Consider the following 56,676-nt stretch of genomic DNA (forward strand, 5'->3'; position numbering starts at 1 on the left):
ACAGCGGGCACCACGGCGAAAGAGGCGGTATGCATGGTAGAGCCAGCGGCGTAACTTGAGGTTTGTATCATTGTGGACAACAACCATCTATTTAGGCATGAACGATACGAATAAACAAGGAGAAGAACCACCGCAGCATGGCCTTACAATGGCTGATTTGGTAAACCTGCTTCGCCCGCTACTGCTACCTGCCAATAAGCTCACGCCCCGCGAAGCCCTTCAGTCGATAGACGGCTCGCAGTTCCGTTCACACTTTGGGGGAAGACCTTATTTTGAGGCGGGCGAAGACTGGCCAACAACGCAAGAAGGTCAGCCGCTTGACTTCATTTTGCAAATCGTGGCCAGCGAAGACGTAACGCTACCAGCCGGAATAGCAGTACTGCAGTTATTCTACAGTTGGGAGTCATTTGCGTGGGACACGGAAGCAGATGGCTGGTTAGTTAAAACATATGCCGCTGTTTCTGCGGAACAGGCACAAGTCATTGAGCGGCCAGCTTCATTGGACGAACCCATTTTTTGCGATATAGGCTTCACTCCCATCCAGTCGCTGCCTGATTGGGGAGGGTTGAACGAACTAGCTGCAGGTGCCGATGCTGTGGCGCTAGCGGAGACACTGAATGCAGTGGATCCCTGGGATGCATACGATGAGGCCGTCACGCAACTCTTGGGGGAAGGAGACTATCAGTCTATCCTGGGAGGGTATCCCCGTTGGCTGCAGGGGGCAGAAAATCCGGTTGATGCAATAGGCCACACCCTACCCCTGCTGTTTCAGCTTGATTCAGAACACGAGGCGGGCATCATGTGGGGCGATTCAGGGCTGGTGTACGTGTTCTACGACCCACAAAGACCGGGGTATTTCACGTTTGAGCTGCAGTGCGTGTGACCTCCGTTCAGAAATAATTACTACCGGCTGATTCGACAATTTCGATAGGCTCTTATCTTGCACGCCAACCACGAACTGGTACTGGTTTGAAAAAGCTGGGTCAAGCACTGCTTACTTCTCAATTCTGAAAAAATTAGCCGTGCAATTACCTGGCTTTTTCGCTGGCGCTGGTGGCTCGGCGGCTTGGTTGTACTGAAGCAGTAGCTCAGGGGTTAGAGCATGAAACAGCACTGGAATTACCTTGCCAGGTCAACTGGTGCTTACTTCTTGGATTTTAGGGTCGTTGGTTCGAATCCAACCTGCTTCACTTGATAGATTAGTTATGCTGGCTTTGCCAGTTTTATAAATAGGTCGTTTGGCAACCTGTTGTCGAACAGCAGTGGAGTCACTGGTTTGCTCCCAGTATATCCTATTTTCTCGCTTCGCATTATTCTTATGAATCAATCATTACTTCAAGTAAGCCTCCGTCAGAAAGCCGTTTATATTCCTGCATCTGCTACAGCAACGCCGATTTTTGATGTCTCTCCTACTCTATCCGAGGCAACGGCTCTACTGGTAGCGAACCTGGCGAAGCTTGGCTTTGGGGTGTCGGAGCCACTGCTGCGGGCGCTGGAAGGCACTACCCCCGACTTTCAGGCCCAACTACTGGAAGTGGTGCGCGAGGTACTGGGCGTGGGCAAGAACTGGACGCCGCTGGTAAAAGGCTGGGATACGCCCACGGGAGAAAGTCGGCTAGACCACGTGTTGACGTTCTTTGCCAACCTCTTCCAAACCAAGGGCACGCGCCTGCCCTGTGGCCATATCATCCCGCCGAACACCTTCCCACTGGCGCGTTATAATGGCTGCCCGTTCTGTGGCACGCCGTTCGAGTTTGCCGAGCTGGAGCACACCGGACAGGGTAGCAAGCTGAAGGTGTTCGACTTGTGGACTGAAAACGAAGCAGCGACCTTTCTGCGTGACTTGCTCGCATCGAAAACGGCTCTGGACGCCACGCAGCTTGACAGCCTGCGCCACTTGCTGGCTGAGCTGCCACTGCCCGCGGAAGTACCCATTGCGATGAAGGAGACGCGCCTGGCGGTGGTGGATGCCTACGTGCAGTTGAACCAAGCCGACCGGGCACAAGCATTGTTTTCGACGCCTACCGATATCCTGCGGTACTTGTGGTACAAGAAAACAGGCTTTACGCAACTGGTAGAGCCAAAAACCATTCGGAAGCGGCGCCAGAAAAATGCGCACTATCTCTGGACGGCAGACCAACTTGCGAAGGTACAGGCGGCGCAAACTCAGCAGGTCCGGGCGGAGCTAAAACTAAAATACAGCCGGCGCGAGGCGGCCATGGTAGCGCGTTGGCTGAACGAGCTGCCACAGAGCCCCCAGCAGCTCTGCGAAATCATGCACCCGAAGCGGGGCATGTGGGTGCGGTTCATCCGGGCGCTGCGGCTGGCCGAGTACAGCAAGCAGCCGGCCCTGGGCAAGCTGCGCGAAACGCTGGACGCGTTCTACAACCAGACCTATGAGGTGTGGCAGGGACGCGTCAACTATTTCCGGTTGCGGGCCGAGGCGGAGCCGACGTTTGCGCTGCTCAAGCAGCGGCCGGGGTTGTTTGCCCGTTCGCTGTTTGCCAACATGCTCTGGTTTGGCCCCGAGACAACGGTAGCGGCATTTGCCGAAGTGCTCGACCAGGTGCCGGCCCGACTGGTATTTACGCTGGCCATGTACGCCGAAGACTACTTCACGCCCGGCACCAAGCGCGTGGTAAAGCCCTTGGGTGGGAGTAGCAAGCAGATCAAAGCCAATCAGCAGCTCAACCACTACTCGCCTGAGCAACTGCAAGCCATGAAGGCGGCTGTGGTTAATTTGTGCTTGCTGGCCATGCAACAGCGGTTTGCGGCCCAACCCACGCCGCACCGCACGATGTACATTGACCCGACATTATTTAAGCTACCCGTGGCCATTGGCGACCGGAGTGACACGGTGCAGGACTTGCCAGCCGCCCTGATGGGTACTCGTTTTGCTTTGGAGAGCGAGCAGGTGCGCCTATTCATGCAATGGGGCGTAGGGCTACCCGCGCAGCACTTGGACATGGATTTAAGCTGCACCATCGCCTCGGCTACCAAGACGGAATACTGTTCGTTTTCCAACCTAGTCGCTACCGGTTGCAAACACAGTGGCGACGTGCAGTATGTCCCGGATCAAATAGGCACAGCCGAATACATTGAGCTGGATGTAGCGGCGCTGACAGAAGCGCAGGTGCAGTACGTTACCTTCACCTGCAATGCCTACAGCGCCGGCGCCCTCACGCCCAACCTAACAGTAGGCTGGATGAACAGTCAGCACCCAATGCGCATTGCCAACAGCGGGGTAGCCTACGACCCGTCGTGCGTGCAGCACCAGGTGCGCGTAACGCGAGGCCTAGACAAGGGCCTGGTGTTTGGGGTGCTGGACGTAGTACAACGCGAGATTATCTGGCTAGAAATGCCCTTTCAAGGGCAACTGGTGCAAAATCTGAATCTAGCGGGCGTGCAGACGCTGCTGCGCAAGTTGGAGAGTAAGCTCAGCATTGGGCAGCTACTCACCGTGAAGGCGCAGGCGCAGCATTTGGAGCTGGTGGAGGAACCCATGGCCGACGAGGTATATACGGTGGCCTGGGCCCAGAACACGGCGGCCGTCACGCAATTGTTGGTAGACTAATACTACTGTATAAAGGCTGCTGCGCGGGATACCGGCAAACGCCAGAAGGTGTCAGGACACACCCCGATTCAAACAGCGTTGATTTACAAAAACGGCCCGGCTTCTCGTGAGAGACCGGGCCGTTTTTGTGGCTAGCTGATACGGAGGTCATACTCCAGCCATACTCTAGCTATGCTTGAGGGTGGGCTGAAGGGCGGCCGTTACTTCGGCCACGGGTAGGCCCGTGAACTGGCAGAACTCGCCGATGCTCACGTCCGTGTCGGCGGGTTTGTTGAAGTGCTGGCGGATGCGCTGTAGCAGGCGCTTGGCGGCATCGTAGCCGGTGCCGCGCACCTGCGCTGCCTCCTTGGGACGAATGCTGACTTGCGGCATAAAACGGGGCTGTTTGGGGGCGTTTGGGAGTAACGAAGATACAAAAAGTGCTACTACCCTGTAGGTTCGGGGCATGAACGCACTCCGAAATAGTCAATTTTCGCGCCGGCTTACGGGATTGTTGCTGGGCTTGGGCCTCAGTGGGGCCGTGGTGCTCGGCGTGCCGGATACTGGTACGGCACAACAACAACGGTCGGCCGTTGGTGCCGGGTCGGAAACGGCGCGGATGGTTCGAGTCATTGATGCCGACACTTACGACCTGCTAGTCGGCGGGCGGGTAGAGCGGGTGCGGCTGGTAGGCGTGGATGCGCCCGAGTTGAGCCAGCCCTACGGCCCGCAGGCGGCCGACTCCGTGCGGCGCCTGCTGCCGGTCGGACAGTTGGTGCAGTTGACGCGGGCTAGTGGCAAGCCAGACCTGTATGGGCGCACGCTCGGGGCACTGCGGCTGGCGGCGGGTATTACCCCGCAGCTGCCGCGCCCGGTAGCCGTGGATTCGCTGCTGGTGGTGCGGGGCTGGGCGTGGGCCTGGGAGCCGGGGCGCACGACACCGCACCTGGCCGCCGAGCAAGTGGTGGCGCAAGCGCACGGGCGCGGGCTGTGGAAATGCGGCGTGCTGGAACCAGTGCCGCCACACGTGTGGCGGGGCTTTACGAGTAGAATCAAGCGGCTGTACTGGGGTGGCTGCCCCTGGTAGGAAGTCGGTAACGAAAGCAGCCAACAACTCTCTTTTTCTCACTTCTTACCTTTTTCCACTATGGCACGTCAGACCGGCGTAATTCAAATCAGTGGCACCGTAGGCGGCGTGGTATTCGCCAAGGACGGCACGGTGCGCCAAAAACAGGGCTCCAACAAGAGCCAATTCAACTCCTCCGCCTCCATGCAGCGGGTGCGCGAAAACGCCTCCGAGTTTGCCACCGCCGCCAAGGCCGGCAAGCTGCTGCGCGACGCGCTGCGCCGGGTGGTGGCTCAGGCTTCGGATAGGTTGATGGTATCGCGCCTGGCACAGAAGATGAAGCAGGTGCTGAACCTGGACGAGGACTCGGACCGCGGCGGGCGCCAGATCCTGGCCGAGAACCTGACCATGCTGCTGGGCTTCGACTTCAACGCGGGCTCGGCCCTGTCGAGCACCTACTACGGGCGCTACGACGCGGCGCTAGACCGCGCCGCAGGTAACCATACCGTGAGCCTGGGCGAGATGAACCCGGCCCGCGACATTGCCGCCCCGCAGGGCGCCACCCACTACCGCGTAACGGGCGCCGTGTCGACGGTCAACTTCGAGACGGGTGCCTTCAACAGCGTAGACGCCTCCACGGCGGAAGTGCCGTTGAGCAACGCCCTGCGCCCGGCCGAGGTGCTGAACCTAGTCCTGCCCGTAGGCTCAGCGGATGACGCGCTGGTGGTGGCCGTGGGCATCGACTTCTACCAGTCGGTGAACGGCAAGCTCTACCCGCTCAACTCCAATGCCTACAACGCGCTGAGCGTGGTGGCAGTGGGTTAACGCTCTGGCTGCAACGGCCGGCCGGATACTTCCGGCCGGCCGTTTTGGCCTAGTACTCTTCTTTCTTTTTCCCTTCTTAGTTTCTGAACGTTATGGCTAGAACAGCCTATCAAAAACAAGCGGACAGCCGCACCCGCACGGCCCTGCGCCTGCGCTCTCGCGCCGATGGCAAGGTGCGCAAGTATGCCGCCGCGCTGGTAGCGGCCCTGGTCAGCGCGGCCGATGCCAAGGCCTGCCTAGACCGCGTCAACCTGCTCTACGGGGTGGACATCTCGCCCGAAACCCTGCTGGTGCATGACGTGCGCACGGCCGGGCTAGGTACGCAGCTGTCGAACCTGCTAGCGGCCAGCAGCCCCGGCGAGGAGGTGCAGCTCTTCAATCCCACGGCCAACGGCAACAGCGGCCTGGTGCTAGACAATGAACTGGTGTTTGGGGAAACGGTGCTGGCGCTGCCTTCCGTGCCGGTCGACCCGGTGGAAAGCGCGCCTACCCCCGGCATCCGCGTGACGACGCTGCAGGCCCTGCGCATCAATGACTCAACCTGGAACATCGTGGTGCAGGCCAGCAGCCCGTCGGGTACGTATCATTTGGCCAATGACGCGTCGCCCTATGCCTACAACTTCGAGAACGAGCACGAAATGGCCTTCTCGCTGGACGGCATGACGGCGGGACAGGCAGTACAGTTTACTTTTACCGACTCGGTGAACAACCAAGTGACGCTGCAGCGGACGCTGACGCTGCTGACGATGTAGGACGCCGCAGCCCCACAAAAAAGCCGACCTCCTTCCGGAAGTCGGCTTTTTTGCGCGTATGGTTTTGCGACTAGAGCTGCCGGGCGCGCTGAATAATCTAGGACATACGGGAAGGCCAGTAAAGAATAGTGAAAGCCGGTAAAATTGCTGACCATTTTCTCGTAGCTTATGCCCTTTAGGTAGTTGGAGAACCGATCTACTCGGTTGCGCTGCTGATAGCGCACTCAATCGGGCGGCAGGTAGTGCGGCTTTTCTTGTGTTCTACTATGACGTCATTACTTCTCGCATTACCTGCTTCAGATCATCATTACGCACAGTAGGGTCTTGCAGCAGTTCGTCAAATAGATCTAAAGCGGTTTGTACAGCCGGGTGTTGGGAGTTTTGATGTGGCAGCCGGGTATAGGCTTCTACAAGCACTTTCAGAATTGTGCGCTTAAAGTCGTAGCGTTTGTAGGTTTTGTTGAGGTGAAGCAGCAGCAGCGCCAGCAGCCTGATGCACGTTTCAGGATACTGCGTGACGCATTGTGCCAGATAATCAAGCAAAAAGTGCTCATACTCGATATAAGGGGCGCAAGTAGAAATATACTGTTCAGTTAAGCTTGTCGCGCTGGGCAACTCATTCACCGACAGGTGTCGGAATACATCATCTAACTCCCGAACTAGCTCCTTGGTCATTTCGGTGGATAGGAAATAGCCCATTGCCTCGAATACCACTGCTTCCTTTTTCCACTTACCATATCCTATTAAGAGCTGGTCCAACGTGACTGGTATCATGGCGGGATTTAGCGCCCACATTTTCTGCAGCAACTCATGAGCTCCTGGAACATCATGCCCCCATTGCACTGCTAAAATGCGGGTAATCGTTTCGTGGGCTGCCGGCTCTGCCATTCCTTCGTGCAGTAAGCGGAAAATGGTTGAAGTATCTCGCCACACCAAGTACTGCAATGACCATTGGCCAGGAGCCAATAAGATGTAGTCGTTACCAACGAGCTGTTCGAAAATTCCTACCACTCTTGCTTCAGGCAACGAGGTGCGCAATAACATAGCAAGGTGCGCCACGGCAGCGGAACGAATAATTAGGCTGCCTTCGGTGGCAACGGTACCCAGTAGTTCTACTACCTCTTGAACCTCGGGCTCGGGGAGACGCTCAGTCAAGAGGTTGTACAATTCACTAGCTCCAGGCGTGTTTAACGCTGCCATTGTCAGATCCTGACGTGCACCTCGCTTACTTGGCTCCTCCTCAAGCTTGAAATTGCATTCCGCGTTAAGGTTCTGCCGGATGGTTTCCAGGTCGTGTTGCACAAATTCCACCGCCAATGGCTGATCTTGGTCGGATGTTTTGGAAGACGTCTTTCTCTTGAGGCGGCGGTAGGCCTCCTGATTCAGCAATTGTCTCTCGTAGGCTGATTCTACCAAAGGGGCAGCCATGATAGGATCCGCCTCGCACAACTCGGGCAGTAGCATGGCAATGCTCTCATCATTATTATCCAGCAGATAGGTTAAAAGCCCTACATGATCCGCAGGACGGTCTTTGATTAATCTATTAATGTGGTGACATAGCCCTGTGTAGGTACCTTCATCAGACCAAAAATCAGGCTTACCTTTCGACCGATACTTGCGCAATGCGCGCAACCAATTGGCTGGTGCCATCTTTTCTGTATTCCACCCACCGGCTGGGCTAGGCTCTCCAGAACGCCAACGCACTTTTGGCCCGGGCTCCTCTTCTACCAATCTTCCCCACCGACGGGCAAACTGCGCGAGCAGGGCTGCCTGCGTTGGGTGGTTCTCTTTCAGTCGCTCTTGACCCAACACCTGTAGATTATACAATGCATCACGACCATGGCGGCTGAAATAGACACGCTTGTTCTGGCGGTCGGTATACACCCCAACGTCGGCTATCAACTCATGAGCAGATAGTGCCTCTGTCAATTGTGTGCGTTGAACGGTGGTTATTTCATCCCACAGATGGGGCAACACCTTGCGTGTAAAATGCCCAACATAGCTACTGCGCGCAGCCCTAGTGAACCAGCCGTCTTTCAGAAAAAGCCGAAACAGCGAAGGAGCAAAGGACGACGCGTTACCAGATGCGGCACAGAGCGCCATATTTACCAGTAAATCCGTGCGACTGAATAGCCACTTGCGCACTGTATGTGCATAGCTAGGCTGCTGCAGGTTAGTTGGATCTGCTAGGTATTTCCATGTATAGTGCAGAACCGCGCCATAAGGAGAGTGTGGCTCCTTGTCTCGTTCATCTATATCTATATGATCGAGGAAGTGAGGTGCTAGAAGAAGCGCATACCCAGGTCGGCTCCACGTATACTCTAGAATTTCCGGCACCCTGTAATGATTGCCGCGACGTATCCACGTACGCAGCAATCTGCTACACAAGCCAAATGCTATCTGCGAGTTGGTTTTCCAAAGAGCCTTAAATACCTCTGCTTGCAAATAGTCTTCGTGTTGAATACGTTGATTATGATCCTCGTCGAAGGGTGCATTAGCCAATTGAGTAAATACCTTTTCTGATACCCAGTTTGGTCTGATAGGTGCTTGGTCCTGCAGAATTTTCCAGTACCGGTACTGTTGCCTTTCGCTGACTTCCCCCGCAAAGGCAACATCGAACAGTTCAGTGAATTCGGCAGCGCTGGTTGCTCCGGCATCATCTAGTACCTTGGCAATCCATGTGTTCAGGTGGGGCCCTGGCGGCAAGAGTGACATTCTCGGGAACAGAAGCTCAGGGCCACGACGAGCTAAAATCCACAGCAGTGTATTGGAAACAGAGGATTGTTGTCCCATTTCTAATTGACCCACCTCAGCCGCTAAGTGTAGAAACAATGTTGGCTCGGCTAAGAATTCGAGCCATGGCCGATGGCTTACTGTTTCAATGAAGGGCTGAATCAATTTAGGATTAGGCACTATGCTAGTGCGGACTAACTCTATTTCGGCAGCCTCAGGTAGTGCCTGAGTAGCTAGGAATTGAGCAATAAGCAGTTTGACATGAAAACGACAAGCTGGGGAGTCGAGAAGTTGCCTGATCTGCTGCAGGTAAGTATCAGGATCCTGCCCGCGTAGGAATACTAAAACCTGCTGAATCAACGAGCGGAAAAATAAGCCCTGACCAGAGTTCAGGACAAAATCTGATAACGCCTGGCCTTTCGCAACAAACTGCTTGGCAAACAGATATTCGTAGAAGGTTTGGTGAAAGAACGTAATCTGTTGGCTACTGGCCCCTACCAAGTTGATAATAGCCTGTGTGTTCAGGTAGTTGAATACGTCGGTGTCCTCTTCCTCCCAAAACAGGCGTGGCAGCGTGAGTTGCTGCTTCTGGAACATGGCATCGGCTAGCTGGTAGAGGTATTTTCTTACTTGGCTGATACCTACATTACCAGGCAGACGTTTAGAGTTGAGCAGGTATTGTTGCAGCAGTTTGTCGTACAGGCCTTGCAAGCTGGTAACTGGCTCCCCGCTGCGGGACTCAGCGTCTAATGCGCAATAGATAGCCAGATGCAGTGGCGTTTGCAGCAGATTTATTACAGCCGGATCCATACCCTCGACGGTGCCCGCATCAGCAGCCTGCAGTGCTTCGTTAACCTGCTCAACCGTCAGGTTAGCTATTTCCACCTGCTCTGCTGCCCGAAACGGGGCTAGCTCGGGGTCATGCCGCAGATCGAAGGTGCGACAGGAAAGAATGAAGCGTACATGCGGCAGCTGCTGCAATTCATTGAGCAGCTCGGTATAGCTGGTGAGCAGGCCTCTTTCGGCTCCTAAACACATGGATAAGGCGTCCAACTGGTCTACCAGCACTACGACTGGCCGCTCAGCGGATGCAACAATTGCTAGTGCTTGTTTCAAGGGAAACTGCAGCCCGTTGGCCTTGATATCGTCTAGCAGCTTCCCCTTGGTTTCGCCTTTGATGCGGTCAGCCTTCAAGGCTAGGACCGGAATGTGGCGCCGCGTCAATTCCTGGTAAATATCCCTCAGTACGACAGTTTTGCCAACGCCCGCACCACCAATAACAATTCGACTGGCAGTGGTTGCTTTGGATTGCTCGGGCTTGGCCCTAGGCAAAGGCTCCTGCACCCAGTCCGCTAAGGTTACCGCTTCCGAACGGGTAATATGGTGCCCAGGCAAATTACCAATGTTGGCCGGCACAGCATTCAGAGCAGCGCCAACGGCTTCAAGCTGACCTAGTATTTCCTCTTGCCTAGGCGGTAAGATGAAGGGCTGATGCTGATTGATCAACTCCTGACGGATGGTTTCTGGCGTCACTAGGAGCTGCAGTTTGCCGGCACGCATTGCGTAGCGATAAAGCGTATTCAGGGCTGCCTGCGCATCCTGGGTGTGCGGCTGCAGTCGGAGCAAGATGGTTTCCGTGAGCATTTCAGCGGGCTGCTCTAGCACCTCGACCTGCCCCAGAAATCCCAACAGATGCTCATCGTCCGTAGCAGCGTCTGAATAGTGCTGACGGATATGTTCAGCAATTTTCTGGTACACTTCCAGCGGCATCTTCCCCAGAGCATTCAGGGTTTCAGGTGTCGTTTGCGGCACTCTTTCCAAGCAGTCACGAAGCGCCTGATCCATGGGAGACTGAGACAGAAGCCGTAGAACTCCGGAAGCATCTTTCTGATACTGTTGAAAGAAGTCATCGATAATTCCCCGGCTCAGGAGCTGCTGCACCGTCCAGAACGGTTGGCCAGCGCGGTGCTTTAAGCTGATATATTCCGTTGGGCCACTATGATGGGAAATAGTGAGGTCATCAACCGATGGGGCCTCAATTATTCTTTCTTCACCCTTATCCGGCACTGCTACGGTCTGCCCTGGCAAATGAGCCTCAGGCCGTAAGGTTGTGATGCTATCCTCGGTTACAGCTTCAGCGAACCGCTTTACTGTGTATAGAAGTTGATAATCTACTCCTGTTAACGTTGATGATCCTCCTCGACGAGCCATTTTGGTATAGATGGTACTGCTTTACACTTAAAAGTAATAAAACTGGGCTTCCATCTAGAAAAGCAAAAAGTCAGGCTCTATGGCTATAGAACCTGACTTTTTACTGCAGTACTTTTGCTTGATTTTACTTGCGCGCTTTTTTCATTAGATGGCCTTTAGACACTCATTATCAGTGATAATGCTACAAAATCCGGAGTCGTAGAAGATGGTTTTTTATATTTAGATTCTGGGTTGTTGCTCATGTTATCACAAGCAAAAGGTAAAGCCGAGCTAGGCCGCTAGATGATTCGCTGGCGAAGTAAAGCGGCTAGTAGAAGCGGCGGCGCAGGCCCGCAACAGTCGCTGATATTTCTTGCGCCCCTGCGCCATAACCAACGCATCGGCTGACAGCTCTACCTTCCAGATACTGAACGGAGCTTTCTTCTGCACGCCAACAATAAGGAAACGGTCAGCCTGCAGTATGTCGGTGTAGAAGGCGGCCTGGCGGTCGTAGTCGTATTGCTCGACAGTGCTGACGAATTGGGCATAGTCGCGGCAGCTGGTAGTTTTGAAGTCGATGAGCGTGAGGCGGCGGCCGGCGCGGCTGCGCACAAGCAAATCGGGGCGAATCTTGACGGTCAGACCGGTTTCGGTATGGGTGGCGGTGTGCGTCAGTTCGGGGGTGCCGCGGTAGAGTAGGTCGCGGCAGTAGCGGTGGCGGCGTACCTGGCGGGCCAGTTGCTCCAGCTGTTCCCACGGGCATCTCTCGGTGGTGCGCTGGTAGGTGGCCGGCTCCAGCATGGCGGCGTGGAAGTGGGCACCGAAGGCTAGGGCCTGGGGGTTAGGGGTGCGTAGCTGGCCGAGCACCTGGGCCTTCAGATTGGAGAGGTCAGTGTTGGAGACGTGCGGTAAGGCGCGGTGCTGCTCCTGCGTGAGGTTGGGGTAGGCTTGCAGATCGTGGAACATGGATGTTAGGAGTCTTAGGGTCTGAGGACTTGGATGAGGGGCTGACCGTTGCGTTCAGCGGATGAGGGCCAGGCGCTGGTGGTCGGCGGTGCGGTGCAGCCAGATGTGGGAGCTGCCGCAGCCGACTTGGTAAGCGGGTTCGGGGAATAGCTCGCGCACGGCCGGGGCCAGGTCGCGCACGTCGGGTGGCGCGTCGGTGGTATAGAGTAAGTGCGCTAGCTGGGCAAGTTGAGCGGCCTCGGTATCGTCCTGGGGCGCTTGCTCGATGCGTAATTGCGGGGACTCGGATGGGTCTGGCATAACACAGGATAAAAGGTAGCCGGGTGGCCCCCTCCCCTACTGGTGGGTCGGGGGCCGGTGGGCTTAGGCGGCTTGTGAAGCGTTGACGTCTTCCGAAGTGGCCTCGGGCTCGGGAGCAGTGTAGGCGTGCTGGATGCGCACGTCGGCCGCACCGGTGTAGGTTTCGGCGCGCCAGATGGGAAAGTCGCGGGCAAAGTCGCCGCGGGCGGCTACCTCCTGCGCGTCGGCCGGCTCGTAGCTGAACTCGGCAATGTAGTAGGTAGCCTTCTTGCCGTCCTTGGTGGTTTCCTTCTTGCTGGCCTGCACCTTTACCACCACGTCGGCCAGGGTGAGGTCGTCGTAGAACAGCGGCTCGATGAGGCGGTAGAGGTTTTCGACCGAGTAGCCGTGAAAGAGCACGGCGCAGATGGCGCCCTTATCGTCGGCGTAGAACAGCTCGGCCCAGAGCTTGCGGCCCATGTTGAGAATGTCGTCCTGGAAGATACGCCAGGCCAGCGGGACGAAGCTCAGCGAATAACCCAACGGCGTAGTGCCGCCGATGTTGAACTGGCCGGCTTTGGCATCGAAACGAATCTGGCGCGGGTGGCCGGGTAAGTACTTGAAGCACGGTACTTGCTGCACTTCTCCGGTGGCCTCGTCTACCTTGTCGAGGAGGTAGGCCGGGCGGGTGATGGCCACGTCGGTGGTGGCGGGTTCAGCAGTTGAGACGGGGTTGACGGTGGTTTGTGCTTGTTTGGACATAATGAGTAAGTGAAAGAAGAAATGGGGGCCGGTTGTCGGCCCGCCCCCCGGTGGCCGTTAATAATCGGTATCGTCGTAGAAGTCTTCCGGCGCCCAGGCGGGCGGCGGCTCGTAGAAGGCCTCGCCGCCTTCCTCGGGGTCGGCTGCGCCGGTGGGATGTTCGTGGCAGTCCTGGGAGTGGTGGATGTCGCGGATGGTCTCGCGCAGGGCGGCGCGTAGGCATTCGGCCCGCTGCCCGAGCAGCAGCAACGCGTGGGGGCAGCCGGGGCGCCGGAACAATAGCAGGTAGGTAGCCGGGCCAAGTGGGCTGCCCGGTACCGGGCGCAACAGCCCGCGGCAGACGGGGGCAAGTGACTTGCACATGGCCTAGCGGAATTGCCTGTCGTGGCAGAGAATGGCTCGGCCCACAATACTGTCGACGCCCCACGCTTCGGGCTGGTACTGGTACCATAAGTAGGTAGCCAGCAGATTCAGGTAGCAGGGGGTGCGGAACTTGCCCTCGTCGTCGATGATGAGAATCAACTCGTCGGTGAGGCGCACCACGTCGACGGTTTGGCAGTCGAGCAGTTCGTAGAGTTCGGCCAGCTTGAAGCTACGGCCGTTGCGGGGACTGACGGGCTGGGGCTCGGCGCTGTGCGGGTCGAGCAAATGTGGCTGATATGCGGTAGCGGTTTCGGACATAGTAGCGGGCAGTAATGGCCCGCGCCTCAGCGGCGCGGGCCGGTGGGTAGACTAGTTAGCAGTGATGATGAGGCGGCCGGCCTGGATTCCGACCGTAGCCGTGGCGCCGGGCAGAAAACCAGCAGCGGCCAGCCAGTCGCCGCGCAGCGTGAGCAGGGAGGTGATGGCCAGGCGCGGATGCAGGCGTTTGTAGTGCGCGGCTACTTTCAGGTAGCGCGGGGTAGTGGTAGACATAGCAGTTAGTTTATTTCAAATCCCAGGGTGACGGGTGGTAGTAGTCTGCGTCGCCTGGGCCGGGCAGCTCTCCGTAGCGGTCGGCGGAGCGTAGGCGGATGGGCTTGGGCGGGCTGTTCAACTCGTCGGCCACGCGCTGGGCCAGGTGCTGGCTGACGTAGCGGCCGGGGGCAGCCTCCTGTTGGTAGTGGCCGGGGCCGCCGAAGCGGGTGCCGGGCTGGGCCACGTCGCGCACCACAGCCCAGCCGGCGTTGCCGGCGTACAGGCAGGCCACATACCAGCGGCCTGCCTGCGGGGCGGTGGTGCTCACGGCTGCGGCAGTTGGGCGGCCAGGCGGGCCGCTTCGGCGTGTGCCCGCCTGCCAGTGGTGTGCTGCTGGAACAGGCCGATGGTATCAATGCCGCGGCTTTGCGGCTGGAAGCAGCGCACGGTATAGAGGCGTGGGCTGCGCTCGTCAAACTGCTCGGAGGTGACGAAGTAGATGCCGCCGGGGCCCTGGTACACCTTCTCGCTGATGCGGGAGCGGAAGAAGCGCAGCGCGCCGGCGCTGAAGAAGTGGCCGCCGTGGTTCTGGTGGGCGGCTTTGATGAGGGCGAGGTCGTAAATAGTAGACACGGTAGCGAAGCATTAAAAAGAGCGGGAACGGAGACGGTGCAGGCGCTGCCCCTCGGGGCTGGCGTGAAAAGCCGCAGCGGCGGCGGCATAGGCGGCACGGGCGGCCCGGTGGTGCAGGATGGCCGCCCGCAGGCGGGCAAAGCAGCCGGGGGCGTCGTCGGTGTAATCGTCGCGCAAGGCCAGCAGCGCGGCGCGGGCATCAAACAGCGCGGACTGCGTGCGGGCCAACTGCTGGCGCACTGCCAGCGCCGCCCCCGGTGCAGGGGCGGCGGGCAAGGTGGGGGCCGTGCTATACATGGCAGCCCGACAACTCCGCCTGGTACGCCTCAATGATGCGGCGGCAGTGGTGGATGGCCGACAGCGCAACGTGCTGGGGCTGGGTAGTGGCGAAGTGCGCCACGGCCAGCGCGGCGGCCTGGAAGGGGCACTCGGCACGGCCGTAATGGCAGACCTCGCCGGCGTGGTAGGAAATGGTGTAGGTGGTGGCCTTGTGGCCACTGGGAGCAGTGTAGTGCTCCACGCAGGCAATGCTAGCGGCGGCGGGGCCCGCCCAGACAGAAGTAGCAAACTGCGAAAATTCTAAAGCGGTGAACATGACTGTATGTGTTAGTCGGTGGGTGCCTTGCAGCGCGGGCCGGGCCCTGCACGCGCCGCAGGTGCAATAGGAAACGGGCCTCTCCCATTTCTTATATAAATATACTACTTATTTCTAACTTATTATAATTTATAAGAAATAACAAGTGAAATTTTGTATAATAAATGATATAAAAAGATAAGAATATTTTATATATTACAACATGATAAAATACAATAATTTGATAGTAGCAGTAGTAGGCAGCCGGAGCGTGAAAAGCTGCACAGCTCTGGTGCGCCGCCTAGCCGAGTTGGAGCCGGTGCAAGTGGTGAGCGGTGGCGCGACGGGGGTGGATACCCTGGCGGCCGAGTGGGCGCGCACCCACGGCGTGCCGCTGCTGGAACTGCGCCCCGACTATGCCACCCACGGCCCCACAGCCGCGCCCCACGTGCGCAACGCCGAGATAGTGCGCCGGGCTGCCCTGGTGCTAGTGGTGTGGGACGGCCGCAGCAAGGGCACGCTGAGCACCCTGCGGGCGGCGCGGCGGCTGGGCCGCCCCTGCGAGTTGCTGCCGCTGGACTGACGACCACGGCCCCGGACGCCGACCGGTGCCGGGCGGTCGACCCTACCGAACGACTGAATGCCTCGGCCGGGGGGTTTGGGGGGTGGCCTTGAGCGCCCCCAATAGACCGGCCCGAAGGGCACCTTATGAGGGTGTAGTGGCCGACCAGCGGGAGGCTGCGGAACCCGAGGAAGATGACCGGGCGTCAGCCGGGGCATGGTAGCGGGGGCCTGGGGTGCTCCCCAGACAAACCTTCTGCGGAGCGGGCCTTATTGTGCGGTGGGAAGAGGCGCGGGTGGCTGGGCGGCGTGGGGTAGTGCGGGAGGTTGGCAGCCGCTGGCGCCGGGGCGGTGGGCTCGTGTGGGGCGCACGGGCGGCGCGGGGCTTTTTTCGGCCCCGTGCGGCACGGGCGCGGTGCGGTGGGCGGGCGTCAGGGTTGTGTCGGAAGGTCACGGGAGCAGCTGTGGTATCGGGGCGGTGGGGAGAGGCCGGGCGGCCGGAACGGGGTGCGGCTGGGGAGCGTGGGCGTGGTGCGGTGGGCGGGTGCTGCCCGTGGAGGCCGCGGGGCCGGGCGGGCCTCGGTAGCGGCGGCTGGCCGACCAACGGAAGGCGGGCCGTTGCGCTGGATGAGGCAACGGGAGCCACAACTGTATCGGCTGGCGGGTGGGTGGAGGCTGGCCCGGTGCCGGAATGACCGAAACGACCGGGAGCGAAGTGGAGCAGAGCGCAGTGGAGGGTGCAGGCGAAGCCGGAGCCCGCAACGAAGCGGCGCGCAACGGCGCGAAGGGAGTGCAGGAAATGCAGGCGACGGGCGGGCCGGGCGGGGTTTCGGTAGGGACAGGCGGCGCCTTTTTGGGGGCGCGGCCTTGCCCGTTGGGGGGGGTGCTTCGGGAGAACGGGAGAATCGATTAGTGACTGGGGGAGTGCGCAAGGGATAGGAAGGGAGCGACCAACGGGAGCTGTGCGCAGCACCGGAGCGAAGCGGAGCCCTGGATAGCCCGACCCCGGCCCGTAGCGGAGCGAAGGGCTGGGGATGCGCCAAAAAAATACAATTACATACAACATCACAAAAGACAAATCATTATTCAGAGTTGATTCGTAATTTTATATAAAATAGCATGTTTAATCTACTTACTTACGAAATCATGTTTGCGCAAACGAAAGCCGGGCACTTGGTGCATATTCTGAGTACCGCGTTGGCGGGGCAAGTGGTGACGCAGGAGTTGACGCCGCCGAATCCGCACGTAGTGGAGTTGTATGGGCATCTGCTGATACAGGTGCTGGTGGCAGTCGTGACGATTTGGGCTACGGTGCGCAAGGCGCTGCAGAAGCCTGAAGCCGTGGTGAAGCTGCCGGTGGCCGCGGTGCCGGTGGTGGTGCCGGAGTCGGCGTTGTCGGACGCGGAGGGCACGCCGGTAGCAGATGCGCAGAAGCCGCTGCCCTAGCCCCTACCCTTTCCAATCAACCTTTAGCCTTTTCTACTGATGACTAACTGCAAGAAAATGAGCATTCTTGACCGGGTGGCGCTGCCTTCGCCGAAGTTTTGGCGCAAGGTGAGTGCCGTGGGTAAGGCCGTGGGCGGGCTGGGCCTGGTGATAGTGACGGCGCCGGTAGCGTTGCCGGCGGCCGTGCTGACGGCGGCTGGGTACCTGGTGCTGGTTGGGTCGTTGACGGCGGGGCTGTCGGCGCTGACGGTGGAGCCGAAAACGGCGGAACCACATGACCAGTCGGCGGGGGACGCTGGCACCCAATAGCATGGAAGAGGCCGCAGTGTATACCGTGCGGGGGCGGGTGGCGCCCCGACTCACGGTGGAGCAGAAGATTCGGCAGGCCAAGCGGCTGCTGAACGTGTGTCCAGAGTTGGTGGACGCCTACCAGGTGGCCCTGCGCCGTTGGTCGGGCGACCCGGCGCTGCGCCTGCTCGGGTTGCCGATTGTGACGGAAGGCCACCGGTCGGCGGAGGAGCAGGATAAGCTGTACGCCCGCGGCCGGAGCGCACCGGGGCCGATTGTGACGTACAAGCGCGGGGGTGAATCGAAGCACAACTCCCTACCGAGCCGGGCGTTGGACGTGGCATTTCTGCTGGCCGATGGGTCAGTGGTGTGGTCGGGGGTGCTGCTGAGCAAGTTTGCCCGGCTGATGAAGGCCGCCGACGTGCGGGTACGGTGGGGCGGTGACTGGCCAGGATTCAAGGATAGGCCGCATTTTGAGGTATAAAGGAAAAGGTAGCCTTCCAGCTACCTTTTCTCTTTTGTTTGAAACGCATTGGGCTGATATAAACTGGGCTGAACAATTCTCTCAGCAGTGTCGAGAGAATTGTGTGAGCGGCAATTCTGCAGACGCTGTCTGCAGAATGCTTGCACCGGAATTTTCCAGACAGTGTCTGGAGAATTTCAGAGGCGACGGGGGCGGCCTACCATGTCGGTAATGACGTGCGTGACGACGCCCCACACCTCGAAGTTTTTGCCCTGGAGGCTGAGGTCGATGGGTTGGTGGTTGGGGTTGTCGGGGATGAGCCAGAACGTGGAGCCGCGCTTTTCGAGGCGCTTGACGGTGAACTCGCCGTCGAGGGCGGCTACGACGAGGTGGCCGGGCTCGGGTTTGAGGGAGCAGTCGATGGTCATAAAGGCGCCGTCGCGGATGTAGGAAGGCGGGCCGTCCATGCTGTCGCCGTTGACGCGGGCCAGGTAGGTAGAGTGCGGGTGGGGTAGCAGTAGCTTGTTGAGGTCGATGCTGGGGCCGCGGTAACTCTCGGGCGGGATGGGGACGCCGGCTGGAACAGGGGTTTCGCAGTACATGAGCCAGGCGGGTTCCTGAATAACATGCAGAATATCAACGGTATACATAGCGGGCATACGGTAAGGTGACAGAACAATGGGGTTGTAAATAACGCAGTAAATACTAATTATGTTGGCAATATTCAATCTAACTAATTTAGTTTTATAAGTGAAATAGGGGTACTGCACCATGCCAGTTTATGAATGCTTATGCTGCATATGGGCTGCTTTCGGGGTTAGAAAGTGCCCGTGCACGCAATCAAGCAGCTTTTCTTATGAAGCGTTATGAAGCAAATCGGAGTTTTAGCGGTAGGCGTCTTGTAGGTGCTGTACTACTCGAATGGGACAGAACCGGTACTCTTGCGAGGGCATGCGGTAGGGAGTAAGCGCTTGGCAAGGGTTGTCGGATGCCTTCAGCGCAACGGTGTATTTTGAGGCATGAAACGACCTGTAGAATTGCCAAAGGAACCCCTAGAAGCATCAAAGATGCTTTACAACCTGACGCTGGTGAAACCGGTACTGCTGAAGATGCAGCAGAATGGGAAGACATATGTGCCTTTAATAAAATTGATTCTGGTAACGGACACGGAGGAAAAGCGTCCGACGGGCAAGGCTATTCAGCAGCAGTTGGGAATTAGTGCGGCGGTATATCGGCGGTGGTTGGATTTGCTTTATGCAGATTTTATGGCGCTGATTGCGACGGATGCGGATGTGCTACGGTTTCCTGATATCGAGCACGTGTTTTATGTAAAAGGCCAGGAGGAAATAGTTGAGGTCAGATGCCGGCTGACAGTAACGCCGCGGGTTGGGGAGGAAGTGGAATTATGGTTTTTGAGTGCCTTTGCTCGTGAGGGAACGTTTTATGTTAGCCGCGTTACGCATGAGTATTTACAGGATAAAACCCTGATTCACATAACACTTCAGCCAGGATATTATGACGCTTATTTTGCTCACCTGCTGGCTCGGGCCCTTTTCGAAGATAGATGGCCACGTGAGGCGTGGGGGATGAGTGATTATCAGCAGAAGGAGCTGCTGCGGAAATTGTACCCGGGTTAGTATGGGTCGGCGAAGTTGCGGGCGGCTTCGTCGGTGATTTGCTGGTTTAAGTAGCCGATCTGACGTAGGGCACATTGTCGGTAGTCTAGCAGTTCGAAGGTTTGCGGCTCCTGGCGGTCAATAGTTTGGATGACTTGCTCCCACACCTCTTTATCCGCTTCGTGAACAGGAATCCAACTGCCGCCACTAGTTCGCATTGAAGGAAACAGGCTGAGATGCTGAAACAGTTGATTGGGGTTATCGGGATAGGTTTGGAAAATCAGTTCGAGCATGTGCATCAACTGTTCGGGCTGACTTTCCCGAACAGCTTTAAATAACTGTCTCGTAAGCTTTGTGTCAGGCTTTGCCCGAATAGTATCTGTGATGAAATGAAGCATATGTTCCTTTTGCTGGGCACTGGCTTCTTTCGGAAACAAGGATTTGATAAAGTTGCTGCGGGGCATCCAATCTGGAAGCTGATCTAGTACAGCTAAAAGTTCTGGAAGCAGTTCACTGTAGCGCTCTTCTTCCCAAAGAAATGTAAGCGGCCGGCGCTCATGATAATTTTCGCTGTTAAATACTTCAAGAAGAAACCCGGGACGACGATTGACCAAGATGGCTAGTTCCTTACAACTCCAATCGTAATGGTTTGTGCGGTTGTTCCACCACTGGTAGTAGCGCTCAAGAAGAGTCTGTTGCTCATTGGAGAAAAAACGTCCGAACGATTTAATAACCCCATAGCATAAATAAGCTGATGGGTTCTGCTCGACGATTTTCAAGCCGATAGTTAGCAGGTCAGGATATAATGTTGGAGCAATATCTTCAAAATGAGTAAGATTGTAAAAGTTGAAATCAACAATGCCGCTCTGAAATACCTGCATTAATTCCTGCAACCAGCGGACAGAAACCTGGTCGGCGGGTAGGTGCTTCAAAAAAAGTAGTTGCCAAGTTGCCTTCGCCCGATATTCTTCCTGGCTAATTAAAGAATAATTGGCTTCTAACTCGTGCTGCTGTGCCAGTGCTTGAATTGTTTTCCAAGGGACGGCACCTGTTGAATTGCCTGTCTGAAGTAAGTAGACAATAGCTTTCTTAGCAAGACTAGGGTCACGTTCAAATAACTCATGGATAAGTTCAGCAAATGAATTATCAAGCTGTTCACCCTCACTAGGGTAGCCGTTAGATGTGATGGGTAATTTCGCGTAAAGCTCCTGATACTGGTCAATTAAGCGAGCGTAGGCTACGAAACTTTTGTACTGCAGCAGCTTGGTGCGGATACGGATATATGCGGCACGCTTTTCATCATCGTAAATTGTATCAATCCTTGATTCAGAAAATTTCTTGTAAGGCTGATCGTAGGCCAGCAAATTGTAGAGCCGGAATAAAGCTGAATTGAATTGGCGACGCAGCGGTTTGAGTTGCGGATGCTGAATGCGGCCTTCAAGCCAATTGCTATATTGGTTAACGAGGTGACAATGGGCAAAACTGGCCGGATCGAGGTTGTCAGCGAAGAACGGAATGAGGCGGTCGGCATCCCACTGCCGCCACTTCAGACTATTTTCCCCGTCGTGACGCTGACTCAGATAGGTGTTAATACCTTCAAGTACTAAGCTAGAGTGCGTGGGGTAAAGGCGAAACAGCAATTGCCAAAGTGAGTCGCGCCACGCTTCGAGGCGTTTGCCTTTCTGAGGTAGTTCATCGTTGGCGAAGCTGACCGTATTTGGCTTATAACTAGGACGAATACTGTTGAAAACGGTAGCTAAACAGGGCGGGACGATGTGTGCAATGAGCCACTGATAAAACGCAGCGTGAGACGCAGAATTAGCGCCAATGGTGAGTACTTTGACTACTGTTTCCTGAACGTAGAGCCCCTGATGCCGATACTTATAACCGTCGAAGTGGGCAATGGAGCGGAGAAATTCGAGTGCTTTTGGAAAGTGGTCTGGATGCTTTGCGGTAAACTCAATAAATAAGCGAAGGGCCGTAGGCAGTTCATCCAGAGCGTGGTCGCAGAGGTCTTTAAGTACGACGTAAAGCGGATTTTCCTGGAAATAGGAATGGTTGTTACGTTCGGGAACGGGATAGGTAGCGACATCGAAGGCGGGCCAGGGCTGCGCAGCCAGCAACGACTTGGCCTCTGTTAGAATCTGACTAATAAGGAAAGGCCAGAAGACATGATACAGGTCCCAACGGTTTTCAAAGGACAAGTCGGGCTGGGCAAGCCACTCCCCTACCGCTTTCTGAATCCGGGGCCGGATGGTATCGATGCCGAAATCGTTGATGCAGCCGTTGAGAGTATCGACTACGCGACGCTGTTGCTGGGGAAAGAAGTGATGCAACAGCTGCGAGTAAGATAGTTGGGGGCGCTCGGAGAAGAAAAGTCGATAGAAGACAAAGCTGCCGAGAATCTGGTCAGCGGTTTTGACGATACGGCCCTCGTGCAAATCCACTAATTCGGCTTCGTGCAGCTCTTGGACGGCTTGCCAGAACTGATCGGGGTTGATACCGAAGGCAGTTTCTATTTGACGGGCTATTTCGTCGTGGTCTTGATGAACCACGCGGAAGAAATAAATAAGAGCCAATACCTGCCCGAGAAACGGATTTTGACGGGCGGTCAAGTCATCGAGTACGGGGCCAAAATACCCTTCGTAGATGTCGTAGATATTGTGCAGCCGATAAATACGCTCGGCTTCGCGGGCAGCCTGGGCCGACATGATAGCCAGACGGGGGCGGCCGGCGCTGAGTTGCTGGATACGTTGAACGTAGTCGCCGTTGCGGATGCAATACGGCTCGGCCGCTACCAGTTCCTGAATAGCCTCATCTGATAAAGGCTTCAACTCAAGGGTAGTGTGCGGATTCTTCTCGGCGGCTTTGGCTACACTGTCGCGGGCATAGTCGCGCACGGTAGCAATGATTTTGAGGGTGCCGGCGGGCCGGGTCAGCTGCTCGGCAAGCAGGGCATTGAAATAAGGACTGACGCGGTTGGCATCGTCGGCGACTACTATCACCTGCTGGCCGGGGCGTAGCGCGAATTGCAGTTCCCGAATGAAGTCGGGGGACTTCTTATCAAAGACAAAATAAAGCTGGCGCTGATCGGGCTGAGCGGCGCACCAGGCCTGCGCTACGGTTAGCACGAGTTGGGTTTTGCCGACGCCGGCAGGGCCAGTTACTAGAACTAAATCGGTGTTGTCGAGTCCAGCTTGTAACTCAGCTTGTTCAGCGTCACGGCCAAATAGGGTTTCGGTGAAGTGGGTAGTACCTACCTGGCGCTGATGAATGCTGATAAAGTCGGGGGCGTGCACTAGCTGGCCGCTGCCGAGGTCGAGGCCGATAAGTTCAGCAGCCAAAGCGGGATACTCTAGAATGTAACGAACTATATCGTCGACGTTTATCAGTTCGAGACGGTAGTGTGCCACACGAGCTTGCTCGTGCAGAGCTGCTACCGTTTCAGCAGCACACCGACGATTGAATACCAAACAAATGCGCTCTACTTGCTGCGGCTGGATGGTAGGTTGCGTGCGCGTGATGCAGTCGGTTAGATCTTTAGCGAGTTTGGCAGGCAGACCCTGATCAGCGGTGGTGTACGCTAGAAAAATAAAGCGGCTGTCGGGAAGCAGACAATGAGAATCAGGGACGCCAGTACGGTCCTTATCGGCCCCTACCATGGCTCCCCACGATTGAATGCGCCAGCCGCGAAAGCGCGATAAGTACGCATCACCAAGCTTCTGGAAGGCGGCAGGACTGAGGGTGAGTAGCTTGGCTTCGATAAAGGAGATGGTAGACATATAATAACTGATTGCTATGACGACTAAGGGTGATTACGCCACGGTTTCAGGCTGAAGGCCTCGCAGCAGCGCTTGCAGCCAGCCTAGGCATTGCGTAACGGAGGGGGCCGTACGGTCTGCGACGCTTAGGGGCTGGGCCATGGTCAATGCCAGCCGACTGGCAGTATGCTGCTGTAGTTCGGTGCGGAGGATGGTTTGGAACCGGTCGTGCAGTGGAGGTGACGTGGCCACCAATGCCTGCAGTTCCTGGCCTAGTACCTGGATGCCCACCAAGAGCATCAAATCGGAGCCGGCGGCAGTATCCATGGACTCCAGCAGGTCGTAATGGCGGGTGAAAATATCGTCGGTGATAAGCTCGTGGAAGTGCTCCAGGATTAGGCGTATGTCGGAGCCGTCTTTGCCACGCTGCTCGGGGCGGTCGTCCCAGGCTAGCAGTTTAAGGCCAACCAAGCCTGGTAGGGTCACGGCCTGCCAGGTAAGCTCATCGGTGACTTTGACGGGTTCGGTTTGGGTCAGTACTTCGGCAAGGCCTACCACAGATATTCGGGTAAGGCCTTGCCCAGCTACCTGTACCCGACCCTCGGCATCGGCAATACCACCGAAGGGCATGAGGTCGACTTGTACGCCGGTGGGCTGGTGGATAAGGCAAAAGGCGCTGCTGGCGGGGGCGTGAAACTGCTCGTGCGTGGTCAGCCAGTCGCGCAGATGCTCGTACTCTGCTTGGTCGGCAACGAACACAGCTAGATCAATATCCTTGGTGCGGCGCCGAGGGCCGGCTTCGAGGGTGGCATCCAGCCACAAGTCGCGGGCGACGGCGCCGACCAGAAAGAAGTTCAGGTCCAGGTGCTGCAGGCCGCGGGTAAGGGCGGGTAGTACCTGCTCCAGACCGCTAGGGAAGCGCCGCTCAGGCGGGATGGTGGATATATCGAGCATAGAGTTTCTCGGCCACTTCGCGGTTGCGAGCGTCGCCGCTGAGTAGTAGGTCGGCGTAGACCAGCAGCGGCGGCACGCAGGGGCTAGTCGGGTTGGTGAAGTTTAGGCGGTCGTCGAAGGGGGCCAGCACCTCTACCGGGCCGGTAGGATCTGGAACGAGCCGTAGTTGGCGCATGAGGGCGGGCCGGGTGGCGGTGCTGTAGAGCGTGAAGAACTCGGGAAGCAAATAGCCATCGAGCAGCAGCGCTGCGGCTGGCTCGCCGCCCCAGTACGTATCGGCGCCCAAAGGCAGTTGCTGCCAGCCACCAGTGGCCGCGTCGGGCGTGGCCCAGCGGTAACGTTGGGTGGAGAGGCGCGGCCGCAGTGTATCACCGTAGCCTTCGACCCAGCGACGGACCAGCTTGTCGAAGCGCAGGAGTTGGCGCGGCTCTTCGTCTAGCAGGTAGCCTTGCTGGATCAGGTCGCGCATGACGAGACCTACCGTGGCCACGGGCGTATCAGTGCGGGTGGCAATGGCGCGGTAGGGCTGACGAAACAGTTCGGGTTCGGTGAGCAGGTGGAAGAGCACGCGCAAACCGCTTTTGCGGAAGGCGCGGCCGTGGGCGGGGTCGGCTTCGGGCTTGGACTTTTTGGGCTTGGGCTGGCCCTGGATTAGCACGAATAGGTCGGCGTCGGGATGGTGAAGCCAGGCGTTGCCGGCGGCGTCGGCATAGCACAGGCCTTGGCGGCGTAGCTCCTCCCCTACTTCTTGGGTTACATAGGGTAACAGGAGTAACCACGGGCGGCCGGGTGGATGCGGATGCAGGGCGAGTAGCGGGGTGACCTTTCGCAGATAGGTATCTTTCGCCTCGACGGTGAAGGTAGCCTGTTTACCGATGGTAAGGGTATGCTGATGCGGCCCGTCCGTGGTGGTTCGGATAGGCAGCTTCTTACCTAGTCTATTTTTTAGTGCTGCCTTAACCTGAGTAAGCAAGGGCGGCGCTGTTTCTTGTCTATCTTTTTCCACTTGTCTATTTTGTGTAGACAAGATAATAAAAGTAGACAAGTGGAATACTCCCAAGACCGTCAACTTTGTTTCTTCCGATACTTGTTGCGTGCTGCATCACGTATCCAGCCAGGAATACTAGGGGCTTCTTTGTCAGCTTGATCTAGCTTAACCCTTATCTGCTCAAGAAACGTCTTATCTATTGCTGCAGTATCCGTAAGCGCTACTTCCAACTCCTTCCCAATAGAGCTGTACCTAGCAGCCATTGCCTTGCATTGCTCAGCTTTTTCAGAATGCTTGAGAAAAGTCTGAAGTGCACTAAGAATGGCCGCAGCGATACCAAGTAAGCCAGTAAAGATCTTTGCAGATTTACTTGCAGTGTTATCAATATTAGCAAAGACCGTAGTTCCTACTATTGTTGTCAACACCAATGCAGGTATGCCAAGCCAATAGTTGAGGCGATTGTAATGTCTAGCCGAGTCGTAATGAGCCGTAAGAGCAACTAGAACCCTGTTGTGCCACTCTCTTGCCAGCTTTTCTGCTTCTGTCATCTAAATAATGCTATGATATATGCAAGTAAATCATTATCTCTTAACACTCAACATTTTTTAGCAAATATCGCCGCAACTAATTGATTAACAAACTATAATCATTATACAGAACACCCAAAAGCTTTAGCCAAGATCTTAGCTTGCTCAACAATCATATTGCTAGCTATTGAGATTTGTTCTTGGGTACTGAATCTTCCCAGCCCTACTCTTACAGTAGCACGGGCATCGTCGCGGGAAAGACCCAGGGCAAGCAGCGTAGCGGAAGGTTCGATGGTGCCAGCGTCGCAGGCGGAGCCGGTGCTGAGAGCTAAGGTAGGGAGCCGGGCTAATAGAGCGTCGGCTTCGATACCGGGAAAGGTGAGACTGGAGTTGTGGGGCAGGCGGTTTTGTAGGTTTCCATTGCGGTGAGCCTCTGGAATAGCAGCTATAATATTGGATTCAAGCCCGTTGCGTAAAGCAGCGAGACGTAGAACTTCGGTGGATAGTAGCTCGGCACAACGGGCACAGGCGGCTCCGAGGCCTACGATGCCCGGCACGTTGAGTGTACCTGGGCGCCAGCCGCGTTCCTGACCACCACCGTAACCAAGAGGTTCGAGTTGGGTGCGACGAGGATGGCGCACAACTAGAGCGCCTATACCTTGAGGGCCATAGAGTTTGTGGCCGCTGATAGACAGCATATCGCCCCCCCAGGCTAGCATGTCGACGGGTATTTTACCAACAGCTTGAGCAGCATCGGTGTGCAGCAATGCGCCAGCAGCATGAGCTAGCTCAGCTAGCTTGGCAATAGGTTGAATTGTACCAATTTCACTGTTGGCGGCGTGGATTGATACTAAGAGTGTGTCAAGAGTAATGGCTTCGGCAGCGGCGTCTAATTCCACGGTACCTTGGGCGTCTACCGGTAGTACAACTATTTCAAATCCTTCGCGGGCGAGCTGCTTGGCGGGGTTGCTAACGGCTTTGTGCTCAATAGCCGAAATGACGATGCGGCGACGGGAGCTAGTAGCGCGAGCAGCACGTGCATAGCCTAATAGAGCTAGATTGTTGGCCTCGGTGGCGCCGCTGGTAAAAATAACCTCACCAGGTTGTGCTCCAACTAAAGCTGCTATCTGCTCACGGGCTTGTTGCACAGCGTCGGCGGTGCGGGTGCCAGCAGCGTGGGCTGAGGATGGATTGCCAAAATGCTCTGCAAAGTAGGGCAACATGGCTTCCACCACGAGTGGGTCGCAGGGAGTGGTAGCATGGTGGTCAAGATAAATCATTCGGCAGAAGCAGGGTGCTCAGTCAATACAGGCACAATAATGCGGTCAAACTTCTTATATTCCCCTCCTTGGTCATAAAGTAGCTTCCATACTCCTTGACGAAGCCGAATAGCCGGATTCAGACAATGTGTATAGAACTCGGCTTGTGTTGGTTCAGTGTGAGGGAAAAGCAACTTCATGTAACCGCTAGCTAGCGTCATGACGGCTTCCTTATTACGATGATAAGCACGACCGCCTAAATCAACGTGACGAGCACAATAAGTATCAGAAATACTATGCTGGTCACGTAATGAGACCAAAATATCTCCGAAATAGTCTGCTTTTAACCCAAACCCGAGGGCGAAACTATTCTGTTCGAGTTTGGGAATTTGCCAACCTGGTATAATACCTTTAATACGCTCCATAAATGCTGTTTCCTGTAAGAAAGCAGGCAATTCTTGCGTAATAGGGTCATTCTTAGGGTTGGACTGAGAGTCAAGTGTAATATTTGCTAACATTACGAAACTGCAATCGGATGCAAACTCATGCAGACCACCGCGAGTGACTCGGCCATTAGCCATGTAACCTTTGAGGCCGCCAACAATTTCCGCAGGGCTCTCAAATTTGAGGGTTTGTACCTCATCAAGTACTACAACAGCGTATCGAGTAAGCAGGCCACCTTGTCCATTAGTGTTATTGACGAATAGTACAGCTGGCGATACATTACCACCACTGATAAGGCGCACTTGTGGTGAAATATTCTCGTATACATAACTCTTACCGGTACCACGAGGAGCCAATTCAATTAAGTGAGCGTGTTTCTGTACCAAGGGTAGCAGACGAGCTAATACCAGCATTTGCTGGTCGGGAGTGTAAAAATCAGGGTTGTAACCCATGGAGCGCAACAGCACAGCACGCCACTCTTCAATCGTAAACTGGGCCCTAGCCATATACCAGTCAGCTAGGTTTGCTTCGGCCTGCATAGGTCGGAAGCTAGTAATAACAACCCCTTGCCCAGCCAGATAAACAAGTTCAACAACCCCCCACATACCGTGCTTGAGAAGCTGCGGATTTTGCGTGATTATATCTTCTCCAATGCGGCCGTCAAAGATACCAATCATCGCTAAGCGGGCATTACGTACCGCTTTAGCTTGGCCTAGTGTTACATCGATCTGCACACGGGTAAGGATTTTTACCCGCTCGCCCGCTAATAATCGATTACGAATAGCATTGCCTTCATCAGCTTTAGGAATAACACGAGAAGCCCAATCCTGTACCTTATTGGCATCAGCAGGGCTCAGCTCCCCTGAACCAGGTACTACCGTTTCGAGTACCCACTCGGCTACATAGCCAGGCACCCCTCTATTTTTGAGGCCCGAAGCCGCTAAGCGGCGTTTATCAATGGCAGCGTTTGTGAATACCCGGTCTATTTTATCTTCTAGGGTTTCCATGTTGTGGCAATTAGCAGAATTAATGGCCGACCATCGCTTTACAATAGGTCGTCAAGCGGATTGGCGCTGACTTGACGCAGATCGGTATTGCGTAAGTTAGCAGTGAGAGTAAAATAATGTTGTTCGCCATCAGGTGTGTACAACATGACAGTTACTTGTGTTTTATCAGCTTGGGCAGTATCAGGCCAGCGCGGAAGATCAATTGCCCATTGCAACTCAGCTGAATCAGGCAGCAGGTCGTCGAACGCTACTACAAGAGGTTCGAGGCGGGGAATGCTGATTTCTACTTGACGAAGACGGGCCGGGCGCGGACTGGTATTAACTAGCTGCAACGTGGCGACACCAGCACGATTAGAACGGTTTTCACCGGTGAGGACTCCCCCGACTAGCAGCTTGGCCAAGTGGCTGTGCAGTTCAACCCAAGGCACAACGACCTCTTCAGGCCAAGCACCACCATGAGGAAACAAATCAGTTCCTCCGCGCATTCCGCCATTGTTATTCACAATTTTGAAAGAAGCATCGGTACGAGCAACAGCTACCCAATCGGGCAAGCGGTACCGTTCAGGGTCAAGCCAACGAACTGTATCAGTATCTAACGCACCCTCGGGGCGTGGAATAGGTAGTCCAGCGGGAGCTTTAGCCCGGAAGGCTGCCCGGCCGTGGCCAGTAAATCCAGCAATGGGCTCGAGGACACGAGGGCTTTCGCTCAACAAACGGCCGTGATCGGTAGTAATAAGTACTCGCACAGAGTTAGTAGCCGGTACCGCATTAACGGCTTCACAAATACTGATTGCTAAGCCATTTAGGGAACCCTCAGCTTTATTGCGGATAGTCTGAGCACTACCAGGATGATGGTAAATAGAATCGGGTTCAGGTGGCTGCCAGACCAGTACTTGACCCGGTTGAGCATTCTGCACTGCCTCGGCCAGATTGTCGATACCACGTACGTCGGCTGGAGGAATAGGCTGTTGAGTAAAGTAATTGGCTTTGGCAGCCTCAGTATGATGTAGAGGCACAGCCCATCGAACAGCTCGCTTAGTATGTGAAGTGATGGTAGGAACCAAGCCAAAACACGGGGTAGCAGCAGCCAAACTCAGCCGCCCACCTGCTCGATTAACAACTAATTGTTGCAGTGTAAGCGCATCCCCCCAACCCAACCCATCAGCAATAATCCACAGCACGATTTCGTCGGCAGCAGGAGTTTTAAGGGCTCGTTTGGCCCAATATTGTTGCTGATGAGGAGCCTTAGTGCCAACCAAATGGTCAGGATAGGCACTCAGAAACCAGTCGCTAAATGTTTGAGCTAACTGCTGAACCTGAGCTGTCGCTGCTGGGTTAGCAGCTTGATTAGCCTGCCAACGCCGGTAGGGCAAGTACTCTTGAATGGCCCATTGCAAGGCGGCAGCAGGCTCAGTAGGCGGCGCGACAGGAACAGGTGGAGGAACGAGCCTACGGAGTGCCGCAACGATAGTATCAGTAGCTGCGGGGCTACGTTCTAGCTCGGAGACTAAGTATTGAGTAGCTGCAATGGAAAAAGCAGGAAGCTGCAGTTGTTGAACTAAAACATTGAGCGCAGCGGATCGAATTTCAGCACGCTGATTTTTGGCGGTTTGGTGATGCCACCATTCTAAAGCTGCTTGATCTTTGGCAGCAGCAGGTGCTGCGCTTAGTACCTTAACAACCTGCTCACGGAAAGCAGCATTGACCGTAACTAACCATGGAGCTACAGCAAGTGGAAATTGCTCGGCCCAATGTAAAGTTGACAAAAGCTCTGCGTGCAGTGTATGCTGGTCGGCATAGCCAATCCATGCAGCCAAGATTGAGCGGGCTTCGGAGGAAGTTGAAGGAAAAAGTGTAGCCGAAGCCGGATGGCTTAGCTGCCAAGAAGCTAATACGCTGTGCAGTACAGGCAGTTGATGCTCTGGAAAAGGAGCTGTATTGCTGGCTAGCCAGGATAGCCAATGCGCGGCATGTTGGCGTAGCGTCGACGCAGTAGGATGCGGAGGAAGCGCTTGCCAGTGCGTTGCAAAACTAGGATGCAACGTAGCCAATAATGCGGGCAAAGCAGGCAAATTGGCTGGCGGAGGGGTATGCATGTCAGCCAAGACTTGACGAGCTTGAGCCTCAGTTAGCGTAGGGCAGCGGGCGAGGAGCTGCGTAGTGGGCGAAGCACATTCAAATACTTGGCCACCGCGGGCCTGCCACCATGTGTAAGCCCATTTGCAGCGCTCGAACCCACGTACCAGTACTTTGGGTGCAGTAGTATCAGTGACATAGGCAGCAGCACGAAGCCACGCCACATCTGTGTCAACTACAGTATAGCCAACAGGCACGGGGGCATCACCAATTGGGTCGAGTAGTAACAAGTGAGGAGCGAAAGAGGCAGTAGCAGACATAGATTAACTAGCTTCAATCGGCAGCTCCTTTTCAAGCAGTTGACGGAGGCGCTCAATGCATTTAGTACGCTGAGCAGTATCCTTAATTTGACTAAACCGGTAGGCAATATCCTCCACTTGGTCAGCATCTAATCTTTTCTGCAAGGCTTTTTCTAGCTTTTCACGACGAGCTTTCTCTTCCTTGGGCAGAAAATGGAAAGTGCTAGCGGCAGCAACTTGCAGGTCGGCGACGATTTGAGCAGCGGGTTCGGCAGGCTCTTTTTGGTCGTTACGGGCGATTAGCGCGGTAAGTGTATCAACAGCAGCCTGTACCTGCACGGCGAAAGCTGCTTCCACAGTTTTTCTAGCCTTACCGACAAATGCTTGCTGAATTTCTGTTATACCAGAATGCAGCAAAAGCTTGTCGTACTTTTTCAAAAGCTTTGTCAACTCACCTGTATTTTCAACAGTATCGTCGGCGAGTTCAATTAGCCCATCTAGAATTTTAGTCCAGATACCGCACCATTTGAGAGCTTCTTCGTGCTGAGCAGCTTCTGGGGTCGCCTGCTGATAGGCATCATATTGCCGTTGAAGGTTAGCCGTTAATTGTGCTACTTCCTTGGTTAACGCCTTCAGAGATTTGCCTTCATGCTCAGGCAGCGTTTTAGCTTTAATTACAGCAGTAGTTAATTCTTGCTCTAGCTGCTGGATACGAGCCTGAGCATTATCTAGAGTTAACTTTTTATTGGTGATACCTTTTTCGGAATGGGCTTTCCGAGTGGAAAACTCGGCAACAGCATGACGTAGTTCGGCTAGGTTGCGTAGCTTATCTACTTCCTTAAGCCGACTAAACAATACGGCGTCCAGCTCCTCACCCTCTATTCGAGTCTTTTCGAACTGTATGATTTTAAGCCCCTCCTCTAGTTTCGATACACCTAGCTCAGTGTCCAAACCACTGAGGCAGGATTTCATTTGCAACAAGCGACCCTCATTTTCCTTGCACTTGTTTAAGGAGTTAGTCTGCGCCGGAGAAGAGTAGGTAATGTAAGAAGACATAGTCAAGCTACGGATGGCACTTATAACTTTTGCTTCCACCTGAATAGCATGGTCAAGGTCTTTGGGCAGCACACTTACTTGAGGAGCACCTACTCGCACTTCTGTTAGTAGTTTGGCCGTAGCACGAACGTTATCAACATTAGCACTTGCAAGAGCTGGTAACTCCTCAAGCACTTGGTCTAGCCGAATATGATATTCATTAATCTTCTGTATAGCAGCTGTTAATTGAGGAGCCGCATCCAAAGCACGTTCGCGCAACACGGGGTCACTGGCTTCGTTGGTAGCGTACTCCTTCAACTCGGCTAAACGACTAACAGCTTCCGTGAAATCTAATGTTTTGTGTTCCTCCCACTCCCTTATTACTAATTCAATGCGTTCATTAACTACGTTTTGGTCCTCACGGGCGGCATGCAGGTCAAGGTGACCAAGGAGAGTAGAAATTACTTTTTCAAAGTTAGTCTCAGTACTAAACCATTGTTCTCCAACCAAACGTTGGCCGGTACTACCTTGATAGAAGCTCAGGGTACGCCGGTGCCGGCCAGCCCAAGCACAAAACAACAAGCCTAGGGCATAATAGTCGTAGCCATAAGGAGCATTCAGCAGTTTCAATAGAGGTTCCCGGAGGGATACTCGGTCGTCGGGTCTGGTACCAGCAGGTACCGCTTCCTCTAGTACTTTCCATCCCCGCTGCACGACGTCGAGACGTGGGTCTACAACCCGGAGTCCCTTATCTACTACTGCCCAAGTAGTAGTAGAATCACATAGAATTTTTTCATACACCTTGCGAGCGGGTGCCCCACCCGAGCCACGCGTGTTGTCTTCCCAATCGATGAACTTGTCACGGCGCAGGTAGTCGCAAGCCGTCCACACACCTTTGCGGTAGCTAGTGCTACTCATAGCATCATCAAGATAAGGGGCGCGCCATCCATAGGCGGGAGTATAGCAGGCCTTGAGCAAGGCTCGAAGGGAAGGCTTAGGAACTGTAGCAAACTCAGCATTCACCATTGGGGCATACACAGTAGGCACCCGGTAGTCGGCGACCTTTTTCTCTTCGTCGCGCAGCTTGCTTATTTCTACTTGCCGTTGTTCAGCAATTTGGGTCTGAATCTGTTCAATGGCTTTGTCACCAAAATCAGCGCGAGTTTGCGGACCCCAGTCTTGCAGCACTTGTTGTTGGGCCAAAGCGCGCAGTAGGCCAGCATGAGGTTCTTGCGGTAACACTAGCACGGCTGGTGGCGGATAGGCTGCATCCAATTCCTGTATTACCACTTCAAAATCGGTAGGCGCATTTGTACGAAGCCAAGCCACGTCTTCTTCGGTATGGCCTACAGGGCGTATAGCGTAGCCACGCCGCACACCGGTATCGAGCCAAGTGCGTTCAGCATTGAGTTGGTAGCGACGCAGCAGTTGACGCAAGTAGTCACGGGACCAGAGCGCACATGGAACAATGTGTACGGGAGCCGCCCAATCGATGGCGTTGCCGAGGGATACCTCTTCGGCATAGTCGAGCGTTGGCAGCTGCTTGCGCAATGCCTTAGCTAAATCGAAGGGGTCAGCCAGAAGCTGGTCAGTCTCTTGAGCCAAGGCCCGTTTAGCTTTCATGCTATCTTGGCCCAGGTTATAGAACATGTATTTCTTACCTGCGGGGTCGTGCTCTATACGCCCGTCAGCAGCTAGCTCACGCAACGCCTTGCCTACATCGGCGCGGGGGTGGCCGCAGAGCGCTGCGATAATTCCCTCGAAGTCGGTAATGCCGGCACCAATAGTAAGGTTCGCTGTTTCGCGTATAAAAATAGCGGCTAGTACATCCGCCTTAATATTAGCGGCGTCCTGTTTACCGAGTCGGGGCAAGTCGGTATCGGCTAGACGTATGGCATTGAGGTAACGATTCCAATCCTCGTCCTTTTTTGCCAGTGACTCTTTGAAGTAGGCGACTAGCTGCGTAGCAGAAATGAACTGCAAAGTGCCGTCAGGTGCTAGGGCAGAATAATCGGCGAAACGGCGATACGATTCCTGCACAAAACCCAGACTGGGACGCGCCGATACTGTTTCGCGAATGCCTAGAGTACAGAGCAACGCTGTAGTTAGTGGGTGCAGAGGGTAGCACTCATAGCCCAGTTGGTGCTGAACCTGGCTCGATTTCCAACTGGCATAGCGCGCCGGAAACAAGACTTTAGTCATATCAATGGCAGCATCAAGGCCAGCTTCGGCAGCTGGATTAGCATCTAATAGGGCATTCCAGTTGGTTTCAGTTTGCTTCAGAAAGTCACCTAGGACGGCCTCAAGGGGTGAAACAAGGGCTTTGCGCTGAGGATCTGGGAAGCGAGTAAGCTCCTTATTCACTTCTTCTAGCCGAGCTGCATTGGCTCCCATCACACGGCGGGCAATACCTTCGGGATTAGCTTGGGTGAAGGCAACGATAGCAGCCCGGCTTTGCCGACTGGCAATGCCTTCAAGTAGGTTTTGTAGAGGTTGGTTTTTGCTGAGCAGATCGTATTCGCGGGCATAGTCGTCGATATAGCGGCCAAACTCATCGAAGAGAACAAGCAAGCCGGCGAAGGGCTTGCCCTCGCCACAGAATTGATCTACTACACTTTCGACCACTTGCTTAGGCCCGAGCACATCACCAAAGGCTGGCGGGAAACCAGTAACGTGGTGCACCATTTGACTGAGCTGCTCACGGTACTGGCCCCGGCGCGTGCTGAGGTCCTCGTGCAGGTCCTGTAGAGTAAGTGCGGGTGTAAGCGTTTTGAGGAATTTATTAGCCTTAGCAACCTGATCTGGATTATTGGCAAGGGCCGCAAGCCCTTCTTCAGCGGGCTTAAACCACAGGCCTAGCTCGGTGCCTTTGGTAGCAGGATTTTCTTCAAACGCTTTTTCGAGGCCGCGCATAACGCCCTGTGCTAGGGTATAGGGCTTGTTGCCAAATAGACGCAGAACTAGATAGGGCTGACGGCTGGCTTTAAAGTTTTTAAGGCCTTCGTAGTCGCCTTCGGCATGCTTGATGGCAGCTAGTACTTTTTGGACTTCGGGCGAATCGGCGGGCTTGCCGAAAAAATTAGCCAGGGCTAGGGCTAAGTGCGACTTACCATGTCCATAGATAGCTTCCCAAAGGTGACGGTTGCCAAGCTTAGCAATTTCGTCAGACTCAAACCCCTCGCGCAGACGGTTAAGAGCAGCTAGCGAGGGCAGCTCCTCTCCGATTTGCTGACGCGTCCAGGAATAGGATGCTGCTAGATTAGCATTGTTAGGGTGATTGGGGTACCAGTCGAGCGCAACATCACTGACAAAGGCAGCTTGGGCGTTTTGAGTGGTAATTTCGCGTATTGAGTAGGACATAAGATAGTCAAAAGATAAATAGAAGGACAGGTAGGAGGCTGTTACGGCAGCAAAAGAAAACGTTGTGCCCCCCATGTATTGGCAGGGTCGGTAGGGCCAAAACGGCCTAGCAGAGCGGCTGGCAAGGCCAGAACCAGCGGTGGCCGGTAGGAGGCAGTGCCGTGTAGACGGTGCCAAAAGGCAGACCGCTCGGCTTCGGACAACTTAGCAAGTAACACATCAAATCCCCATACCCAGACGCCTGATATAATGGGGTCGGGCGGCTCGGGCGTATCGGGGTCAGGCAGCAGACTCAATAGATAGTCGAGCAGCCGAACAGGATCGAGGCTAACGTGGCCATGGGGCTGACAGTGGTCAGCCACATGCAGACCTAAATGCACACTATTTAGGGCCAATTCTGAAGCCCATACTTCGGGCGCAGCGGCATATGCAGCAGCTCCCAGAGCTACTAAGGCAGTACGCACACGAGGGGCTGAAGGCGGGCGCAACCCCGCAACGAGTAGGCGCACGGGCAACGGCGCTGCCGACTCAGCGGCTAAAATAGAAGGCATGACTGGTAAAAAGAGACTCAAGCATAGAGAGCATTCCAAAGTACAGATGGATCGGTCCAACGGCGCAGCAACTGGGGCGGGTTGAAACGGCGTTGGCGCTGGATCAAGCCCCGTTGAGGATCGGCTAGTTCAGCTAGCTTGGCATTGAAACCATCAACTCCTAGCAACAGCAGCCGCGGTAAGTCACTCTGGGTGAGTTGCTCTTCGTCTATGGAAGCAGTATTAGGGAAATTTGCCTGCCAGTGATCTGCTAGAATGCACACGAAAGCTGTTGGGGGGATAGGTTGAGGGGTACTCATTTGGTATTGCCCGGATTGCTCTCTTACCACACCATTTTTATCAGTTCTTTCTGGAAATATGCCTAGTTCATATAATGACGTTTTCTTCGCATAAGTCCCTAAAAATGACGCTGCTGCTGAATCGACGGTAGAGTCTGATTGATTTACTCCTGTTGCTGCAATAGCGTATTCAGCAATTCTTTTCTTAATAGAATCAGAGTTAATATTTTCTCCAAGCGAGAGTTTATTAATAACCAAATCACCCCAGAAATTGGGTGTGGCATAATGTGGAGCAGAGAGAAAATAATGTATGAGCCATAGCGTTTCTGGCCTAACCAAGTTTGGGTCATGCGAGATAACCTGTTCGCCGAATGGCGTAGGCTGCCGTTCGTTATCAATCAATCCAGCTCTCCTACAATAACCTTTCGCCGCTGGAATTTTTTCGTTTGCTACCATTGTACTTTTCATATCTTCTCCTGCAGAAAAGGCATGTAGTACTGCTGAAACTTCTGTTCTGATTAGAGGGAAGGTACGCCCAAACGATAATCCCAAGTCAGCCATAACGCTTAGTTTTCCTTTTTATAAGTGGCAGATCAAGCATCCCTCTTCACTGTCATCATCCCCAAGAATATCCAATAAATCAGCTGAAACGAAATTTTTTTGTCGCTCCAAGCGCTGTTGATGATCAGCTTTTATTTGTGCCATTCGCTCTGGTTGTTCCAACTCGTTTAAGCTTTCACGCTGATTCCAAGTAAAACGAGTACCAGTTTCTTCGTCAAATCTTTCGAAGGTTTTTGCTTTCTCGAACAAGTCTGGGTGACGTTCTTTCAGACCAACCCACTCATTTCTTTGCTGATAGAAACAGAAATAGCAACCCGAGCGTGACCTCCACTCATAGTATTTAGGCAATCCTAAACCACTGTCATCAAGTAATTGCATCACGTCCTTATACTCAAGTCCGTCATCTTTAAAAGGTAGTACTGGAATTATATTATTCTTACTAGATATGTAGCCAGACCGGTTTTCATCAGCTCGGATACCTACATAGGAATAGACTAAATCATCGCCAACGAAAGCTTCGAAAGGTTTTATTTTGAGCAAATCAGTACACCAGCGCTGGCGGCCGGAAGGCAGAAAGCCATTCCTAATATCCAAGTGATGTTGAAATAGCCGATCTGGATTGAGGCGAACAATAGGCTTACCTAAGTAGGCTTCTAGCATTGCCAAATAATCATACGTCTCCGGTAGTTCTTCCCCAGTATCGGCAAAGGCGTATTCCATTTCAGGTACTCTATCCCGCATATAAAGTGCCAAGGCGGTAGAATCTTTGCCGCCGGAGAGGCAGAGAATGTGACGCACCTTTTGGCCTTCGGGGTGGCGCGGGCCGGTATAGTTGGGTAAATTCATCACGCAAAGGATTATTGAGCTTGATCTTCTTGTTCCAGCGCATCGAGCCAGCGCAGCACGGCGGCCCGGAGCAGGTGAACGGGCGGGCGAGTGTCTGGGGCGGGCAGCAGCTCCCCAAGCCGAGTCACAAACCGGTCGACCTGCTGGCGCTGGGCTTTGGTAGCAGGGCGCGCCGCAGCTGGGGGCGGCGCAACGCTGGCTGCCAGTGTTTGTAGGGCATTGCCAAAGGGGGCAGCGTGGCTAGAGAAAGCCGCCACATCGACATCGCGCCACAGCTGGGGTGGGCGGTTGGCTATCAGCGCGAGTACCCGGTCAAGGTCTTCCTCGGGGTTGTTGCTAGTACAACGGCCAGCTAAGGGCACTAATTTTTGTGGTAGTTGGGGCGAACCAATCAGCGAACGGAGATACTGGTGAAGCTGGGCCCACCCTTCGGCGCCAGCGGGATAGGCACACGCTTTTAGCAATAGGTCACGGCCCTCCTCACGAACAGTGGGGTAGGCAGCATTCCACGCCTGCAAAGCCGCATTGAGCCGGGCGAAAAACAGCTCAATACGGGGCGCGTCGGCGGGTGCATCGGCGGGCCAGGGCGGCAAGCCAAGCGCGACCGGCGCAGCGTAGAATAGCAGGTTTTCGGGCGAGCGGGCTTGCTGAAAAGCATCGCGGAGTTCGAGAACGGCTGGTTCGAGCCGATTGGTTTGGCGCGTGTACTCGGGCAGCCCAGCTTGCATCTTGAGCAAGCGGCGCACTACGGGTACCAACTGAGAAGCTACGCCCGTGGCCTCGGCAATACGCTCTACTACGGCTAGGCGGGCGCCTTGCACCCGGCTGTCGCCGAGGGCAAACATATCGGGACGGCGTAGTAGCAATTCCCAATCAGCATCTTTCTCCTCGGCCAGGAAATTTCCTTCGCGGTACAGCGAGGTGTCGCCCTGGTGGGCGCGGCGGAAAATAGCTAGCAGCACCGGCAGTACGCCTTCAGATACGCCGTAGGGTGCGGCCCGCAGGTGGTCGTAGAGGTCGGGCAGTGCAATAGGGCGCGGTGACTCGAACACTTTATGCTCGATGGCGTGCCATACCGGCAGGAGTTCGGCACGGTCGTCGGGGGTGTCGAGGGGGCTACGCCAATCCCAGGTACCATCGGGCAACTCGTAATGGAGACCGGTAGCATGCAGCACCGAGGCATACATAGCGTACTCGGGCGGGTAGCCGGTAAAGCCTAGCCGCGCCTGCTCGCCCTGGTTGAGCATGGCTTTGACGAGGGCCCCGCGGGCGGCGGCGCCGGCGGAAGAAAGCTGGCGGCGGTTAAGCAGCTCATTACGCAGCACAGGGGTGCTATGGAATGTTCGGTCGGCCAGATTGGATAGTTCCTGACTGAAAGCGCGGGCATTAGGCAGCTGTAATTCTTGGCCTTGGGTGAACCAAGTAGCCATAGCCGTGGTAGCATCGGCAGCGGTCAAGTCTTCGGCCCCTAACGCGGGCTCGAATAAGCGGGCCCATTCGGCACGGAAAATGGTATCGGCCTCGTGGCGCCGGAGGGCCAACTCACGACGGGCGGCTCGGTCGCCGAGCATAGCTGGCACGGTATCGAGAACTACCCGAGCGGCGGCCAAATCGTAAGCCGCATCGCGCAGGGCTTCGGTTTCGAGCGCTACCGCAATTAAAAAGTTAGGCTGAGCTAGCCGCTGGGCATCAGTTAAAGCCTGCGCTTCGGCAGCAGCGTTTGGGGCTAGGCAAAGCAATACTGCCAGCTCGGCGGGGCTCTGCATAGCACGGGCAACGAGAGCTTCAGGGCGGAGTACTTCGACTGACACTGGGCGAAGTGTACCGGTGCGGAAAGCATGACGACGCGCTACTAAGCGCGGCAGCGGAAACAAGGCCGGATCGGTAGCGGCGGAAAGCAGCACATCACCGGCCAACGTAGCGCGGGCGGTAGTTAGCTCAGCTTCTACATCGACATCACCACCTTCCCACAAGCGGTAGCTGTGGCGGGCGCGGCTCCACACAATGAGGGAGCGGCTTTCCAATTCCTCGATAGCCACAGCGGCATCGGGGCCGAGCGCGGCGGTGAGTACCGCATCGGAGGCTAACAAGCGTGGCTCTCGTAACCAGTTGAGCAGGGCAATGCATTTAAGCACCCGTACCGCCAATGGGCTGAGGGGTGGGTTGATAGCCAAGTCGCTTTCAACCAGTTCAACGGCTTCGAGCCAGGGGCGAGCACTGGGACCGGTATAGTGCGACAACAGCACGTCGCGGCTGTAGTCAAACAGGCCGTCGAGGGTAAAAAAGGCCGGTTTGGCAGGATCGTAGGGCTGCTCCAGCAGAAAACGGCCGAGGGCACCGTTTTCCTGCCCCTCGAGGAAGCTGAAGATGCTGCGGTGACTCTGGCCGGCTCGCCGGAACAACGCAGGCACCACCAGCAGAGCCAAGGGATGCAGCGGGTAGGCGGCGCGGGCGAGGTCAGGGAATCGGGCTTCGAGGCCGTTGGGGAGCATCCGCGCTTTGGGGTCGAGCACGGGGGCTAGCTGACTCGATAGTGTGCCGTTGAGGTGCAGCTCGGGAGCGTGCCGCAGGGCACGACCAATCAAGTCCATGCGCTCCACATCGGACGGAAAGAGTGGCAGTTGACGGAAGCGTTGGGCTATTTTGGCCCACTCGCCTTGTTGGGTACGGCCGAGACGGTGCGCGTAGGCTTCGGCATTTTGGTGCAGAACGGTCAGCACCCACAGCGCGGCTTCTTGTGGTGCGCGGGCAGCAGCCTCGGCTAGCTCCTGCAACACGAAAATATCGCCGGCTTGGGGGTAAGCGGCGGCGTACTCCAAAAATTTACCCGCTTCGTCGACAAGTAACAGCAAACCATTGTGCTGGCCCGCTGCAGCTACAGCTTGGGCAGCTGCCACGTAGGCATTGGCAATATTGCGAGGAGTGGGTTTGGCTTCAGCTTTATCGACAGCACTGGGAATAGCTGGCGCACCAGGGGCCGTACTCAAGGCACTGCGCAAGGCGGCTAACAGAACCGGACCAATAGCCGTGCGAGAACCCACGATGGGGATAGGCAACAGCTGAGGCACTGTGGGTAAGTCGGCCGGGAGTTGGGTGGTCCGGCGGAAGTTCGGCTCGGATACGAGTCGGGCTAGGAACGTAGCAAAGGCACTTTTACCAGCCCCATAAGGACCGATGAGCGACAGAGCGCGGTCGAGGGGTGTGGTATGGGCCCGCAACACGCCTTGCAGCGCCTCTGAGGCCGAGGTAGTAAGGAAGTATCCGTCGGTAGCAGTACCAGCCGCGAGGTCACGCTCCAAATGCACGGAACGGCCAAAGCGAGGCTGGACCGAAACAATATCAGCAAGCGTTTGGGTGGAGGTAGCAGACATGAAAGCTAAGCATGCAGCTGCTCAAGCATTGGAGCAGCGTAGTAAGAATAAAGCAGCACTTCGGGAGTAAGAGCCGCTGCAGTAGTACGAACTACCTGACGAACCAAGGGAGTATCCTCAAAGCGCAACAGGCCATTGGTTAGAGTTTCCAATTGGTCCAAGTATGCCAGCGTAGAATCTTCATCTAGCTTGAATACAATACCTGGTGAGCCTTCTGTGTAGGCAATATCGCGAGCCGCAATGGTGGTAGTACCAGGGTATTTCCAGTCCCAAAAGTTCAGGAGCGCCCACGCGAAAATGGCAGTTGGCAGGCTAGGTTTGGGACCTACTGCGAAGGTGTACTGCTGCTGATTACCCAGGGCGGGACGCAACAACCCTAGTTCACGTAAGGGGCAATCGAGGCCATCTTCCGTGTTCTGACCGCGGTCGGTAGGCGCCAGATAGGTTTGGATGAACACGCCAACATCGCGCCTTACCGTTTCGAATGATGAGGTTTTGCTGCTGTTAGCCTGCGCGGAACTGAGAATAGCATCGGCTAAGGCAGCCTCGCTCCATTCCCACTCGCGCCACATATTGAAGGCGTATACCCATGTGTAGGCCTGGCTGCCAGGTCCGCACAGATTCCAGTGGAGTAACCAAAGCGTTGCGGGGTCCTCCAGGTATTGGTCGTGCCCGTCGGCGGCGAACAGGAATGTTCCTAAGCCACTGGCCAGAAACTCCCCACTGCGCTCGGCAGCCCCAACCAGTTGGGTGGCTATCAACCAATGGCGAATAGCACTAACCATGTTTTTGCCCACGCCCAAGGTAACCAGTGCATCGTCGGCGCTGAAGACTCGGGCATCATCGCGTAGCGCATCGAGGCCTTTCTTCAACCAAGCAGAGCGCAAGGCAAACGTTTGGTGACCGGCAAAACTGGGAGGGTTGGGTAATAAGACCTGGGTGGTGACTTGGCCCGCAAACATATCAGGACCGGTAGCAGCACTAGGATGAGGAGGTGGTTGCATAGCAGATTAAGTAGAATAGCGGAAAAGTAAAGTAGAATAACAGAAAAGAAAATGCGAACTATGGGAAAGGTCGGCAATGAAACTGAAAATTACTAACCTGCCTAGCGAGATTACCGGTGGTAGCTGGCCCGCAAAAGCAAAACGGACGACCTCCCGCAGAAAGCCGTCCGTTGGTTGGAATTTGAAAAGCAATGGGTTACTCGTGACCAGCCGTTTGCATCTTACGTTCTATCTGACGAGCGAAATTTTCCGCCTCGTTTTCGTGAATAATATCGACCTGCACCATCGGGCTGCTAGCGGCCGTGATGATCTGCTCGATGGTTTCCTGCAACGCTGGGTCGGCGGGAGAAGCCGTTAACAAATATACGTGTAGCGGCACATCGCCCGTCCCTAGCTCGGTGAGACGACCTACCCATTTATACGCTTTGTCTTTGACTTTGGCAGGCTGCTTGAGCTGAAAGGTGACGGCTTCAAAGCAGTTGAGCACTCCATTTTGCCAGGTATGATCGAATTTGATTTCGTCGTTGGCCGTCGGAACTTGCCGGGGCTTCAGCTTCTCAGTCAAATGGTGACGATCAAAATATTGTTTGTAGGACTGCCGCCATACCCGCTCGTCGGCGGTGCGGGCAGGCGGAGCTTCCTGTTGGTACTCGCCAATAAGCCGCTGGTAGAGGTCAGCAAATGTACGGTCGGTATTTAGCGTCAACCCTTGTTCCACGTTGGTCAGCTGCCAAGCGGCATCGTTGGGGCGTATAAGGCTGCGGGTAAATTGGCTGAGGTCGAACTCCTCGGCCTGAACAAACAGTGGACCTTGAGTAGTCAAAGCTTGTCCCTCGCGGTTGACAGCCGCCGCAAAATGCTTGAGAACAGAGAGAATATGACGACCTATTAGGCCGGGGAAAAATTCGGTTAGGCGCTGGGCCTTTGATATGACTTGCGCACGGAGAAAATGAGTCTGAGGCTCGTAGAAAACCAGACCCACGTTCACGAACTCGCCCGTCACGTAGTCGTGCAGGTAACGCAACACCTGATATTGATAGGTTTTCATGCGGTTACGCGGTTAAGTTCCTGAGTAAATTCTAATACGTGTGACAGCACTTGGCAGATGTACGCCTCAATATCGTCTACTTGTTCGGTTTGCCAAGCAGTGGGAGTATGCTGGCGGGCAGCTTGCCAAAAGGCGGTATCTAAACGTGAAAGTTGCGGGACTAGGGTAGTAAAGTCGAACTGGCGGCCCCGCAGGTGAGGAAAGAAATAATGCTTCTGAATCCACTCCCGCACATCAACCTCCTCCAGGAGCCAAGGTTGGCGAGAACGTAGAAAAGGCAATACTTTGGTAAAGGAAAATGCTAGCTCGTGGTCGAGTAGCACAATGCGCTGCCCATCGGTAAGCATATTTTGCTTGAGAGCATTGCGGTCAACGTTATTTATCAGAACATCAAACGCAAAAATCAACTGGGCTTGTTCCAGTTCGGCGGTCGTCAGCGGCTGACCTGTAACGAATTCGCGAAGACCTCTTTGGTACTCGGAGCCAAAGTTGCGTCCTAGTGAGCGGCTAATTAAACCGTACTCTTCTCGCCCGCGCATGAGTGCCAAAAACTCAGGGCTAACATCTATCTGCACTGGCGTCACGGCTTGAAGACCTACCTGCCAAGCCGCAAAACAGCCGAGCAATTCCCGTTCGAAAGCTTCCACAGACATCCGTTCAGCTCCGCTACCTTTCAACACGTAGTCGCCTTCTTCCTCGGTTTCGGCATCGACGCCGCGAATCAGCAGCGGGCGGTTGGCGCCGGAAGTGAGGGTTTGGTCTGGCTTAAGAGCATAAACAAGCGGCAGCCGATAAGCAGAGTCAGTAATCAGCACAAGGATTTACTTTTAGGGCTGCGAAAATAGAGCAAAAGTAGTTTTTGCTCCTAGCGTATACTTTCTACCATCTATTCCCAAGCAATTTCCAATATTAAGGCACTTTTATAAATCTTCTGTAAAAGATGCAAAACAACTTTGATCTTACTACTGTCTGGAACGGTGGCTCATCAACGGCCAATCTGAGAAATGTCGGATGCAAAAGTATTTGAGTGAGTCAGTTCAGGAACAATTAGAGGGTTTGTCTAGCAGCTCATGCCCGTATTGCAATCATACCTTATAATAATGTAAAGCGCACAAGCATTACGAAAATAAGTAGTCAGTTAAGAACTGTTTTAGGCGGGCTTGATTACGGAAGCTGTGAGCGTTCTAGATGATTGATGCGACGACGCAGCTCGGTTTGCAGGTTGAGCAGTCGGGTGTGGGTGAAGAGCTTGGTAGTTTCGGAGGAGGAAAGCCAGCGACGGAGGCGGGTTAACTCGGCAGTGTGCAGCTCAGTTAGTTGAGCGCGGAGCTGACGCTTAGGAGTGGGAATATTTTGCTGGTCGAGTTGGCGGTGTAGTTTGAGGACGGCGGTGCGTTCGGCTACCAGGTCGGCTTCGAGGCGGCGGATGCGAGCGTGCAGTTCATCAAGCTGTAGTTGATGGTTGTAGGCGGGCGTTTGGGCGTAGGCTTCGGCGGCGAGGGTGAGGGCCTGTTCGCCGGCTTGACGGTAGTCGGGGGTAGCGTGGTCGGCTTGTGTGAGCCAGCGGCGGCGGGCGGCTTCTAGAAAGGATGGTAATTTCATCTTGATGCTAAAATAAACTACATCAGTTATCGGGCGGTTTGCTTGCTAGGCGACGGAGTGCAAGCGGCTATTGCTGCTTGGGAGTAGATCTTGGAAAGTACCGCGGCGCATGGTGCAGGCGGCAATGACTTCGTCGGTGGCGCCGTTGCGGTGCTTGGCTACATCGAAGAGCACGGTATCTTTAGTAGGGCTGCCGTCCTCGTACTCGGCAATGTTGTAGTACTCGCCGCGCCAGAGAAAGACAATACAATCGGCGTCCTGCTCCAGGCTGCCGGACTCGCGCAGGTCGGACAATAACGGGCGCTTGTCCCCTCCCCTTTTCTCCACGTCGCGGCTGAGTTGGGAGAGGGCGATGACGGGGGCGTTGAGTTCTTTAGCTAGTTCCTTCAGGCCGCGGCTGATGCTGCTGACTTCCTGTTCACGGTTGCCTTTCGTGTCGCCGCGCATGAGTTGAATGTAGTCGACTAGTACCAGGCGTAACGGCTGCTGGCTATGGAGGCGGGCGCACTTGGCGCGCAACTGCTGGATGCTGAGGCCGGGCGTGTCGTCGATGTGGAGTAGATGGCCGTGGGTGTGCAGGCGCTGAGCTTGCTGGCGGATGCTGGCCACCTGGTCGAGGCCGCCGGGCAGGTTGCCGCGGCGCAGATCGGAGTTGGAGTAGCCGGGCACTTCGCTGGCCACCAGGCGCTGCATGAGTTGCAGGGTAGGCATTTCGAGGCTGAAGATGGCCGTGGGCTGGCCGTGGTCGAGGGCGGCGGTGCGGGCGAAGTGCAGTAGGGCGGCGGTTTTGCCCATGGCCGGCCGAGCGGCCAGGATAATGAGGTCGGCAGGTTGCCAGCCGCCGGTGAGGCCGTCGAGTTGGGTGAGGCCAGTGGGGATGCCGGTGAGGCCACGTTGCTGCACGGCCTGGGCCAGGCGGTCGAAGGTGGCGGCGAAGGCATCGGCGGCGGTTTGCGGGGGGCGGGTTTCGAGGGTGCGGTGCAGGCTGGTGAGGTGCTGTTGGGCGTCGGCCAGCAGTTGCAGCGGGTCGCGGGTGTCGTCGTAGCCGTAGGCGGTTAGCTCGCTGCTGGCGCGGATGATGACGCGGCGGGCGTGCTGCTCCTGTAACAGGCGGCAGTGGGTTTCTAGGTGGGCAGCGGAGTTGATCTTGGCGGTGAGGCCGGCCACGAAAGCAGGGCCGCCGACGCGCTGCAAGGTGCCGCGGTGACGCAGTTGGGCCACGACAGTGAGCAGGTCGGCGTGCTGGCCAGCCTGTACCAGGTCGCGAATGGCTAGGTACACCTGCTGGTGGGCGGGCAGGTAGAACACCTGTTCATCGGGCAGCGTGGCCAGCAGGGTGCGCTGAGCATCGGCTTCGAGTAGAGCGGCGCCGAGCACGGCCGCTTCCAGGTCAAGGGCCTGCGGAGGCGTGTGCGGTTTCAATTGACAATGAGTAATGAACAGTGAGCAATGAAGCGTTTAATCGTGCGGGCTGAGCAATTGATAATTGTTCAATGCTTATTAATAATTGCCTATCAGCTCCAGCGGCTGGGGTCGGTGGGTTTGGGAGCAGTGCGGGCGCGGGCAGGTGTGGCGGCCAGTTTAGCGGAGCCGGTGGCTTGGAATTGCGGGCGGCGGCGCATCCAATTGCGAAAGGCGGCGCGCCAGTCCGCCATCAGGGTTTTGCCACTCACGCGCCAGCCGTTGCTGTCGTAATGGTCGCAGAAGGAAACGGCCTCGGTTTGGGCTTCGGCATTGTCGGGGTACTGCTCGGCGGCGTAGGCCTGCACCTCAGCCGGCGTGGGCCGGGGCAATGGTTTTTTCACTTTTGAAAGCTTGGGCGCGGGCGCGCCTCCCTCTACTTCGTTAGAAGTAGTGAAACTGAAATTGAAAGCCTTTTCAATTGCTTTGTCTTTTGGGGGCAATTGCTTTTTGCCAGAAAGCTTTTGCTTATCAGTTGAAAGCAATTGGTTTTCGGGTGAGGCAGCCAGCGCGGCGGGCGGATTTTCGGAAACCAGTTGGTTTTCCAGGGAAAGTAATTGGTTTGCGGGGCGGCCACCCTTGCGGCCGTTGGCAGCCAACCGCTCGCGCTTGGTGGTTTGTTTGATAGCCTCTTGCACCAGGCGCGGGTTGTAGCGGTGGGTAGGGTCGGCGGGGTCGAGCGGAAATTTGCTGAGCAGCAGTTCGCGACTGTCGGCCCACTGCGGCTGACTGAGGCGGGCAATGCGACGCAGGCGGTTTTCGTCGTCGGGGAGGAAGCCGGGGCGGTCGGACTGCCAGGAGTTGAATAGCAGCAGGCAGTAGGCCCCCACCTCATGGGCTTCCATGAGCTGCACGTCGGGTGAGCTGAGGAAGTCGCCTGTGTAGAATAGAAACGCGGGGGCCTTCATTTTTAAGCTGTTAGCCATTAGCCTTTAGCTGTTGGCGTCGTTCATAAAAAGCTAAGAGCTAGCAGCTAAGAGCTAAAAGCTAGTTCAAGCTGGCGGTAGTCGGTGCACTTACCGCGTAGGGCCGCTTCAACTTCAACGAGGGCCGTGGCCAGGGTAGTCTCAAGCAGGCCAGCGTAGGCGTAACTGCTTTGCTCGTCGTCGAAGGATTGATAGGGCGTGGTCAGGTTGAGTACCCGGCCGTTGGTTAGCTCACGCTGGCCGATGAGCGTGACGCCGCCCTGATTCTTGCCCATGGAGAAGCCCGTGACGGTGAACGAAGCGAAACAAGGGGGTAGCTCCTCGTCGTCACTGGGCCAGTAGTCGGGTGTTTCGGTCAGCTGCTCGGTGAGTAGGCACAAGTGCGGCACCAAGCGGCTGAGGGCGTGCGGCAAGTCGGGGTGGACTTGTTCCTGGCAGGTGACAGCGAAGGCGCGGGCGGGGCTTTCCTCGTCGCGCTGCTCGGTGAACTCGCAGGTCAGGTGCTGGTCTTTGAGCTTGGCCTTCTGCACGATGATGATGGAACGAGTTTCGGGGCTGTCGGGGCCCACAACGGGTAGCAGGGAAGTAGACATGCGTTAGCGGGACTGACGGTGATGACGGCGGGGAAATTTTTCGAGCACGGAGCGGTAGAACCCCCACTCCTTTTCGTTGCGGCGGATGCCTTTCAGGCGCCCCTCGCGGCGGGCGCGGCGCACGGCTTCGGGCGTGAGGCCAAGCAGTTCGGCCGCCTGGGGCACGGTTAGAATTTCGTCGGGGTCGGGCGCGGCGGCCTGGGCGGCTTCGTGGGCGGCCTTCAGCTGGCTAACCGTGTTGAGCAGTGACTTCCACTCGGTTTCGGGGACTAGTAGGGCTACTTGCATGGTGTTATTCAGCTAGGGCCCGCGTACGGGCGGCTACATCAGCCCGGCGCTGCTTCTCGGCGGCTACTACCGTGAGAAAAGCGTCGGTGATGACGGCGTGGTTGGAACGGCCGTAGATGACGTTGAACACGGTGCTAAGCGCCACAGTGGTGCCAGTAGCGGCCAAGTGTTCTACTACGCGGGCCGCAAGGCCATTGCGTGGGCCCATTTGGTTGTAGAGGTCGCGCAATGTGGGCGCCGGCTCGGAACTTTCGGGAATCTTCTTCGTAAGCTCTTGCATTTTGTTGGTAATTTCTTACATTTGAGTGTAAGTAGTGAGAATGTTCGTACAATATAACGAACAATGTCGCCAAAATGCTACCATAAATTACGAAAAAGATGGAGAATCCTACTGGCGTCAGCAGCAGAATTCGGCAAGTATTGGCTCACTATCAGCTTAATGCGAATCAAGCCAGCCAGAAACTGGGGCATACAAATGCCTCAAAAGTTTATAAGTTCTTGGCAGGTGACTTCAAGCCGGGCTACGATTCGCTGGTGGAAATCCTGGATGCCTGGCCGGAAATCTCAGGCGACTGGCTGCTGATGGGTCGTGGCGACATGCTGCTAGCGGGGTCGAGTGGCGAGAAGCAGCCGGCGGCTAGCAACGTAGAAGCGAAGGTTCCAACTGTGCCCCAACGAGGCATCACCAGTGGCCAGGTGCTGGCCGTGACGGTGGATAGGACGGGCAAGGAAAATACTACCCTAGTGCCCGTGCAGGCGCAGGCCGGCTACCAGCGGCAGTTCAACGAGCCGAAGTTTCTGCAAGACATGGCGCAGTACCATCTGCCGGGCTTCTCTGATGCTAGTCAGACACTACGGGCCTTTGAGGTGGCGGGCGACAGCATGAGCCCTACCTACAAGCACCACGACATCGTGGTGTGCTCCTTTGTGGATCGTTGGGATTTGCTCAAACCGGATGAAAGCTACGTGCTGGTAACGGCCGAAAACGTGCTGCTCAAGCGACTGGTGGCGCCCATTACCGACCGGCACGCCATGGTGGAACTGCACTCGGATAATAGCGCGCAATACGGGGTGTATGAGCTACCCGTAGCCGACCTGTTGGAACTCTGGATGGTGCGGGGCTACATCTCCACCAATGCCCCCGGTAGGCCTGACGGTGCCGGCGAACGGCTGCGGGAAGCCGTCGAGGAAATGGGTCACAACTACCACGAGGTGATGCGCTTTTTGCGCAACAGTGCGCGGGGGACGGCGGAACTGCGCGGGCCTTTGTTAGAAGTCTCTTAAAACAGGGCTTTAGGAAGTTGGGGGCGCACGCTCCCGTTTACGCTCCCAGTAAAAAATGAATCAGATTTAATCAACTCGTAAACAACTCACAACAAGCTACTTATTTGAGTATTTCGGTTGTTTTTTGGTATCCCGGCTCTGGGTACTAGGGTAAAAAGCCGGGGCGCAGCAGTTTCACTGCTGCGCCCCGGCTTTTTCTATTATAAGAACTCCCTACTTCCACTTCTATCAGCCGAGAGTAACTGCAACTGAATTAGCGTACAGTGCAGAAAAACTCCGTGCTATTTTCGTGGGTTCAGGATGAAGGATTTCATCATTTCCAGTAGGAGCGAATCGGCGGCGTTTAGTCCGGGCGCTTTCAAGTTTAGTGCGTCTGGTTCTACGTAGCCTTGCAACTGGGCAAATTCCTCTGGCGACACAGTATTGAAAGCCATCGTCCATTGGCTGAAATTACGCTGCATAATCTCCTTGTCAGCGAGCTTTACCACGTTTTGGTGCCGTGGGTCATTGATCAGCTTTGCATATAGCAGCACCAAGTCATTCTCGGCACCTTCAATGATTTGCATAAACTGATTGTCGCCGTAGATCAGGGCGCCGGTGATATCTTTTGCTTCGTTAGCGGCGCGGGCCTGTAGCAGCAATTCCCGCAGCTGTTCCTCACTCATGGGCTCTACGCCCCGGCTCATATAAATTATCTGGTGCATGCAGATGCTGTGTTGGTGTACGTCGAAAGATAAAGCCCTTTCCCGATACCAAGTAGCTTGCTGCTTTATGAGCGTCTCGCTAAATACGTTTGCGCCTCTTGTAGACTACTGAATGTGGGTGGTGTTTGTGTAACGGGCGCCATCTCCTCCAGAAGTAACTGCACTGCTGCGTCTTCTCCCGATAGGTAGACCGTAGAGAGCTGATTAGGGCGCATTACGTTGCTCGGGTACCATTGCTCCTGCATCCAACGTTGTTCGTCTAGCGTTAGCGCCTTCATATTGCGCGCGTCGCACAGGATACGCTGCCAGCCCCGATCTACCAGAAAGCCTCCCAGATACTCCAGCAAATTCCGCAAATCGTTTGAACGACGTGGTCGCGCATGATAACGCACCAAAGCGTATCCATCGGAATGCGCGGCAATAATACCAGCTGTGTTTTCAAAAACGATGGGCAGAGCAACAATAGACATAGATAAGTACAAAAATCTGGTGTAGCTCGTCAATGCAAATACATCGCCATTTCTTTGTATTATACCAATATCATTCCATTAACAGGGTATGTATTAATAGAATATAGGCAGGATATATTATTTAACTTATTTGTGTAGAGGATATTATCGATACTGAACTATTTTCCCAACAAAAGACAAGTTATCTACCATTTCCCTAAAGAAAATGAACTACTATGTTTTGTTAAAAGCCTTCTGAGAGAAGCTAATGTAGCTGTACCAAGTTCGCTTCGGTGGTGCATAATGTATAGTTACAACAAACAAAAAAAGTCCTGCCGCCAATGGCGGCAGGACTTTATAGGACATCCTGGGAGCTTAGTCAGATTTTGTATAGTAGATTCGCAATTGCAGCGGATGGCTGTTATTGCGGAATGTACTGCCCTTGTTGCAGCCTCGTGCGTGCCGATTGCGCGGTGATATAGGAAGAAGGTACGGACGATACTGGTGAAGAGGGCCAGAGTGAGGGAAGCAGGCGGCAGCATGTATGGCCACTGCTTGGCGCTGGTTTCAGGGGCGTAGCGTGGCTATCAGGGCAGTAGAACCGCCGGCATCATCGTCAGTTACCAGGAGTAGCTCGTAGTGTCCGTGCGCAATGCGCCGTCGCACCGCTACGCCTTCTACTTTGCGTAGGTAGGGCTGCCCGTTGGGCTGCACCAGCGGCACCCACGTGGGGCTTTTGCCGGGTTCGGCCATGCCTACCAGGCTTCCCAGCACGGCGCCATCGGCTACGGGGTCGAGCGTGTCTTCCACCGAAGCCGTCACAAATAAGCGGCCGTCGTACCAGGTAGCGCCGGACAGCCCCGCCGTGTGCCCACCTACCATAGGTAGCGCCAACACCTGCTGGCGGATGGTAGGCGGCTGCGCAGTGCGGAGGCGGATGAAATCCAGCGTCGGCTCCAACGGCAGCCGGAATACCAAATTCTGCGCCCCTACCCCAATGCCTCGCTGAAACAACCACAGCTCCGTGGCAGTGGCCGCCGCAGCTTCCACGTTCAGGCTGATGCCCACCGGCAGTTGTGCCCGTAGCACCTTATACAATGGCCCCAGCGCCAACGGGTACACCGTAGCCGAACCATGCAACAACGGCACCCAGAAGCCTATTTCGCGGGTAGGCGCGCTGCCCGATCCAAACGTGAGCAAGCCGGTTTCACCGCTGGGCAGGGTTAAGGCAGTCAGGCATTCCAGGTCGGGCTTTTTGGCTTTGGGAATGCGGCCAGTACTGAAATGCGCCGTTTCGAATAGGGTGGTAGGCCGGCCAGCTTCCAACGACGCAGCATCCAGCATATACAGGAAAGGACTATCGTCGCCTACTATATATATACTGTCCCCTATCAACTCTACCCCCGACGCTGAGGGCAGATCCGGCAATACAAGTTCGCGGAGGATGATGGCTTGCATAAAGTCGCTAGGGGAAAATCGGTATGAGGCGGGACACGAAATATGGTGTCCTTCATTGCCGATGTCGTTCAACGGTCACTAATTCAATCGTTCAATGAGGAGAGACAAGTTATTGTGTCTCCTCATCGTATTCCATATACCGCTCAGAGAATCATATCGGCATGTTCTGATAAGCGGAGTCGAAACCTGCTTTCCATCGCCACTCCCCTACCCCCTCGCCAACACTAATCCTTGGTAATGGTGAACTCTACACGACGGTTGAGGCGACGGGTTTCTTCGCGGGCGTTGCTGGCGCGAGGCTTGGCGCCGCCGTAGCCCACAGTGGCAATGCGGTTGGCAGCCACGCCTCGGCTCACGAGGTAGCGCCTCACCTCCTGCACCCGCTCCAGGGAGAGCTGCACGTTCAGCTGGGGATTACCCACGTTGTCGGTGTGGCCTTCCAACTGAATGCTGACGGCGGGGTTATCGACCAAAGTGCGGGCCAGGCGGTTCAGTTCTTCGTAGGAAGCGGGCAGCAGGTCGTATTTGCCTTGGGAGAAAATCAGGGTAGGCAGCTCCAGCTTGGAGCCCACAGCGGCGGGCACCAGCAGCAGGTCGCGGCGCATGGAGCCGGCCACGGTTACGGTATCAGAGGCTGTGAGGAAACCAGTGCTGGTAGCCGTGAGGCGGTATTGGCCGGGCGGCAGCGAAAACTGGTAAAAGCCCGTGCCAGCATCGGTGCGGCCGGTGGCGTTGAAGATAATGTCGGAGCCCAGGCGCACGGCCTTCACTTCAGCTGGCACGGCCTGACTGGTTTTGGTATTCAGCACCTTACCAGTGAGCATGATGCGGGCCGCCACGGGTCTGGCCGTGGTATCGGGTGCGGGTGGCTCCTGCGTTACCCCGGTGATGGTACGGAACAAGTCGGCGGGAGCATCGGGCTTAGGTGCCGAGGCAAAGAAGGCGTGCTTACCGTCGCCAGATACCGATAGGTAGGCATCGAACCCTACCCCGTTGATTGAGCCGCCCAGGTTGCGCGGCACGCTCCACGAGTTCCAGCTTAGCGTATCCAGGCGCGTGCTGGCGAAGATATCGGCTCCGCCAAAGCCGGCGTGGCCATAGGAGGAGAAATACAGTGTTTTGCCGTCGGGCGACATCCAAGGCGCGAAGTCGAAGCCCGGCGAGTTGATGACGCTACCCAGGGTTTGTGGCTCGCTCCAGGTGCCATCGGACAGGGAGTAGCTCACGTAAAGGTCGTTGCTACCCTGCGTGTCGCTGCGCTCAATGGAGAGCAGCAGCACTTTTTCGTCGGGTGTCATAAAGAACGTATTCGACGGACTCACGGAGTAGTAGTTGCGAATGGGCAGCGGTTCGGGCAGCGCATTCCTACCCTTGGCGCCCGGCACGACCCTTGACACGCCTTCGTCGCGGAAGGAGTCGCGGTTATAGGTGCCGCGCAGCAGCAGGGCTTTGCCATCCTCCAGCACCGACATCACACCGTTGTTCTGGGCCGTGTTCAGCCCTTCAACGCGCGACGCGGGGCCCCAGGTTTCGCCGTTGTCGGCGGAAGTACTCACCCAAATATCGCCCGACTCAGTGTTTCCTTCCGTGTTGCCAGCATATTTGGTACGGGCCAGGTAAAGGCGCTTGCCATCAGGGGTAGGGACGGGTTGCAGCTCGTTGGCGGGTGTATTGAGAGCCGGCAGGGGCCGCACGGGGCCGAAACCGGGCGCCGTTACGTCAATATTGAGTCGCAGCTTGAACAAGCGCCACTGCTGAGTAGCGCGGTTTTGGGGCGCCTGCCCTACCACCGGCGTCGCGTTGAAGCGGTCGGCGCCGGCTAAAGCAGCGCATTTGTCGTTGCCGCGGTTGATGAGCTGCAAGGTGCCTACCGGCCCGGTGGGCACCAGGGCCCACTGCTGGTAGAAGCTGCCCGTCCAGGGACGCTGCACAATGGGCGCATTTTCGTCGGGACGCTCCAGGGTTAGGCACATCGTGCTGTTGCGCGACTCGATGCGGTAGTATTGGCTGCCGGCCATCACGGGCACAAAGCGCCACTGCTGGCTCCGGGCCTGGTTGAACTCCCACTGCACGGCGGCAGCCCCGGCTTCGGCGGAGGAGTTAGCAATATCGAGGCTGCGGCCGCTACTGCGGGCTATAATACCATACCAGGCGCCTTCTTCGGGCATAATGCCCGCCGTTTGCGCCCATCCAGATTGACCAACCCCTATCACCAACAACAGCAGCCACAGGCCGCGAACTAGCATTGAATTCATGTGTGCACAACAGATGAAATGGCCTGCAAGTTAGCCCAAATCTGCAGCCGGGCGCTGTCAACAATTCATTCTGTGGATAAGGAAGATAATAACTACTCTTGCTTAAATGCCGAAACGCCGCCCGTTGCCTACTGGCAACGGGCGGCGTTTCGGCTTTGCTAGTAACTCGCGCGCAGGCAGCGAGCAGCAGCTTTACTTGGCGTTGTTGATGTACTTGAACCGCACAAACCGGTCGTTTTCGTAAATGGCTGCGAAGTGGCCGCCAGCGGTATTCTGAACCTCTTTTTTGGGTTCAATTGCCCGGCTGGGTGTAGCAGGAGTGGGCACTGTAGGGTAAGAACCAGGAGCCAGTGTTGGAACATGGCAAATAAAGGAGAGGATTTTTGATGCCATAGAAGTGTTTGTTAAATGAGGCTGTATAAAAGAAAGGGTCTGATGTCGTCCGCAGTAATGATTCAAATATAATTATCTTCTTATTTAGTAGAATGATAAAAAGAGCTATTTTTTCTTGGCTAAATTAAAAATACCTAGTATCCCGTAGGCCTTCCTCCGTACTGGCACGGAGGAAAATCAGTACATAGTAACTTTGGCACGAACTATAACAAGCCGTGCACCTATTTCCCTTTGTTCTAACTGGATAGATCTTACAAGCTTTTTAGAGCCTATAGCTCAAGCGTAAGAAAATTTCTGGCAGCCCACTACGAGTTTATATTTCCTTCGTTGCAGTCTCCCAGAAAAAGACTAGCCCCACCTGCTAGTGCTGTACCTTCTACTATTTAATAAGTACAAATACTGACCCCTACCAGCCCTATTGCGCTGTAGTGCCCTATCATGCCCACAGATTAATCAAGGAATCAGCTTGTGCCGCAGGGCATACTGAATCAAACCTACCACCGATTTGGAGTTCGTCTTGACCAAGATGTTCTTCCGGTGCGTTTCCACCGTTCGCTCGCTGATGAAGAGTGTTTCGGCAATCAGGTTGTTGGAGTATTCGCGGGCAATCAGGCGCAGAATCTCGTGCTCCCGCGCCGTTAGGTTTACGGGAGTGGTGCCTACCGTGGCGGAATGTTGCAGGATCGTGTTGCCTATCTCCTGGCTGAAAAAGGTACGGCCCGCCGCAATAGTGCGAATGGCCGTGCTCAGTTCTTCGCGGGTCGTGTTCTTCAGTAAATATCCCATGCCGCCGGCATCCAGCACTTCGCGTATCTGGGCGTAGTCGTCGTCCATGCTCAGCACCAGCACGCGTATCCGGGGGTAGTGCGTGCGGAGCGCCTGTGTCAGTTCCACCCCCGACATCTGGGGCATGTTCATGTCTATCACAGCTACCTGTACCTCCGGATGCGTGGGAAGTTGAGCTAACGCCTCTGGCCCGCTGTTCGCCTGCCCCACAACGCAGATATCAGCCTCTGGGTGCAACAGCGTTTTGACGCCTTCCAGCACCAGCGGATGATCATCTACCAGATATACGGAAATACGCTGTTCACTCATTCCAGTCTAACACAATGCCGTGCTACGGCCTGATTTTACTATACTCTGGTTTCTACGAGAGCAGTGCTATCAAAGGTAATGCGAAATTATATATAGAAATATGATGCTTCTATCGCGTCACCGCAAGCACCAGTTCTACAACGCAGCAGGTACCGCCAAACCGCTTTCTATAACTGAAAAAAGCCGCTTCTTCAGATGAAGAAGCGGCTTTTTTCAGTTAGTAGCGAGTGGCTATTTCACTCCGTACTTGGTCACGAACTTGTTACTCAGGTACGTCTGCTTGTTGTCGCGGTTGAACTCGCGGCCGTCGATGTAGGCGTGGGTCAGGTCGTTGGTGCGCATATCGAGCAGGTCGCCGCGGCTTACTACTAGGGTAGCACTTTTGCCGGCTTCCAGGGAGCCGTAGTCCTTGTCGAGACCCAGGATTTGGGCAGGGCTCAGAGTTACGGCCGTGAGGGCCTGCTCTTTGGTGAGACCGAAACCAGCGGCCGTACCGGCTACAAAGGCCAGGTTGCGCGAGCCGGCAGTTTCCATGCTGCCCTCGTAGTCGAGGCAGTAGCGGATGCCGGCTTTTTGCAGGGTAGCGGGCAGTTTGTAGGCTTGGTCGTAGTCGTCGCCGTCGCGCAGGGGTAGGGCGTGGATGCGGGAGAGTACCACGGCCACGTCGTTCTGCTTCAGGAAGTCGAGCATCATCCAGGCGTCGCGGGCGCCTACCACCGTTACCTTCTGCACGCCCAAGCGCTTGGCAAAGCGCACAGCTTCCAGAATTTCCTTGCCGTTATCGGCGTGGATGTAGAGCGTTTTAGAGCCGTCGAACAGCCCACCCAGCGAGGCCAGCCGCAGGTTGGTGGCGTGGACAGTAGACAAATACCGGTAAGCCGATGCCTCAGCAAACAGCTGCTCCAACTCGTTGAGGCGCTGCTGACGGGCCTGCTCCCGGCGCTCAGCGGCGCGCGGGTCAGCAGTTGCCCCTCCAAAAAAGCGGGGTGGCGCCGAGGTAGGCCATACCAGGTGCTGCCCCTCGTCAGGGCGCACGGCGGCGTCTTCCCAGTTCCAGGCATCCAGTTGCACCACGCTGCTTTGGCCGGAGAGCAGGCCGCCGCGGGGCGTAATCTGGGCCAGCAGCACGCCGTTGGTGCGCACGGTGGGTAGGACGTCGGAGTCGGTGTTGTAAGCAATCAGGGACCGGACGTTG

At 55.6% G+C, this 56,676-nt stretch carries 54 protein-coding genes and 1 tRNA gene (2 of these 55 running past the window's edge); 14 read left to right on the top strand and 41 right to left on the bottom strand.

Going from position 1 to position 56,676, the window contains the following annotated elements:
* The 4 genes from KYK14_RS01755 to KYK14_RS01770 all read left to right on the top strand — a co-directional run.
* A protein-coding gene (locus KYK14_RS01755; protein WP_219156430.1) for a site-specific integrase crosses the window boundary here: on the top strand, window positions 1-54 show its 3' portion. Its footprint begins 1,245 nt before the window's first position; the window shows 54 of its 1,299 coding nt (coding positions 1,246-1,299); its start codon lies beyond the left edge, outside the window; its stop codon occupies window positions 52-54.
* A gap of 43 nt (window positions 55-97) precedes the next feature.
* Complete coding sequence (locus KYK14_RS01760) at window positions 98-883, top strand: DUF1963 domain-containing protein (protein ID WP_219156432.1); 786 nt, start codon at window positions 98-100, stop codon at window positions 881-883.
* 194 nt (window positions 884-1,077) lie between these two features.
* Window positions 1,078-1,190 (top strand) — tRNA-OTHER (locus KYK14_RS01765).
* 128 nt (window positions 1,191-1,318) lie between these two features.
* Window positions 1,319-3,574 carry a hypothetical protein gene (locus tag KYK14_RS01770; protein WP_219156434.1) on the top strand — a complete coding sequence of 752 codons (2,256 nt, stop codon included), beginning with the start codon at window positions 1,319-1,321 and terminating at the stop codon, window positions 3,572-3,574.
* 165 nt (window positions 3,575-3,739) lie between these two features.
* Here KYK14_RS01770 and KYK14_RS01775 read toward each other — a convergent pair whose 3' ends face one another.
* The gene (locus tag KYK14_RS01775) at window positions 3,740-3,946 is read right to left on the bottom strand and encodes a hypothetical protein (protein WP_219156436.1); all 207 of its coding nucleotides are present in this window, start codon (window positions 3,944-3,946) and stop codon (window positions 3,740-3,742) included.
* A 73-nt stretch (window positions 3,947-4,019) separates the two neighbouring features.
* Between KYK14_RS01775 and KYK14_RS01780 the strand changes: the two genes are divergently transcribed.
* From KYK14_RS01780 to KYK14_RS01790, 3 genes are all read left to right on the top strand, one after another.
* Window positions 4,020-4,640, top strand: a complete 621-nt coding sequence (locus tag KYK14_RS01780) for a thermonuclease family protein (protein ID WP_246601635.1) — start codon at window positions 4,020-4,022, stop codon at window positions 4,638-4,640.
* Window positions 4,641-4,700: 60 nt separating this feature from the next.
* Window positions 4,701-5,444 carry a hypothetical protein gene (locus KYK14_RS01785; protein WP_219156438.1) on the top strand — a complete coding sequence of 248 codons (744 nt, stop codon included), beginning with the start codon at window positions 4,701-4,703 and terminating at the stop codon, window positions 5,442-5,444.
* 92 nt (window positions 5,445-5,536) lie between these two features.
* On the top strand, window positions 5,537-6,196 hold the full coding sequence (locus KYK14_RS01790) for a hypothetical protein (protein ID WP_219156440.1): 660 nt from the start codon (window positions 5,537-5,539) through the stop codon (window positions 6,194-6,196).
* A 264-nt stretch (window positions 6,197-6,460) separates the two neighbouring features.
* Here the strand turns inward: KYK14_RS01790 and KYK14_RS01795 are convergent, their stop codons facing one another.
* From KYK14_RS01795 to KYK14_RS01845, 11 genes are all read right to left on the bottom strand, one after another.
* Window positions 6,461-11,140, bottom strand: coding sequence for an NACHT domain-containing protein (locus KYK14_RS01795; RefSeq protein ID WP_219156442.1), 4,680 nt, complete (start codon window positions 11,138-11,140; stop codon window positions 6,461-6,463).
* A 270-nt stretch (window positions 11,141-11,410) separates the two neighbouring features.
* Window positions 11,411-12,085 (bottom strand): PD-(D/E)XK nuclease-like domain-containing protein, encoded by a 675-nt coding sequence (locus tag KYK14_RS01800; RefSeq protein WP_219156444.1) that lies wholly within the window; start codon window positions 12,083-12,085, stop codon window positions 11,411-11,413.
* A gap of 54 nt (window positions 12,086-12,139) precedes the next feature.
* Window positions 12,140-12,385 carry a hypothetical protein gene (locus KYK14_RS01805; RefSeq protein ID WP_219156446.1) on the bottom strand — a complete coding sequence of 82 codons (246 nt, stop codon included), beginning with the start codon at window positions 12,383-12,385 and terminating at the stop codon, window positions 12,140-12,142.
* 63 nt (window positions 12,386-12,448) lie between these two features.
* Complete coding sequence (locus tag KYK14_RS01810; protein ID WP_246601636.1) at window positions 12,449-13,126, bottom strand: hypothetical protein; 678 nt, start codon at window positions 13,124-13,126, stop codon at window positions 12,449-12,451.
* A 57-nt stretch (window positions 13,127-13,183) separates the two neighbouring features.
* Window positions 13,184-13,489: a hypothetical protein gene (locus KYK14_RS01815; RefSeq protein WP_219156448.1), complete on the bottom strand. Its 306-nt coding sequence runs from the start codon at window positions 13,487-13,489 to the stop codon at window positions 13,184-13,186.
* A 3-nt stretch (window positions 13,490-13,492) separates the two neighbouring features.
* A complete protein-coding gene (locus tag KYK14_RS01820) occupies window positions 13,493-13,807 on the bottom strand; it encodes a DUF3846 domain-containing protein (RefSeq protein WP_219156450.1) in 315 nt (104 codons plus the stop codon).
* Window positions 13,808-13,858: 51 nt separating this feature from the next.
* Entirely contained in the window at window positions 13,859-14,041 is a 183-nt protein-coding gene (locus tag KYK14_RS01825) for a SymE family type I addiction module toxin (protein WP_219156452.1), read from the bottom strand.
* A gap of 10 nt (window positions 14,042-14,051) precedes the next feature.
* Complete coding sequence (locus tag KYK14_RS01830; protein ID WP_219156454.1) at window positions 14,052-14,351, bottom strand: hypothetical protein; 300 nt, start codon at window positions 14,349-14,351, stop codon at window positions 14,052-14,054.
* Window positions 14,348-14,656 carry a DUF7447 family protein gene (locus KYK14_RS01835; protein ID WP_219156456.1) on the bottom strand — a complete coding sequence of 103 codons (309 nt, stop codon included), beginning with the start codon at window positions 14,654-14,656 and terminating at the stop codon, window positions 14,348-14,350. The genes KYK14_RS01830 and KYK14_RS01835 overlap by 4 nt, the downstream gene beginning before the upstream one ends.
* Window positions 14,657-14,668: 12 nt before the next feature.
* Window positions 14,669-14,953, bottom strand: a complete 285-nt coding sequence (locus KYK14_RS01840) for a hypothetical protein (RefSeq protein WP_219156458.1) — start codon at window positions 14,951-14,953, stop codon at window positions 14,669-14,671.
* Window positions 14,946-15,251 (bottom strand): hypothetical protein, encoded by a 306-nt coding sequence (locus tag KYK14_RS01845; protein ID WP_219156460.1) that lies wholly within the window; start codon window positions 15,249-15,251, stop codon window positions 14,946-14,948. Before KYK14_RS01845 ends, KYK14_RS01840 begins: the two co-directional genes overlap by 8 nt.
* Window positions 15,252-15,453: 202 nt before the next feature.
* Here KYK14_RS01845 and KYK14_RS01850 point away from each other — a divergent pair, with 202 nt between their 5' ends.
* The 5 genes from KYK14_RS01850 (at window position 15,454) to KYK14_RS01870 (ending at window position 18,009) form a co-directional block, all read left to right on the top strand.
* Complete coding sequence (locus KYK14_RS01850; RefSeq protein WP_219156462.1) at window positions 15,454-15,813, top strand: SLOG family protein; 360 nt, start codon at window positions 15,454-15,456, stop codon at window positions 15,811-15,813.
* A 214-nt stretch (window positions 15,814-16,027) separates the two neighbouring features.
* Window positions 16,028-16,486, top strand: coding sequence for a hypothetical protein (locus tag KYK14_RS01855; RefSeq protein WP_219156464.1), 459 nt, complete (start codon window positions 16,028-16,030; stop codon window positions 16,484-16,486).
* A gap of 451 nt (window positions 16,487-16,937) precedes the next feature.
* Window positions 16,938-17,237 carry a hypothetical protein gene (locus KYK14_RS01860; RefSeq protein WP_219156466.1) on the top strand — a complete coding sequence of 100 codons (300 nt, stop codon included), beginning with the start codon at window positions 16,938-16,940 and terminating at the stop codon, window positions 17,235-17,237.
* Window positions 17,238-17,294: 57 nt separating this feature from the next.
* A complete protein-coding gene (locus tag KYK14_RS01865; RefSeq protein WP_219156468.1) occupies window positions 17,295-17,546 on the top strand; it encodes a hypothetical protein in 252 nt (83 codons plus the stop codon).
* A 1-nt stretch (window position 17,547) separates the two neighbouring features.
* Complete coding sequence (locus tag KYK14_RS01870) at window positions 17,548-18,009, top strand: M15 family metallopeptidase (RefSeq protein ID WP_219156470.1); 462 nt, start codon at window positions 17,548-17,550, stop codon at window positions 18,007-18,009.
* A 176-nt stretch (window positions 18,010-18,185) separates the two neighbouring features.
* Here KYK14_RS01870 and KYK14_RS01875 read toward each other — a convergent pair whose 3' ends face one another.
* Window positions 18,186-18,647: a LexA family protein gene (locus KYK14_RS01875; RefSeq protein ID WP_219156472.1), complete on the bottom strand. Its 462-nt coding sequence runs from the start codon at window positions 18,645-18,647 to the stop codon at window positions 18,186-18,188.
* Between the two features lie 360 nt (window positions 18,648-19,007).
* Between KYK14_RS01875 and KYK14_RS01880 the strand changes: the two genes are divergently transcribed.
* Window positions 19,008-19,625 (top strand): hypothetical protein, encoded by a 618-nt coding sequence (locus KYK14_RS01880; protein ID WP_219156473.1) that lies wholly within the window; start codon window positions 19,008-19,010, stop codon window positions 19,623-19,625.
* On the opposite strand, the gene KYK14_RS01885 is transcribed toward KYK14_RS01880, so the two are convergent.
* The 21 genes from KYK14_RS01885 to KYK14_RS01985 form a co-directional block, all read right to left on the bottom strand.
* The gene (locus tag KYK14_RS01885; protein ID WP_219156475.1) at window positions 19,622-23,386 is read right to left on the bottom strand and encodes an ATP-binding protein; all 3,765 of its coding nucleotides are present in this window, start codon (window positions 23,384-23,386) and stop codon (window positions 19,622-19,624) included. The genes KYK14_RS01880 and KYK14_RS01885 overlap by 4 nt on opposite strands.
* A 33-nt stretch (window positions 23,387-23,419) precedes the next feature.
* On the bottom strand, window positions 23,420-24,319 hold the full coding sequence (locus tag KYK14_RS01890; RefSeq protein WP_219156477.1) for a nucleotidyl transferase AbiEii/AbiGii toxin family protein: 900 nt from the start codon (window positions 24,317-24,319) through the stop codon (window positions 23,420-23,422).
* Window positions 24,291-25,292 (bottom strand): type IV toxin-antitoxin system AbiEi family antitoxin, encoded by a 1,002-nt coding sequence (locus KYK14_RS01895; RefSeq protein ID WP_219156479.1) that lies wholly within the window; start codon window positions 25,290-25,292, stop codon window positions 24,291-24,293. The genes KYK14_RS01890 and KYK14_RS01895 overlap by 29 nt, the downstream gene beginning before the upstream one ends.
* 92 nt (window positions 25,293-25,384) lie before the next feature.
* Window positions 25,385-25,855, bottom strand: a complete 471-nt coding sequence (locus KYK14_RS01900; RefSeq protein WP_219156481.1) for a DUF4231 domain-containing protein — start codon at window positions 25,853-25,855, stop codon at window positions 25,385-25,387.
* A gap of 101 nt (window positions 25,856-25,956) precedes the next feature.
* Complete coding sequence (locus tag KYK14_RS01905; RefSeq protein WP_219156483.1) at window positions 25,957-27,114, bottom strand: cysteine desulfurase family protein; 1,158 nt, start codon at window positions 27,112-27,114, stop codon at window positions 25,957-25,959.
* Window positions 27,111-28,544, bottom strand: a complete 1,434-nt coding sequence (gene brxL / locus KYK14_RS01910; RefSeq protein WP_219156485.1) for a BREX system Lon protease-like protein BrxL — start codon at window positions 28,542-28,544, stop codon at window positions 27,111-27,113. The genes KYK14_RS01905 and brxL overlap by 4 nt, the downstream gene beginning before the upstream one ends.
* Before the next feature lie 38 nt (window positions 28,545-28,582).
* Window positions 28,583-30,640, bottom strand: coding sequence for a hypothetical protein (locus tag KYK14_RS01915; RefSeq protein WP_219156487.1), 2,058 nt, complete (start codon window positions 30,638-30,640; stop codon window positions 28,583-28,585).
* Between the two features lie 303 nt (window positions 30,641-30,943).
* Window positions 30,944-35,314 carry a hypothetical protein gene (locus KYK14_RS01920; protein ID WP_219156489.1) on the bottom strand — a complete coding sequence of 1,457 codons (4,371 nt, stop codon included), beginning with the start codon at window positions 35,312-35,314 and terminating at the stop codon, window positions 30,944-30,946.
* A gap of 41 nt (window positions 35,315-35,355) precedes the next feature.
* Window positions 35,356-35,865, bottom strand: a complete 510-nt coding sequence (locus KYK14_RS01925; protein WP_219156491.1) for a hypothetical protein — start codon at window positions 35,863-35,865, stop codon at window positions 35,356-35,358.
* Window positions 35,866-35,882: 17 nt separating this feature from the next.
* Window positions 35,883-36,704: a DUF4007 family protein gene (locus KYK14_RS01930; RefSeq protein ID WP_219156493.1), complete on the bottom strand. Its 822-nt coding sequence runs from the start codon at window positions 36,702-36,704 to the stop codon at window positions 35,883-35,885.
* A gap of 18 nt (window positions 36,705-36,722) precedes the next feature.
* The gene (locus KYK14_RS01935) at window positions 36,723-37,550 is read right to left on the bottom strand and encodes a phosphoadenosine phosphosulfate reductase family protein (RefSeq protein WP_219156494.1); all 828 of its coding nucleotides are present in this window, start codon (window positions 37,548-37,550) and stop codon (window positions 36,723-36,725) included.
* An 11-nt stretch (window positions 37,551-37,561) separates the two neighbouring features.
* A complete protein-coding gene (locus KYK14_RS01940; protein WP_219156495.1) occupies window positions 37,562-40,921 on the bottom strand; it encodes a hypothetical protein in 3,360 nt (1,119 codons plus the stop codon).
* Window positions 40,922-40,926: 5 nt separating this feature from the next.
* Window positions 40,927-41,925, bottom strand: coding sequence for a DUF4007 family protein (locus tag KYK14_RS01945; RefSeq protein ID WP_219156497.1), 999 nt, complete (start codon window positions 41,923-41,925; stop codon window positions 40,927-40,929).
* A gap of 196 nt (window positions 41,926-42,121) precedes the next feature.
* The gene (locus KYK14_RS01950) at window positions 42,122-42,973 is read right to left on the bottom strand and encodes a DUF3037 domain-containing protein (protein ID WP_219156499.1); all 852 of its coding nucleotides are present in this window, start codon (window positions 42,971-42,973) and stop codon (window positions 42,122-42,124) included.
* Complete coding sequence (locus KYK14_RS01955; protein ID WP_219156501.1) at window positions 42,970-43,788, bottom strand: HipA family kinase; 819 nt, start codon at window positions 43,786-43,788, stop codon at window positions 42,970-42,972. The genes KYK14_RS01950 and KYK14_RS01955 overlap by 4 nt, the downstream gene beginning before the upstream one ends.
* A 349-nt stretch (window positions 43,789-44,137) precedes the next feature.
* Window positions 44,138-44,575 carry a hypothetical protein gene (locus KYK14_RS01960; RefSeq protein WP_219156503.1) on the bottom strand — a complete coding sequence of 146 codons (438 nt, stop codon included), beginning with the start codon at window positions 44,573-44,575 and terminating at the stop codon, window positions 44,138-44,140.
* A 45-nt stretch (window positions 44,576-44,620) separates the two neighbouring features.
* A complete protein-coding gene (dnaB, locus tag KYK14_RS01965) occupies window positions 44,621-45,997 on the bottom strand; it encodes a replicative DNA helicase (protein WP_219156504.1) in 1,377 nt (458 codons plus the stop codon).
* Window positions 45,998-46,089: 92 nt separating this feature from the next.
* A complete protein-coding gene (locus tag KYK14_RS01970; RefSeq protein WP_219156506.1) occupies window positions 46,090-46,962 on the bottom strand; it encodes a DUF1376 domain-containing protein in 873 nt (290 codons plus the stop codon).
* Window positions 46,963-47,009: 47 nt separating this feature from the next.
* Window positions 47,010-47,555 (bottom strand): hypothetical protein, encoded by a 546-nt coding sequence (locus KYK14_RS01975; protein WP_219156508.1) that lies wholly within the window; start codon window positions 47,553-47,555, stop codon window positions 47,010-47,012.
* Window positions 47,556-47,558: 3 nt separating this feature from the next.
* Entirely contained in the window at window positions 47,559-47,843 is a 285-nt protein-coding gene (locus tag KYK14_RS01980) for a helix-turn-helix domain-containing protein (protein ID WP_219156510.1), read from the bottom strand.
* 4 nt (window positions 47,844-47,847) lie between these two features.
* The gene (locus KYK14_RS01985) at window positions 47,848-48,123 is read right to left on the bottom strand and encodes a hypothetical protein (RefSeq protein ID WP_219156512.1); all 276 of its coding nucleotides are present in this window, start codon (window positions 48,121-48,123) and stop codon (window positions 47,848-47,850) included.
* A 98-nt stretch (window positions 48,124-48,221) separates the two neighbouring features.
* Between KYK14_RS01985 and KYK14_RS01990 the strand changes: the two genes are divergently transcribed.
* A complete protein-coding gene (locus tag KYK14_RS01990) occupies window positions 48,222-49,127 on the top strand; it encodes a LexA family transcriptional regulator (RefSeq protein WP_219156514.1) in 906 nt (301 codons plus the stop codon).
* 281 nt (window positions 49,128-49,408) lie between these two features.
* Here the strand turns inward: KYK14_RS01990 and KYK14_RS01995 are convergent, their stop codons facing one another.
* The 7 genes from KYK14_RS01995 to KYK14_RS02025 all read right to left on the bottom strand — a co-directional run.
* A complete protein-coding gene (locus tag KYK14_RS01995; RefSeq protein ID WP_185282810.1) occupies window positions 49,409-49,831 on the bottom strand; it encodes a BLUF domain-containing protein in 423 nt (140 codons plus the stop codon).
* A gap of 65 nt (window positions 49,832-49,896) precedes the next feature.
* Entirely contained in the window at window positions 49,897-50,301 is a 405-nt protein-coding gene (locus KYK14_RS02000; protein ID WP_185282809.1) for a hypothetical protein, read from the bottom strand.
* Between the two features lie 546 nt (window positions 50,302-50,847).
* Window positions 50,848-51,738 (bottom strand): DUF6929 family protein, encoded by an 891-nt coding sequence (locus KYK14_RS02005; RefSeq protein WP_219156516.1) that lies wholly within the window; start codon window positions 51,736-51,738, stop codon window positions 50,848-50,850.
* Window positions 51,739-51,962: 224 nt separating this feature from the next.
* Window positions 51,963-53,993 carry an OmpA family protein gene (locus KYK14_RS02010; protein WP_208308011.1) on the bottom strand — a complete coding sequence of 677 codons (2,031 nt, stop codon included), beginning with the start codon at window positions 53,991-53,993 and terminating at the stop codon, window positions 51,963-51,965.
* Between the two features lie 192 nt (window positions 53,994-54,185).
* Window positions 54,186-54,386: a hypothetical protein gene (locus KYK14_RS02015; protein WP_219156518.1), complete on the bottom strand. Its 201-nt coding sequence runs from the start codon at window positions 54,384-54,386 to the stop codon at window positions 54,186-54,188.
* 453 nt (window positions 54,387-54,839) lie between these two features.
* Window positions 54,840-55,481: a response regulator transcription factor gene (locus KYK14_RS02020; RefSeq protein WP_219156520.1), complete on the bottom strand. Its 642-nt coding sequence runs from the start codon at window positions 55,479-55,481 to the stop codon at window positions 54,840-54,842.
* Window positions 55,482-55,712: 231 nt separating this feature from the next.
* A protein-coding gene (locus tag KYK14_RS02025; protein WP_246601637.1) for an amidohydrolase family protein crosses the window boundary here: on the bottom strand, window positions 55,713-56,676 show its 3' portion. It continues 314 nt past the right edge of the window; the window shows 964 of its 1,278 coding nt (coding positions 315-1,278); its start codon lies off the right edge, out of view; the stop codon is at window positions 55,713-55,715.

Origin of the sequence: Hymenobacter profundi (assembly GCF_019334315.1) — a bacterium.
Lineage (GTDB): Bacteria > Bacteroidota > Bacteroidia > Cytophagales > Hymenobacteraceae > Hymenobacter > Hymenobacter profundi.

What these genes read in the sequence shown, in the direction of transcription:
- KYK14_RS01760 (WP_219156432.1), top strand. Translation starts at nt 98, where the DNA reads ATGAACGATACGAATAAACAAGGAGAAGAACCACCGCAGCATGGCCTT.
- KYK14_RS01770 (WP_219156434.1), top strand. Translation starts at nt 1,319, where the DNA reads ATGAATCAATCATTACTTCAAGTAAGCCTCCGTCAGAAAGCCGTTTAT.
- KYK14_RS01775 (WP_219156436.1), bottom strand. Translation starts at nt 3,946, where the DNA reads ATGCCGCAAGTCAGCATTCGTCCCAAGGAGGCAGCGCAGGTGCGCGGC.
- KYK14_RS01780 (WP_246601635.1), top strand. Translation starts at nt 4,020, where the DNA reads ATGAACGCACTCCGAAATAGTCAATTTTCGCGCCGGCTTACGGGATTG.
- KYK14_RS01785 (WP_219156438.1), top strand. Translation starts at nt 4,701, where the DNA reads ATGGCACGTCAGACCGGCGTAATTCAAATCAGTGGCACCGTAGGCGGC.
- KYK14_RS01790 (WP_219156440.1), top strand. Translation starts at nt 5,537, where the DNA reads ATGGCTAGAACAGCCTATCAAAAACAAGCGGACAGCCGCACCCGCACG.
- KYK14_RS01795 (WP_219156442.1), bottom strand. Translation starts at nt 11,140, where the DNA reads ATGGCTCGTCGAGGAGGATCATCAACGTTAACAGGAGTAGATTATCAA.
- KYK14_RS01800 (WP_219156444.1), bottom strand. Translation starts at nt 12,085, where the DNA reads ATGTTCCACGATCTGCAAGCCTACCCCAACCTCACGCAGGAGCAGCAC.
- KYK14_RS01805 (WP_219156446.1), bottom strand. Translation starts at nt 12,385, where the DNA reads ATGCCAGACCCATCCGAGTCCCCGCAATTACGCATCGAGCAAGCGCCC.
- KYK14_RS01810 (WP_246601636.1), bottom strand. Translation starts at nt 13,126, where the DNA reads ATGTCCAAACAAGCACAAACCACCGTCAACCCCGTCTCAACTGCTGAA.
- KYK14_RS01815 (WP_219156448.1), bottom strand. Translation starts at nt 13,489, where the DNA reads ATGTGCAAGTCACTTGCCCCCGTCTGCCGCGGGCTGTTGCGCCCGGTA.
- KYK14_RS01820 (WP_219156450.1), bottom strand. Translation starts at nt 13,807, where the DNA reads ATGTCCGAAACCGCTACCGCATATCAGCCACATTTGCTCGACCCGCAC.
- KYK14_RS01825 (WP_219156452.1), bottom strand. Translation starts at nt 14,041, where the DNA reads ATGTCTACCACTACCCCGCGCTACCTGAAAGTAGCCGCGCACTACAAA.
- KYK14_RS01840 (WP_219156458.1), bottom strand. Translation starts at nt 14,953, where the DNA reads ATGTATAGCACGGCCCCCACCTTGCCCGCCGCCCCTGCACCGGGGGCG.
- KYK14_RS01845 (WP_219156460.1), bottom strand. Translation starts at nt 15,251, where the DNA reads ATGTTCACCGCTTTAGAATTTTCGCAGTTTGCTACTTCTGTCTGGGCG.
- KYK14_RS01850 (WP_219156462.1), top strand. Translation starts at nt 15,454, where the DNA reads ATGATAAAATACAATAATTTGATAGTAGCAGTAGTAGGCAGCCGGAGC.
- KYK14_RS01860 (WP_219156466.1), top strand. Translation starts at nt 16,938, where the DNA reads ATGTTTGCGCAAACGAAAGCCGGGCACTTGGTGCATATTCTGAGTACC.
- KYK14_RS01865 (WP_219156468.1), top strand. Translation starts at nt 17,295, where the DNA reads ATGAGCATTCTTGACCGGGTGGCGCTGCCTTCGCCGAAGTTTTGGCGC.
- KYK14_RS01870 (WP_219156470.1), top strand. Translation starts at nt 17,548, where the DNA reads ATGGAAGAGGCCGCAGTGTATACCGTGCGGGGGCGGGTGGCGCCCCGA.
- KYK14_RS01875 (WP_219156472.1), bottom strand. Translation starts at nt 18,647, where the DNA reads ATGCCCGCTATGTATACCGTTGATATTCTGCATGTTATTCAGGAACCC.
- KYK14_RS01880 (WP_219156473.1), top strand. Translation starts at nt 19,008, where the DNA reads ATGAAACGACCTGTAGAATTGCCAAAGGAACCCCTAGAAGCATCAAAG.
- KYK14_RS01885 (WP_219156475.1), bottom strand. Translation starts at nt 23,386, where the DNA reads ATGTCTACCATCTCCTTTATCGAAGCCAAGCTACTCACCCTCAGTCCT.
- KYK14_RS01890 (WP_219156477.1), bottom strand. Translation starts at nt 24,319, where the DNA reads ATGCTCGATATATCCACCATCCCGCCTGAGCGGCGCTTCCCTAGCGGT.
- KYK14_RS01900 (WP_219156481.1), bottom strand. Translation starts at nt 25,855, where the DNA reads ATGACAGAAGCAGAAAAGCTGGCAAGAGAGTGGCACAACAGGGTTCTA.
- KYK14_RS01905 (WP_219156483.1), bottom strand. Translation starts at nt 27,114, where the DNA reads ATGATTTATCTTGACCACCATGCTACCACTCCCTGCGACCCACTCGTG.
- brxL (WP_219156485.1), bottom strand. Translation starts at nt 28,544, where the DNA reads ATGGAAACCCTAGAAGATAAAATAGACCGGGTATTCACAAACGCTGCC.
- KYK14_RS01915 (WP_219156487.1), bottom strand. Translation starts at nt 30,640, where the DNA reads ATGCATACCCCTCCGCCAGCCAATTTGCCTGCTTTGCCCGCATTATTG.
- KYK14_RS01920 (WP_219156489.1), bottom strand. Translation starts at nt 35,314, where the DNA reads ATGTCCTACTCAATACGCGAAATTACCACTCAAAACGCCCAAGCTGCC.
- KYK14_RS01925 (WP_219156491.1), bottom strand. Translation starts at nt 35,865, where the DNA reads ATGCCTTCTATTTTAGCCGCTGAGTCGGCAGCGCCGTTGCCCGTGCGC.
- KYK14_RS01930 (WP_219156493.1), bottom strand. Translation starts at nt 36,704, where the DNA reads ATGGCTGACTTGGGATTATCGTTTGGGCGTACCTTCCCTCTAATCAGA.
- KYK14_RS01935 (WP_219156494.1), bottom strand. Translation starts at nt 37,550, where the DNA reads ATGAATTTACCCAACTATACCGGCCCGCGCCACCCCGAAGGCCAAAAG.
- KYK14_RS01940 (WP_219156495.1), bottom strand. Translation starts at nt 40,921, where the DNA reads ATGTCTGCTACCTCCACCCAAACGCTTGCTGATATTGTTTCGGTCCAG.
- KYK14_RS01945 (WP_219156497.1), bottom strand. Translation starts at nt 41,925, where the DNA reads ATGCAACCACCTCCTCATCCTAGTGCTGCTACCGGTCCTGATATGTTT.
- KYK14_RS01950 (WP_219156499.1), bottom strand. Translation starts at nt 42,973, where the DNA reads ATGAAAACCTATCAATATCAGGTGTTGCGTTACCTGCACGACTACGTG.
- KYK14_RS01960 (WP_219156503.1), bottom strand. Translation starts at nt 44,575, where the DNA reads ATGAAATTACCATCCTTTCTAGAAGCCGCCCGCCGCCGCTGGCTCACA.
- KYK14_RS01970 (WP_219156506.1), bottom strand. Translation starts at nt 46,962, where the DNA reads ATGGCTAACAGCTTAAAAATGAAGGCCCCCGCGTTTCTATTCTACACA.
- KYK14_RS01975 (WP_219156508.1), bottom strand. Translation starts at nt 47,555, where the DNA reads ATGTCTACTTCCCTGCTACCCGTTGTGGGCCCCGACAGCCCCGAAACT.
- KYK14_RS01980 (WP_219156510.1), bottom strand. Translation starts at nt 47,843, where the DNA reads ATGCAAGTAGCCCTACTAGTCCCCGAAACCGAGTGGAAGTCACTGCTC.
- KYK14_RS01985 (WP_219156512.1), bottom strand. Translation starts at nt 48,123, where the DNA reads ATGCAAGAGCTTACGAAGAAGATTCCCGAAAGTTCCGAGCCGGCGCCC.
- KYK14_RS01990 (WP_219156514.1), top strand. Translation starts at nt 48,222, where the DNA reads ATGGAGAATCCTACTGGCGTCAGCAGCAGAATTCGGCAAGTATTGGCT.
- KYK14_RS01995 (WP_185282810.1), bottom strand. Translation starts at nt 49,831, where the DNA reads ATGCACCAGATAATTTATATGAGCCGGGGCGTAGAGCCCATGAGTGAG.
- KYK14_RS02000 (WP_185282809.1), bottom strand. Translation starts at nt 50,301, where the DNA reads ATGTCTATTGTTGCTCTGCCCATCGTTTTTGAAAACACAGCTGGTATT.
- KYK14_RS02005 (WP_219156516.1), bottom strand. Translation starts at nt 51,738, where the DNA reads ATGCAAGCCATCATCCTCCGCGAACTTGTATTGCCGGATCTGCCCTCA.
- KYK14_RS02010 (WP_208308011.1), bottom strand. Translation starts at nt 53,993, where the DNA reads ATGAATTCAATGCTAGTTCGCGGCCTGTGGCTGCTGTTGTTGGTGATA.
- KYK14_RS02015 (WP_219156518.1), bottom strand. Translation starts at nt 54,386, where the DNA reads ATGGCATCAAAAATCCTCTCCTTTATTTGCCATGTTCCAACACTGGCT.
- KYK14_RS02020 (WP_219156520.1), bottom strand. Translation starts at nt 55,481, where the DNA reads ATGAGTGAACAGCGTATTTCCGTATATCTGGTAGATGATCATCCGCTG.